Raw genomic sequence first — 52,807 nt, forward strand, 5'->3', positions numbered from 1 at the left:
GTGACGCGGTCGAAAACATGGCGTTGTTCCGGCGCTTCGTGATGAACATCCTCAGGCAGAGCGAATGTGGCTCACCGAGCCAGCGCAACAAGCTGAAGCGAGCCAGTTGGAACGACGATTATCGGGCTCAATTATTCTTTGGTTAAATTGACAGCAAAGTGTGCTCCCGCCCTGTTCATCTACGTTGACTGGTCGACTTTTAAACGGTTCGGTTGCTCTATCACAATCGAGTAGGAGGAGGCCTCACGGCCTCCGTCCTCTCACACCACCGGGCATACGGTTCCGTACCACGGCGGTTCACAGGTTGCTCCATCCCGATACCTCACGGCATCAGTAGCCTTAGGCAGAGCGACAGATCTCCCAGGATAATGCGCGTGACCTTCCCACTTATACCCGCCGCATTTACGTCCATAGCTTCAGTGTAAGTATCGGGCTTTGGCAGTATGGGCTACCTCACCTGCTATGGCCGCCTCCTATGCGATTCCTGTTCGTCAGGCCAGTGGTTTACCTTCGGCTTCCTTCAGATTTCGCCTCGCGGTGAACACCCTTGCCGTTCGGCTAGTGGTTCCCCTTACCGGGCCCACAGGGGACTTGCACCCCAAGTCATCCGGCCAGCACCACCTGTACCGGAACAGCGCCCGTCAAGGCGCTACGCGCCATGCCTGGCACACCCAACAAAAAGGGAGCCGAAGCTTAATGCCGTTCACTTAAGGTGAGCGGCATTTTTCTTTCTGACCGGATAGGTGTTTTTAGACGCTTTCAGCACTCTTGGATAACTTCGTTCTCGTTTCCCCTCCAGCTTGAACTGTTTGGCCTGTTTCTCTGGCGTAAACACCTCTCTTGGCAAGTTGCCCGGTGCCACACTGGGCAGTTGGCTCAGCTTGAAGATGATGTAAGACGAGGCTTCCCTGAAGCTCAGTTGATTCGGATAGGTCGCGGGTAATGCTCGTGCCATCAATATCATTTTGTAGCGGATAAGGTTGTAGGCCAGCAGCACGCCCCATAGTTCCTGGTGTATCAGTTCCGGCAACTGGCTACGCAAGGTGAAACGACTGTCCAGCAGGTGCTGCTTCATTTCTCGATAGCCCAGCTCGATTTCCCAGCGGTGGGCATATAAATCCACAATCTCCCGACCCGGATAGGCCATGGCATCGGTCAGAGAGGTCAGGATATGAACGGGTTTTCCCTTGACGGTTTTACTCAGCAGCCTCGCCTCCAGCGTCACCGGTAAGTCGGGCCACTTTTTCCGGGCCTGCGGGCTGGGTTTCAGCCGAACCAGTTTGTCACCGCGTCCCAGGCTGCGCACCACCTCATACTGTGTGCCTTTACGCAGCGGCAGCAACCAGTGCCGTTGCTGTCCTTGTTGCCAAGCATGCAGCAAACCCAACGAGTAAAACCCTTTATCAAACAGCGTCAGGCTATGGTCCGGTGTGTTCGGCAGCAAGCGGGCCGCCAGCTGCATTTCACTGACCGCAACACTGTCAAACGTGCTGTCCACCAGTAAATGACTGCTCAGCTCCATCAGGCACACCATGCGCACCTGGGGATAAGCGGCGTCCGTGGATTGGTTGGCAGTGCGGGCAAAGGCGCCGGTATTCTGTGGTGAATCGGGTGTGCGCCAGACCACGCCGTCAACGCCATACAGGTTCAGCCCGCTCCAGTGCGGATGCTGAGCCTGTGCATGCCAGTTGGCACTGGTTTGCCGGAAGATATCGCGCACCACGTCGCTGCCCAGCTTTTTACGGGCTTGCGTGACCGCGCTGCGCACCACCGAGTCGACCTCCTGGGGCAGGACAATATCCAGCTTGTTGATGAGCTGGCGTACGGAGTCACCACGAAACAGCGCCATGCCAATGACCGCCCAGACCATGGCCTCCATCGGCAGTTTGCGCTTGCGCACCGTCGCCACGCCGTTGGAAGCCAGACAAGCCCGGATTATCTCTGGGTCGAGCACTTCAGCCAGGCTGTGAAATTCCGTGGTGCGGTTGAGGGAAGTACGAGCCAGTGCGTCAGAAAGCAGCATAAAAAAATCCGATGACCTGTGATCATCGGATTTTGATCTTCTGAGCGGGATCGTCAAGCGATTTGGCTTAACTGATCGGCATTAAGCCGAAGCTCCCTTTTTTATCGTTGACAGTCTGCAACGAATTACAGCGCTTTCAGGATATTGTCCACGCTGTCCTTGGCATCGCCGAACAGCATGACGCTGTTTTCCCGGAAGAACAGCGGGTTCTGCACCCCGGCGTAACCGGTGTTCATGGAACGCTTGAACACCACCACCTGCTGGGCCTTCCACACTTCCAGCACCGGCATGCCGGCAATGGGGCTGGCCGGGTCTTCGTTGGCCGCCGGGTTGACGGTGTCGTTGGCGCCGATCACCAGCACGGTGTCGGTGTCATCGAAGTCGTCGTTGATCTCATCCATTTCCAGCACGATGTCGTAAGGCACCTTGGCCTCGGCCAGCAGTACGTTCATGTGGCCGGGCAGACGGCCCGCCACCGGGTGGATGCCAAAGCGCACCTTGACACCCGCCGCGCGCAGCTTGGACACCAGATCCGCCACCGGGTACTGGGCCTGGGCCACCGCCATGCCGTATCCGGGGGTGATGATCACCGAGCTGGAATTCTTCAGCATGTCGGCCACGTCCTCGGCGTTCACCTCGGTGTACTCGCCGTCTTCCTCTTCACCGCCGCTGGCGGCACCGTCGGAGCCGAAGCCGCCGGCGATCACCGAAATAAAGGAGCGGTTCATGGCGCGGCACATGATGTAGGACAGGATGGCACCACTTGAGCCCACCAGGGCACCGGTGACGATCAGCAGGTCGTTGGACAGCATAAAGCCCGCCGCTGCCGCCGCCCAGCCCGAGTAGGAGTTGAGCATGGAGATCACCACCGGCATGTCGGCACCGCCGATGCTGGCCACCAGGTGCCAGCCAAAGGCCAGGGCGATCAGGCTCATCACCAGCAGGGCGAAGGTGGAGCCTTCCACCTGCACGAACCAGATCAGCAGCAGGGCGGACACCACCACCGCCAGCAGGTTGAGCTTGTGGCGGTGCGGCAGCATCAGCGGCTTGGAAGAGACCAGGCCGCGCAGCTTGCAGAACGCCACGATGGAGCCGGTGAAGGTGACGGCACCGATGAACACGCCGAGGAAGACTTCGGTGTTGTGAATGTTCAGCATGGCGCCGGACATGTCACCGTGATCCATGTAGGTGTTGTAGCCCACAAACACCGCCGCCAGGCCCACGAAGCTGTGCAGTATGGCGATCAGCTCCGGCATTTCGGTCATTTCCACTTTCAGTGCGAAACGGATACCGATGGCGGCACCGATGGCCATGGCCACAATGATCCAGCCCAGGCCGGTGACCTCGGGGTTGAAAATGGTGGCCAGCAGGGCGATGGTCATGCCCGCCACACCGTACCAGTTACCGGCCTTGGCCGACTCCTGCTTGGACAGGCCCGCCAGGCTCAGAATAAAGAGCACGGCGGCCACGATATAAGATGCAGTTACTAGTCCTTGTGACATTTTAATCAGCCCTTCCTAAACATCTTCAGCATGCGGTGTGTCACGGTAAAACCGCCAAACACGTTGATTGAGGCGATCAGCACTGCCACAAAGGCGAGGAAGCTGACAAAACCGCCCGCGCCTACCTGGGACAGAGCGCCCACCACGATAATGCCGGAGATGGCATTGGTCACCGACATCAGCGGCGTATGCAGGGAGTGGGATACGTTCCAGATCACGTAGTAGCCCACGATGCAGGCCAGCACGAATACCGTGATATGAGACAGGAACTCAGCCGGCGCCACTGCGGCCAGCCAGGCGAACAGCAACACACCGGCGCCGCCCAGGTAGTACTTGAGGTTGCTCGGCTTTTTGGCATGGGGTTCGGCGGCGGGCTGGGCCGCGGCCTTGGCCTTGGGCGCCGCCGACACGCTGATGGCGGGCGGCGGGAAGGTGATTTCGCCATCCTTCACCACCGTCATGTTGCGCAGCACCACGTCGTCAAAGTCGACCTTGATGTTGCCGTCCTTTTCCTTGCACAGCAGCTTGGCCAGGTTGACCAGGTTGGTGGCGTAGAGGGTGGAGGACTGGGTGGGCAGGCGGCCGTTGAGATCGGTGTAGCCGATGATCTTGACGCCGTTGTCGGACACGAACAGCTCGCCGGGCCTGGTCAGCTCGCAGTTGCCGCCGTTTTGCGCCGCCAGATCCACGATCACCGAGCCCGGATTCATGGCCGCCACCATCTCGGCGGTAATCAGCTTGGGCGCGGGTTTGCCGGGGATCAGCGCCGTGGTGATGATGATGTCCACCTCTTTGGCCTGCTGCAGGAACAGCGCCATTTCGGCGTCGATAAAGGCCTGGCTCATCTCCTTGGCGTAACCGTCGGAAGAATCGCTGTCTTCCTCGTAGTCCAGCTCCAGGAACTCGGCCCCCATGGAATTGATCTGCTCTTTTACCTCGGGGCGGGTGTCGAAGGCGCGCACAATGGCACCCAGGGAACCGGCGGCACCGATGGCCGCCAGGCCGGCCACGCCGGCGCCGATCACCAGCACCTTGGCGGGCGGCACCTTGCCGGCGGCGGTGATCTGGCCGGTAAAGAAGCGGCCGAACTCATGGGCGGCTTCCACCACCGCCCGGTAGCCGGCGATGTTGGCCATGGACGACAGGGCATCCAGGGACTGGGCGCGGGAAATGCGCGGCACCATGTCCATGGCCATCACGGTCACGCCCTTGTTCTTGAGCTGCTCTACCAGCTCGGGGTTTTGTGCCGGCCAGATAAAGCTGACCAGGGTGGTACCCGCCTGCAGCCGCTCGATCTCGTCGGCGGTGGGGGCATTGACCTTGTAGAGAATGGCGGATTGCCAGACCTGTGCCGTCTCGACCAGCGAGGCGCCGGCCGCGACATAGGCTGCATCCTCGAAGCTGGCGCTGTGGCCGGCTCCCTGTTCAATGCAGACCTCAAAACCCAGTTTGCGCAGCTGTTCGACCGACTTGGGGGTCGCCGCCACCCGAGTCTCGCCGCTGAGCGTTTCCCTTGGAATTCCGATTAACATAATAATTCCCTGATTAATGTTGATATCGCACCGGATACCGACGAGGCGCGTCCGGTTTCGGGCAAGCTGTTCCTTCAACTGCCAGGCAGCCTTGCCTGTTTTGCTCCAGCCAAAATGACGTTTTTTTACAACATAGCCGAATCATTAACGAATATCTAACGATGCTTTTTGTATTTTTAATCATGATTGCATCGATACCTCATAGGAAGCCTGATTGCCCGGCCCCAAATGAAGAGATAACGAAAGAAAGAAACAGCGCAGTCACTATACTGGCTCGACAGCCAAAAGATAAATCGATCTTTCCTCGAGCCTTAATAGGCTATGGCTTTCAATCAGTAAAGTATCACTTATCGACGCCACCGTAAGCGGTGGTTTAGCGAGCAGGATCACAGAACCCCGAGCCGGGCAACGCCGGCCCCACCGCCAAGGGCTGGCGCGACAGCGGATCCTGGCCAAAGAAGCCGGACAACTGACGGTATACAGCGGGATAGGCTACCGCCAGTTGCCTGGGGCAACAAAAAAACAGCTCGCAGCACACCGCCAGGAACTCGGCCGGATGGGTGGCGGCGTAAGGATCTATAGGGGTTTCCTCGCCACGCTCCAGGCTATGGCAGAGGGAGTCGAAGGCGGCCTGGAAGTCGCGTCGCCAGGCCTCGCCGCTCATGCCCGGGCGCAGCGGCGGCGCGCCGTCGGCCTCGCCGCCCAGCATGTCCAGCTTATGGGCCAGCTCGTGGATCACCAGGTTGTAGCCATCCCAGCCGCCATCCTGGCACAGCTCGCTCCAGGCCAGCACCAGGGGGCCCTGCTGCCAGGATTCGCCGGCGTGCTCTTCGATCACCTCACTGACCAGGCCGTATTCATCCTGCACGCTTTCACGACGGGTGACCGGCTCGGGAATAATGATGATCTCGCGAAAACCCCGGTACCAGGCCAGGTCCAGATGCAATATCGGCAACGCCGCCTGCAGCGCCAGAGCCGTCCGCTCCTCCGGGGCCAGCTCCACCCCAAGCAGGGTCAGGGTCTTGCGCGCCAGCAGTTGGGCCGCCAGTTCGCACAGGCGTTCCTGTTCCTCTGCCGCCAGGCCCTGCAATATGGGCAGTTGGTCCAGCACCTCCCGCCAGGGCAGCGCCTCTGCCGTCCCGCTCCCCTGCCCGAACCAGCCCTTCAGCCGGCTAAAGAACGACATGCCACCTCCTCACCTGCCATGATCCCCCATAGAGGCAACCCACTGCTCCTGATAGTACCACCTCGGCAACAACCTTATTTGACGAACAGGTACCAGTAACCGAACAGCAGGTTGAAAGCGGCGAAGAACAAGATGCCGGCCCGACTCAGGGCCACCATGGCGCCGCCCAGGCGGTAACGCTCGGGCACCTGCGGCAGTGTCATCAGCCGGTAGTTCAGCCAGGCAAACACCAGGGCGCTGATAAAGGCGGAGATCATGGCGAACTCCAGCATGGCCAGCAGGGCGCCCTTGAAGAACATGATGATAAGCGCGCCCACCAGCCCCATCGCCACCATCAGCGGATAGGTATGGCGGGCACCGTGGCCGGTGGGACCGCTGCCCTGGCGCTGTCCCAGTTGCACCAGGCACTCGCTCAGGGCCCGGCTGTAGCCGTCCAGCACGGTGACGGTGGTGGAGAACATACACAGGAAGGCAATCGATGCTATCAACCAGCGGCTCCAGTCACCCATCACGCTGGCGTACACGTTCACCAATTGGTGGGCGAAGGCAATGCCGGAGCTGGCCAGGCTCTCGCCGCTGCCGTGCAGCACCAGGGCACCGAGGGCAACGAAGGCAATGGCCAGCAGGGTGGAGGTGATGTAACCCACGTTGAAGTCGACCAGAGCGTCCCGATAATCGAGCTCCTCGCCCAGGGCTTTTTTCTTCTGCCTGAGCCAGACGCTGTTCCAGGAAGAAAGTTCGATGGGCGCCGGCATCCAGCCCATCAGCGCCACCAGAAAGCCGACCGACGCCAGGTTCCAGGGACTGGGCGCCACGAAGTCGGGGGTCGCCACGCCCCCCTGATTGAGGGCGATAAACACCGCCGTGACGGTGGCGATCGCCAGGCCGACGATAATCCACTTGGTCACCCGGTCCAGGGTCTTGTAGTGGCCGGTGATCAGGAACACCAGGGAGCCGGCCAGCACTATCATGCTGAGCTGGGTTACGCTCAGGTCGTCGCCGATAAAGAGGCCGAGGATACTGCCACAGAGCATGGCCACCCCGGCGGTGCTGACCACGGAGGCAAAGATATTGAGCGCGGTAAACAAATAAAGGTAGCCTCGACCGATACGGTCGTAGCCCTGGATCAGGGTCTCGTCCGCCGCCATGGTGTAGCGGGCGCCGATCTGGAAGAAGGGATATTTCAGCAGGTTGACCACGATAATCAGCCCGACCAGCTGCCAGCCGTAAATGGCACCGGCCTGGGTCGAGGCCACCAGGTGGGAGCCGCCGATGGCGGCGGCGGCGCCCAGAATGCCGGGACCCAGCACCCGCAGATAGTGGCTTATGCTGCGCGGTACGCTTTCAACAACGTCGACGGACTCTGACATCTCGTTTTTCCTGCCTTTTACCTTGTTTTTCATCATGAAGGACAAGTAAAAGGCCACAGCAAACCCTATAACGCAACCGCTTTTTTCTCTCCGCCATCGCTACGAAAAATGTAAAAAACCAGGTTTTGGTAAAAATAAAGGAAAAAAAGTTTACAAAGAAACATAAATCGAAATATTAATTTCAATTTCATTTTTAAAACAGCATTTCGAAACAGCCCAAATTTAAAGCTTATACTCTAAACGCGAGCTTCAATCCCTGGCCAGCAACAGTTGGCCGGCGGCGGGAGATCGGCCGTTGAGGGTAAAGGGAATGGACTCGATACGCCCCTTGTTATTGACCTGCAACGCCAGGTGCAGGTGGGGACCCGAGCTATAGCCGGTATTGCCGGATGCCGCCACCCGTTGCCCGGCACGGACCCGGTCGCCCTTCTTCACCAGCAACGAGCCGGTGTGCAAATGGGCATAGAGAGTCATGGTGCCGTCGTCATGGCGCAACCTCAGGTAATTGGTCCGGCCACGGAACTCCGGCCGCAACCCGCCGCCCGAATGGACATCCACCGCCGCCACCACCACGCCGTCCCGGGTTGCCAGCAACGGCGTTCCCACGGGCAGGGCAATGTCGAGGGCATAGCGGTTGGCAGGCCTGTTGTGGCTGAATTCGCCGTTGAAGCCCTGGGATACCCGGTAGGCACCCGCCACCGGCGGAGAGAGGTCAATCATGCCCGGAAAGTAGGACAGGGAGGCGGGCCGCTTCCAGGCCTGGACCCTGGGGCTGAGCACGGTGGCGCCGGCGATTTTTTCCACTCGCCGCCCGGTATCCACCTTGCGGGAGCCCTGCTGGCTGCTGTAGGCAAAACCATAGTCGTAGCGCCAGTGGCCGGGCGCCGCGGCAGTAACCTTGCCGACAAACTTTTCCTCCCTCGGCGGCAGGGAAATAACCTGCTGCAGGGCATCGGGGATCTGAGTGTTCTGGATACCGGAAAAACGCAGGGTCAGCTCTGCCCGGCCGGGCAGGCGATTGAGGGCGAAGAAATAGTGGCCATCGGGTTTTTCCACCACCCTCACCAGGATACCGTCCTTGTTTACCTGATCCTGCTGCCAGCGTTCGCTGGCGTGGGCGGCGGCACTAAGGCGATTGTCGGTATAGTGGACCACGCCGGCGGCATCCCGGTAGCGGTAGATGCTGGCGTCCGACAGCAGGGGCCACAGTAGTGCCGCGGCCAGCAGGCAAACCCTTGAGCCTCTCATGGTTCCGTCCTTGGTGAGAGTGTTTGCCCTTGAGTATGGAAGCTTACAGCGGTTTTTGCATTACGATGGCGTCTTCCCGTCCCTCGCCGGCGCGGTAATAGTCCTTGCGCCGGCCGGTCTTGGCAAACCCCGACGTCCGGTACAGGCGCAGCGCGGCCTGGTTGGAAACGCGCACCTCCAGCCAGGCCATGGCCAGCCGCCGTTGCCGGCACTCTTCCAGCCAGTGCTCCAGCAGCCGGCGGCCCAGCCCCTGCCCCTGCCACGCGGGTGCGATGCAGATATTCATCAGGGTGCTCTCATCGATGACCGCATCGGCGATAAAAAAACCGAGCAACTGCTGCTGCTGCCACAGGGCGCCGGAAAAGTACCGCCCGTGCAGGCTCTCGGCGAGCTGCTCGCGGCTCCAGGGCTCAATGTGGGCATCCCGTTCGACCCGGACCATGGCATCCAGATCGCTGGCACTCAGGGGGCGAAACACAGCTTGCATAGGCAGCTCCAAAGTTGGCGCTTGTGCACCGGGGTCAGCGGCAGGCTGGCCTGCCAGGACATCTCCGGCGCCGCCTCCGTGAGGTTGAGACCCAGCAGTACGGCGGCACCAGGTCGACCGGCGGCCAGCCAGGCGGTTTCCGCCATAACCGCCAGCTCCCGATCGTCCAGGGCCAGGCGCAAATCCGCCACCAGCCGCTCGGACGGCAGGACACCCTGCCCAGCTACCAGCAGGACTGTCGCCGGCCGGAGATCTGGCACGGGCGCCAAAGGCAGGCGTTCGGGATGGCGACAGTACCAGACCGGCAGCCCGAGGAATTGCCATAGTGACGATGGTAACGGCGTCATGATGACTCCCTAACGCAAAAAGCCAGCGTGAAGCTGGCTTTTTATGTGAAGTTGGCAGGGGCAGAGGGATTCGAACCCCCAACCGTCGGTTTTGGAGACCGCTGTTCTACCAATTGGAACTATGCCCCTACAACACGACGCGCATTATAACCGGCGACCTTTAAAGGTAAAGGGCTTTTTAGAGACTTCTGGCGCGTTCGCTCACCTTTTCGCCGACTGCCCGTCCGGCGGTGGTCCATTTTGCTTTGGTCTTGCATTTCTCTATAATCCGTACGATTTGCAATCGCCCGGAGTGTCTGGATGTTCCGTTTTCGCCGTTATTGCCAGGCCGGCTTCCTGACCGCTTGCCGTCAAAACGGCGGCGTTTGCAGTCTTATTGCTCCATGGGCCCCATATCGGGGCTTTTTTATGGTCTCCACTTCACCGGAAGAGCGTTGCTGATGGCAAACCCCCTATATCAAAAGCATGTAATCTCCATTTCCGACTTCACCCGCGCCGAGCTTGAGCTGGTCATCGACACCGCCGTGATGCTCAAGACCCACCCCCGGCCCGAGCTGCTCAGGCACAAGGTGGTGGCCAGTTGCTTCTTCGAAGCCTCCACCCGTACCCGGCTGTCGTTCGAAACGGCGGTGCACCGGCTGGGCGGCGCGGTGATCGGCTTTTCCGACAGCGGCAGCACCTCCCTGGCCAAGAAGGGCGAGACCCTGGCCGACTCGGTGAAGATCATCAGCTCCTACAGCGACGCCTTCGTGATGCGCCACCCCCAGGAAGGCGCCGCCCGGCTGGCGGCGGAATTTTCCTCGGTGCCGGTGATCAACGCCGGTGACGGCTCCAACCAGCACCCAACCCAGACCCTACTGGATCTGTTCACCATCTACGAAACCCAGGGCACCCTGCAGGGCCTGACCGTGGCCTTCGTGGGCGACCTCAAGTACGGCCGCACCGTGCACTCCCTGACCCAGGCGCTCAGCCTGTTCGGCTGCAAGTTCTACTTTATCGCGCCCCAGGCCCTGGCCATGCCCGACTACCTGTGTGACGAGCTGGTGGAAAAGGGCATTAACTTCGAATTCCGCGACAGCATGGAAGAGGTGATGGACGAGCTGGATATCCTCTACATGACCCGGGTGCAGAAGGAGCGCTTCGACGAAACCGAGTACATGCACGTGGCCTCCAAGTACGTGCTCACCCCGGAGGTGCTGGAAAATGCCAAGGACAGCCTCAAGGTGCTGCATCCCCTGCCGCGCATCGACGAGATCACCATAGAGGTGGACGACACCCCCTACGCCTATTACTTCGAGCAGGCCGAAAACGGCGTTTACGCCCGCCAGGCCCTGCTCGCCCTGGTGCTGAACGAAAGCCTGTGAGAGCCATGATGAACAAGAACCAACTGCAAGTCGAAGCCATCCACAACGGCACCGTCATCGACCATATCCCCGCCGGCCAGGGTATCAAGATCCTGCAGCTGTTCGGCCTGGTGCAGACCCACGAGAAGATCACCGTGGGCCTCAACCTGCCCTCCAAGGCGCTGGGCGCCAAGGACATCATCAAGGTGGAAAACACCCGGCTGTCCGCCGCCCAGGCCAACCAGCTGGCGCTGTTCGCCCCCCAGGCCACGGTCAACCTGATCGAGGACTTCGAGGTGGTGGAAAAGCTGCAGCTGCACCTGCCGGAGCGGGTGGAGGGGGTGTTCTCCTGCCCCAACTCCAACTGCATCAGCCACAACGAGCCGGTCACCAGCAAGTTCAGGGTAAGGGCGGTGGACGGCCAGGTGCGCTTTCGCTGCCGCTACTGCGAGAAATCCTTCCACCGGGACATGATGGCCCTTTGAGCGATCGCGGCCGGGCAGCTTGTCCGGCCGCGGACTGGAGCCGAGACCCCCCTGCTGCTAGAATCGCCCCCTCGGAGCTGGCACTCCTTCCTTAACCGCCTCCCGGGCTGATGATGCCTGAACACCCAGGCCTGTGCGGCAATGTCATCCTGGTCCCGCCCTCGTCCAGGTGCCTGCGTTATTCCACAAGCCAAACTGGACTCGCATGAAAAATTTCAAGCTACCGGAGCAACTGGTGTTGCTGCCCTACATGGCCAAATGGCTGGTGCTGGCCAGTGTCGTCGCCGTGCTCGCCGGCACGGCGTCCGCCTTTTTCCTGTTCGCCCTCGACTGGGCCACCGATACCCGCACCGGCCATCCCTGGCTTATCTGGCTGTTGCCCCTGGCCGGTTTTGGAGTCGGCTGGCTGTATTTGCGCTTCGGGCAGCAGGTAGAAGCCGGCAACAACCTGCTGATCGATGAAATTCACGATCCGAAAAGCATAGTGCCCCTGCGCATGGCGCCCCTGGTGCTGGGCGGCACCCTGATCTCCCACCTGTTCGGCGCCTCGGTCGGACGTGAAGGTACTGCGGTACAGATGGGCGGCGCCCTGGCCGATCAGTGCACCCGCCTGTTCCGGCTAAAGCCGCAAGACCGCCGCATCATCCTGATGGCCGGGATCAGCGCCGGTTTTGCCTCTGTGTTCGGCACCCCACTGGCCGGCGCCCTGTTCGGGCTGGAAGTGCTCGCCATCGGTCGCCTGCGCTACGATGCCCTGCTGCCCTGCGTGGTGGCGGCCATTGTCGCCGATCAGGTCGGCCTCTGGTGGGGAGTGCACCATACCCATTATCTGATCCCCGCCATCCCCGAAGTCTCCGCCTGGGGTCTGACGGCCATGATCATCGCCGGGGCTCTGTTCGGGCTGACCGGCAAGGTGTTCGCCGAGGCCACCCATGCCCTGGGCCACGGGATGAAAAGGCTGATCGGTTATGCCCCGCTGCGCCCCTTTGCAGGCGGTATCCTCATCGCCCTCGCCGTCTGGCTGCTGGGAACGGACAGGTACATCGGCCTAGGGCTCCCGACCATAGTCGAAGCTTTTGAGCAGCCGCTGCCCGCCTATGACTTTGTCGGCAAACTGCTGTTCACCGTGGCCTCCCTGGGCAGCAGTTTCAAGGGCGGCGAAGTCACCCCGCTGTTCTACATCGGCGCCACCCTGGGCAATGCCCTCGCCCCCCTGCTGAACATGCCCTTTTCCCTGCTGGCCGGCATCGGCTTCGTCGCCGTGTTCGCCGGCGCAGCCAACACCCCCATCGCCTCCACCCTGATGGCCATGGAGCTGTTCGGTGCCGAGATCGGCCTCTACGCCGGGGTGGCCTGTGTGGTCAGCTACCTGTTTTCCGGCCATACCGGTGTTTATGCGGCACAACGCATCGGTCAGCACAAACACCGGGAAGCGCCGGAAGGAATACGGCTGGGTGAACTCAGGGACTACCGCCGGCAACGGCGGGAACAGGCCCGGGCGACCCGGGAGGGGAAGCGTTCCTGAGCCGATTCAGGGCAGGTCAAACACCAGTGCCCGCACCGGCCTGTCGGCACTGAAGTACAATTGCGTTTCGCCGCTGAGGGCGGCACCATCGCCCAGACTCAGGGATTCACCATTGACCGCCAGCTCCCCGTCCACCAGTTGAACCCACGCCTGGCGCCCGGACGCCAGTTCGAGCCTCGCCTGCTCGCCCTGCCCCAGCCACAGCTGGTACAGGCGGGCGTCCTGCTTGATAACCAGCGAGCCGTCGGCACCATCCGGGCCGGCTACCAGGGTCAGCCCAGGGTTGCGGCCGAAGTCCTTCTGTTGGTAGCCTGGCTTGCCACCGAGGACGTTGGGCTCTATCCAGATCTGCAGGAACTTCAGCGGCCTGCTGCTGGAGGGATTGAATTCGCTGTGCAGAATTCCGGTGCCGGCGGACATCAGCTGGAACTCCCCCGCGCTCAGTATTTCCTCATTGCCGGAGCTGTCCTTGTGGGCGATGCTGCCCTCCAGCACATAGCTGATGATCTCCATATCCCGGTGGCCATGGGTGTCAAAGCCCGCCCCCGGCGCGACCGCATCATCGTTGATCACCCTCAGCCGGGAAAATCCCATCTGCGCCGGATCGTAGTAGCTGCCAAAAGAAAAAGTGTGCCGGCTGTGGAGCCAGCCAAAATTCGCCCTGCCGCGCTCGTCCGCTTTTCTGACCTTAATCAAGTGACCTCCCCACGCCGTTATGCAAATAATGGTTCATTGAATTTGAATGCTCGATAACCGCCATTAGCGCGGTTTTTACCCTGAAAGTAGTGTATTGAGTCTCAAGATACGATCACAGCAGAATGATTTGGTTTGCTTATTGAAATTTTTTGAATCAGTACAACAGGGCACCTGACACCGATGACGCTCAAAAGCCTGATACACTGAACCGCTCTACCGTCATATGAGGATGTGATTATGAGCAAGACTTCCTACACTCCGCCCAAGGTATGGAAATGGGAGGCTCCCAGCGGTGGTGCCTTTGCCCACATCAACAGGCCCGTGGCCGGCGCCACCCACAAGCAGGCACTACCGGTAGGCAAGCACCCGCTACAGCTTTATTCCCTGGCGACGCCCAACGGGGTCAAGGTCACCATCATGCTGGAAGAACTGCTGGCACTGGGCTTTGACTGTGCCGAGTACGACGCCCATCTGATCCGTATTACAGAAGGCGATCAGTTCGGCAGCGGTTTTGTGGCCATCAATCCCAATTCCAAGATACCCGCCCTGGTCGACCACAGCGTAAAGCCGCCACAACGGGTATTCGAGTCAGGCGCCATACTGCTCTATCTGGCGGAAAAATTCGGCGTATTCCTGCCTTCTGATCCGGCCGGACGCACCGAGTGCTTGTCCTGGCTGTTCTGGCAAATGGCCAGTGCCCCCATCCTGGGAGGCGGCTTCGGCCATTTTTATGCTTATGCACCGGAAAAGTACGAGTACCCCATCAATCGCTATACCATGGAGGTTAAACGTCAGTTGGACGTGCTGAACCGACGGCTGGCCGAAAGCCCCTACATCGCCGGCGAGGAATACAGCATCGCCGACATGGCGATCTGGCCCTGGTACGGCGCCCTGGTACGCAACCAGGTTTATGATGCCGCCGAATTCCTCTCGGTTCACGACTACCCCCATGTCCAGCGCTGGGCAGAGCGTATCGCCCAACGTCCTGCCGTGCAGCGTGGTCGTATGGTCAATCGGACTTGGGGAGAGCCGGCCGAGCAGTTACACGAACGTCATGATGCCAGCGACTTCGAACTGAAGACTCAGGATAAAATGGCCGGCGACTAAGCCGGGCTGCCCTAACCCGGAGCACGACCAGGCAGACTTCTCCGGGAAAAAGATTGTCGAAAGGCAAAACAGACGCCAAGCTGGGAGATATTTTGTTTTCCGGTAACTGTCATGCCTTTTCAGCACATTCTGCAACAGACCTTTGGTTTTTCCTCGCTGCGCCCGGGCCAGCAGCAGGTGATAGAGCAGTTGCTGGCCGGCCAGTCGGCGGCGGCCATCTTCCCCACCGGCTCGGGCAAATCGCTGTGCTACCAGTTGCCGGCGCTGCTGCTGCCGCACCTGACTCTGGTGATCTCGCCCCTGCTGGCGCTGATGCAGGATCAGCTGGCCTTTCTGCGCCGGCTGAACATTCCCGCCGCCAGCATCGACTCCAGCCAGGGCTGGGAAGAGAGCCGGCGGGTGATGCAGGAGGTGAGCGAGGGCCGCATCAAGATCCTGATGATCTCGGTGGAGCGGCTGAAGAACGAGCGCTTCCGCCAGTTTATCGGCCGGGTGCCGCTGTCCCTGCTGGTGGTGGACGAGGCCCATTGCATCTCCGAATGGGGCCACAACTTCCGCCCCGACTACCTCAAGCTGCCCCAGTACTGCCAGCAGCTCGCCATTCCCCAGGTGCTGTTGCTCACCGCCACCGCCACCCCCAGGGTTATCGAGGATATGCAGCAAAAATTCGCGATCCCTAAGGAAAATGTAGTGATCACCGGCTTCTACCGGCCCAACCTGCAGTTGCAGGTGCTGCCGGTGGACGAGCAGGACAAGGCCGCCGCCCTGCAGCAGTTGCTGGCGGCAGAGCCCAGCTCGCCCACCATCGTCTACGTGACCCTGCAGCACAGCGCCGAGCAGCTGGCCGAGCGCCTGGCGGCGGCCGGCATCCCCGCCCGGGCCTACCACGCCGGCCTGGAGCAGGATCTGCGCAAGCAACTGCAGCAGGATTTCATGCAGGGACGGGTTCCCTGTATCGTCGCCACCATCGCCTTCGGCATGGGAGTGGACAAGGCCGATATCCGCCGGGTGATCCACTACGATCTGCCCAAGTCCATCGAGAACTACAGCCAGGAGATCGGCCGGGCCGGGCGCGACGGCAACCCTTCCACCTGCACCCTGCTGGGCAACCGGGCCGGGCTCAACGTGCTGGAAAACTTCGTCTACGGCGACACCCCCGAGCCCGCCGCCATCCGCGCCCTGCTCGGGGAACTGCAGCAGGCCGGCCCCCAGTGGGAACTGATGCCGCTACGGCTCTCCAACGCCACCAACATCCGCCTGCTGCCGCTCAAGACGCTGCTGGTGTACCTGGAGCTGGACGGCATTATCGAGCCGCAATACAGCTATTTCGCCGATTATCGCTTCAAGTTTATCAAGCCGCGCGAGGAGATCCTCGCCGCCTTCCAGGGCGAGCGCCAGGCCTTTCTGCGGCAGTTGTTCGACGGCTCGCCCCAGGCCCGCAGCTGGTGCCAGGTGAATTTCGAGGCCATCCGGCAGCGCGCCGGCGGCGAGCGGCAGCGGGTGATCCGCGCCCTCGACTACCTGCACCAACAGGGCTGGATCAGCCTGGAAAGCAAACAGATGATCGAGGTGTACCGGGTGCTGCAGTCCGGTTTCGATCCGGAGGCGGAAGCCGCGCGGCTGCATGCCCTCTTCCGGCAGAAGGAGCGCAGCGAGCTCAGCCGGCTGGAGGAGATGATCGACTTCTTCGAGAGCGACGACTGCCTGAGCCGGCGCCTGGCCGGCTACTTCGCCGACCACCAGGCCCCGGCCCGTTGCGGCCACTGCTCGGTGTGCGCCGGCCGGCCCGCCCGGCTGCCGGCCCCGGCGTTGCCGCCCCTGCCCGCACCGGCACAACTGGAGCAGTGGTGCCGGGCGCTGCAGCAGGAGGATGGTACCCCGCTCAGCGCCCACAGCCTGGCCTGCTTCCTGTGCGGCATCAGCACGCCCCTGCTCAACCGGCTCAAGGCCAGGGGCAAGCCCGGCTTCGGCGCCCTGGAGCGGCAGCGGTTCGGGGAGGTCGTCTCGCTCGTGACGCCCTGAGGGCATGTTCCCGGAAGATTTGGTCACGGTGTGGTCACGAGGGGTGATTTGACAGGTTGAGTAGGGGGGATTTTACTAAAGGCAGAAAAGCAAGAAGCCCTTAGCTATCAACTAGCTAAGGGCTTCTTATAAGTGGCGGAGCGGACGGGGCTCGAACCCGCGACCCCCGGCGTGACAGGCCGTGCCAGTCAGATAATCTTAATATACATCATTCTACACTAAACGTAACCCTTTGATATAAAAGGCTTGGTCTTGGCCGGCTAGTTCTGCAGATTTAGCATCAATCCAGATCAACCACGTGGTCACGGTCACAGATTATGAGTTTTTTCAGGATCAACAATTGATCTGCTTTAGTGCGCCGCGCACACTGACATTAGCTCATTTTTCCGTCAGGAGTCACTATGCCGGCAGCTGTTTTCGCTAACCCGAACATCCATGTTGAACTCCACCCTGCAGCTCATTCGGCGTATGAATGGTGCATGCAATATCCGCAGTGGATCAGTTGGTCTGACCTGCCTCAACCGATCATTACCGGACTGAGTAAAGAGCCTCTGCGTGGCGTCATGATCAAAGAAGGTGAATCAGAGGAAGACAAAAAATCGGAGCGGCATTTTAAGCTTTTCTCGCCACTGTGGTCGATACATTTATGGCCATCAGCGCAGCCACCAAATGGCACTCTACTCGTCAGTTTACGCCCACAAGAAATCTCGGATGAGGAGGTCGAAACCGCTGCCTGGCTGTCCGCCCTGAGCTCTCTTTTGCTGTCAGTAAATCATCACCAAATTGCCGAAATCCGTGACGCACTTGCGGCACATATGCCGATCAAAATGCACCGAAAACTGCTCGGCTCGAAGACGCTGAGTGACCCTATGCTGTGTCGATGGTTAGGCATTTCACGTGGTACGTTAGTGCAGCAACGACAGAGGAAAGTCGTTCGTGAAGATGAAGCAATAGCGGAAGTTCCGCAATCAACTGATGAGCTAATCGCCGCGCTGAAAAAACCTCGGAGCTCAAATGACTGAGCACTCATCTCGCTCCCACAGGCGGAGACTCATTACCCAAACCATCGCCCCTAAAAAGCTGACGAAATGGCATCGGCAGATCGTATTTTTGCGTCTCGCTCAGCTCTGTGCTCCCCTGCTGGAGCACTTCGAAAATGACCTGGTTTTGTTCACCGACTCGCTCGAGCAGCGTCTGCACAATGGGGCACAACAACCGCCAAAAGTTGCCAAGGAACTTCTTATCGCGTACCGGCATTTTCGGAAAAATGAGCTACTGACTTTCGCTCCGTATGCTGCTGCACTATGTGCTCCTTGGCCGCGTATCGATGACAATGAAAAATACGCCGAGTGGTTGGGAGTGATAGTACTTTGCTGTTGTCAGTTGCACATTCAAGGGCAGCACGATTCGGCAATCAGTTCAGCACTTCGAGAAGTCCGGCTGATTGCCAACGATGCCAAGCATGCGGGCATCTTTAAGCAGCTTCCCGTGCCCACAAGTTGCTCTTCGCTGGCCGAGCTGGGAGAGCAGCTGGAGGTACTCCGCCAGCACTATACCCAGCCGAATATTGAATCTGCTGGTATCGGCTATCTCTCCGTGGCAGTCAGAAATGCAGCCCATCTCAGACAAGGAATCGTCCGGCACCGAAGAATCAAAGTACCGGAATTTGCAGAGCCTGAACGCATCACGCCGATACCATTGGAGCCGGTCGATGACTCCGGTCTTGAAGTTGAACTACTGCAAGCCATTCCCGAAACACCTGACAGTCAGGCTGCCGACGAGCAGATGAAACTGGAGCCAGGCAAAACAGTGCGCGTTCATGACTCGCGGCAGCGCCAGCAAACACTGGCCATGATGGCGCAGCAAGGTCAGCGCTTCGCCGAGCAGCTCGCCAGTCGTCAGCAATCACTGCCCTGCAGTTTCGAACAGCTCACCGAATGGGATATTCAACACCTCCTCCAATACACCCTGGAAAAGCTGGAGCAAAAAGACGTACTGGCTGGCTGGGTGTTGCTTGCCCTGGTCACAGGGCGAGACCCGACCTGGTTACACGCCCGAGCCAAGCAGTGGAAATCTCTCAGACTGATAAAGGACTGGCCCTGTGTGCAACTACACCACCATGTGCCGGCCAGCCAGCAGCCGGACATGCTGGAGGGGATCTTGCCGGAGGTCTCTGGCCATTTCTATCGGTCCCTCCCTATTCAGTTATATGACTGGGTAAAGCAATTTTCCCCCTCGATAGGCCCGCCGACTGCAAGCGAGTGTCGAGCCTGGCTCAAGCACATCAATAAACAGCATCTGACTCGCTTGACGCTGGGAAGAATTGTGCGATTTATGGAGCATTGGTGCCTGAATCATGGCATCGATCGGGTCATCATCGCTTTGATGCGGGCAGAACCCCATCAATCCCGCCCTGCCCTGTCCTACAGCCATCTGCATCAGGATGCCCTGGTGGAGTGTCATTATCGGTATGTAAACGCCATTTTCACCATGGCCGGCCAAGAGCCGGGACTGCCCGCTCAGCGACAAACGGAATTGTATCTTGGCAGCCGCCTGCATCTGTCAGAATCAGTGCTCGGCAATCTGTTTGATATATTGGCATCACCACTGAAGCAAAAGCGTGATATCTGGGCTGTTCATAATGACTACACCTGCTATGTCTGGACAGTATTGGCTTTCGCCACGGGCCACCGGGACGTGACCGCCCCGCTGGGGCAAATCACCGATTACAATCCGTATCAACGCACCTGGTGGATCAGTGATAAAGAGCGGCGTCATGGGCTGGCGGCCAGAACCTTGGTTGTTCCACCCACCGCGGCCAAACAAATTGAACACTATTTGGAGCATCTTCGCCAGCTGCAGGTTCACTGTCGCTTTTTGGCACCAGAGCTGGCAGCACGTTGCCAGCAGGCGCTGGATGGCAGTGGTAACCTGCTATTTATCCTCACCGATAAACAGGATGCCAAGTTGCCTGCCGATCTCACCCCATCCCTGCTGGAAGGCCTGCTGCAGGCTCGACTCCCCTGGTCCAGAAACTGGGCCCGCCATCATTTACGCTCAGAGCTGACCAAACGCAGTGTTAATCCCGAACTGATCGACGGCTGGATGGGGCATGAGGAAATTGGCGAAGAAGCATTAGGACGGCATAGTTTTTTGAGCATGGCGGACTGCAGGGAGATTGCAGATGTCATTGAGTCCATTTTTGTTAATAACAAAATAAAGGCGCTTACCGGATGGACAACCCACTGATCTTACCTGCCTCTCGGCAAGCCGTCATGGCCATGCTGGGTCGGGAACATCGCAAGGCCAAGCGCCAGCAGCGAGATGAGCAGGTACTGCGGGCTGCCATCAGTATCGTGCGCCGGTATTTGCCCGGCATATTGCGCACCCCACCCGACGCCCATGGATTTGATGAGACCTGGCCACGAATAGAGCTGTCTCTGCAGGATGAACTGAAAAGCGAGAGCGCCTACCGTCATGCCTACAGCTTTTTATGCCGGCAGCTCGAGGCCGGAAATCGCAAGGGACTCTGGTCGGTACAGGTACCACCACCGTACATTACGTTACGCAGAAGACGCCCCGCCCGAACCCTGACTTGGCAGCATAGCTCTCGGCAGATAGCCGAGGCGGAGCACCGTTGGTTCACCGGTCTGCAGGCAGGGCGGCTTGAGCCTGATGGGCTGTTTGCCCGGCTACTACTTTCCATGGTGCTCTACGGAGGACTCAACCGCCCGGCACTGTGGCCAGCATTAGCTCAGGCACTGACCAAGCCCAAGCCTCTCAAGGGGAATAACGAATGTTGCTGGCTGGTTCTGGAACGCGTTCCAGGTCGTCATCAGGCCAGCAACTTGTATCTTGAAGAGCCAGAGACCGGCGAGCTGATTGCGCACTGCGAGATCCTATATGTGCCCGATACTCTCAGTCTTGGGCTGTTACGGCAGTTTTTACTGCAAAAGCCGTCAGACTGGCAGCCTCCCGGCACGTCTGCTGAGTGCCTGACGCTGCTGAACCGAGAGCTGGGGATACAGGTTTCCAAAATGCAGCTGGCCTATGGTGGTATCACCGTCGCAGAACACCAAAAAGGGATTGAACTGCCCCAGGTGCTGGTAGAGTACGCTACCGGCCGCCAACCCAGCGCCAGCCTGCCTTATTGTTACTGGAAACGACTGCTTCAACCGGGCCTGCTTCCCTGTAGTGTGACCACCTTTGACCAATTCACGACCTTTCCTTCCCGGTTAACCCAACAACCCCAGAAGCAAGCCAATCACCGCCCCAAACCGTACTTAATCAGTCAACTACGGGAGCTGTTAACTCCCGATCCTGCCCGTAATAAAAGCAAGCGTGCCATCATCAACGCGTTGCATGAACTCAGCTGCGAGCCGCTGGTGCTCCCAGAGGCCACCCTGGTCAGCTGGTTGCTGAATCACCTCGAAGACAGGGGCAACGCCCTCTCCACAGCCAAACGCTATCTCGATGCGGTTGCAGCCGAGTGGCTAAACACTACCGCTAACCAGGACTTGCTCAGCTACTGCAGTGAAGACTTTCATGACCTGTATCTATCAATACTCAACCGGCCTCGTAGCCAGCAAGACAGGGAATATCGGGCGGGCCGGCTGGAAGACCTGCATTTATTTGGGGTTAAAGTGCTGGGTTTTTCTCCCTTGCCGGAGCCATTGCAGGAGGGGAGCGATGTTATTGTCCGGATCAGCTCAGCGGTGGTGGATGAGCCCCTGTTTTCTGCTCTGTTAAGGCAGTTCCAGAGCATGGAAGATCTTGGTGAGCATTTGCGCCGCACCTACCTTTGCTTTCTGATCATCGCGTACCGCACCGGCCTAAGGCCCGGTGAAATTGCCAAACTGCGCCTCTGCGATATCGAGCCCTCTGCCACGGCATGGCTGTTTGTGCGTAACAACCGATACGGCAGTAATAAAACCGAGGCGGCATTGCGCAAGGTACCGCTATATCCCCTGCTCACCGAAAAGGAGTACGAACTGGTCAGCGAGTTCATTGGGGAACGTCGCCTGAATAGCGAAAAAACCACCCAATTGCTATTCCATCAACCAGAAAACCCCTATGAGCCCCTGGATACCATGGCGCTGTCGCTTGCGGTGCGTACCATACTGGGAGAACTCAGCGGAGGCTTGTATTACCGACTCTATCATCTGCGCCATAGTGCCCTGTCCCGGTTACAGTTGCTTCTGCATGAGGATTACCTGAGTCTGCCAGAGGCCATGGATGCGTTACTGCCTTACAGCGTTACTAAACGGAGAGAACTTCGTACCCTCATTACAGGGCAGAGCCGGCTGCGAGACAGATATTCGGCCCTGGCAGTGTTTGCCGGACACAGCAGCCCGGATACAACACTCAGCACCTACCTGCATTTTACTGACGTGCTGCTGGGACTGCACTTGAGGCATAACCAGCGCGCGCTCAATGCCGATCAGGCTCAGGCGCTGCTGGGGTTCAGGCCATTCCGTATCAGCCAGCTGCAGCAGGAGGGCCTGCCCATCACGCCGGCACACACTGCCGACTATATGCGCAAACGCCTCTCAGGCTACATCGAACCCGTACGGTTGCCCAAGGCGGCACAAATCACGCATCCTGACGTCCCGCTCCCCTCCGGGAACAGCAGTAAATATGAGCCCATGCTGGCGGTGCTGACCAAAATTCAGGCCGGCTATGATCACCGGGAAATCGCCTGGTTTTATCAGTTGAGTACCGAGCAGATAGAGGCGTGGCATCAAAGCGCCCTGGCACTGCGGGCCCTGACTACGGAAAAGCAACTTTCCAGGCTGTTTCCCCGCAGCCGCCGGCACCAGCTACTGCCTCCCGAACCGGTGGGCGTGGCAGAAAAGCGCGATGTGGCCAAGGCACTGGCTGGCTGCAGGAAGCTCTATCAGTCTCCTCAGGAGCGGGACGAATTACGCTGGCTGATCCGCTATACCCTGACTCACTGCAACAGCTCACGCTCCGGCATCCGTTTCGACGATGCGGACACCTTTCACCGCTACATGACCGTCGCTACTCAGCTGTTTGACTGGCCGCGCTGGCGGCTGCAGCTGAGGTACACTGACAAAAACATCATTGAACGCTGGCAGTGCGGTCCACTATCAGTTCAGCCTTATCCCATGAAGCAGAAAGCGCGTTTTGAGCAAGGCTCCGGCTGGCTGACGCTGCGTCATCAGGAGGAAGCCGGCCGCAAAGAGCCGGACAAAAGCGGCTATGCTTCTCACAGCCTGCGCATCGTGCTGCACCGGCTCGCTATTATTTTGTTCAGGGCTGATAACATTGCGTCTTGGCAGGCAGAACCCGAACAGTCCGTTGGCATTAGCCTTGAAAGACAAAATGCAACCTAAGAAGTAGTTGGCCTATACGCGCTGAAAATGCGTCGTGTAAACGAATATATTAGCTACCCTAATTGGTTTGTAGGAACAGGCTCTGAACGACAGTCCATAACAAAATTTTTATCAATTCATGGGCTGGGCCGCGTAGGCCACGATCTCACAGAGCATTTCTTCTCGGGCCAGGCCGGCCACGATCATGGCGGCGCGGTTGGGGTAAGGAGCCTCGAAATACTCCGCATAGATCTTGTTGAACACCGGCAGTTGGTCTCGCGCGGTAACGTAGATCAGTACCTGGGTCACGTCCGCCATGGTCAGGCCGGCGGCTTCTACTGTGTGTTTGAAGTTATCCATGGTCTGGCGGACCTGGGCCTCGATGCCACCGTCCACTACTTGGCCGTCGGCATCGATAGGGATCTGGGCAGTATAGAACTGACCATTGGCCATCACGGCCCATTCCAGCGGTGCTTTGGAAGTAAAAAGATCGGTTTTTACGGCGGTTTTCATAGATGCTCCTTAATTGCAAAAATGAAAAAAGAGAGCGGCGCTTGCCGCTCAAAAGTAGTGCCCCGGTAATACAGCCGAGAGCGTGCTATGACGTCTTAAAGCCCCTGTTCAACGGCCATTTTTTTAATGATTTGCGGCGCCGTCCAAAGGGTCGGTAGTAGTACCAGCGATACCGGTACGGCGGTGACTACAATAAAGGACTGCAGGGCACTGATGCCGCCGGAGCCGATGGAGATCAGAATGGCAGCAACAACACCCATCATGACACCCCAAAATACTCGTACGGAGGCGTGAGGGTGGTCAGTACCGGTCATCACCATGGATACCGCGTAAGTCATTGAGTCACCGGTGGTGGCCACGAAAATAGTGGTCAACACCAGAAACAGCACTGAAATCATAAAGCCCATCGGTAACTGCTCGGTTATGGCCAACAGAGCGGCGGGCAGGTTAAAGCCGGTAAAGGGTCCAGACACGCTGCCAGGGTTAGCCAGTTCAAAAGCCAAACCACTGCCGCCCATGATGGTGAACCAGAAGCATGTAATCATGGGAGCAACAATGGAGATCAGCATGATCACCTGACGTACAGTGCGGCCTCGGGAGATTCGCGCCACAAACATGGCCATCAGTGGCCCGTAGCCCAAAAACCATCCCCAGAAAAATACTGTCCACCAGTCCAACCAGGCCGGGTCGGCGCGGAAGGTCGCCATGGGAATAAAGTTGTTCAGATACAGGCCAAAGGCGTTCAGGTAAGTATTGACGATAAAGGCGGTGGGACCGAAGAAGAAGATAAACAGCATCAGGGAGGCGGCAAGCACCACGTTGATATTACTCAGGATTTGAATACCACGAGTTACGCCACTGACCGCCGACAGGGTATAGATGGCAATCAGGCCAATCAGAATGCTGATCTGAGTGCTGTAGACATCGGGAATACCGAACAGTTTTTCCAAGCCAAAGCTGACCTGCAGACCGAGAAAGCCAATGGGGCCCACGGTACCGGCGACCACTGCCAGTACACAACTGGCGTCCACCAAGGCTCCCAGCCAGCCTTTCATGACCTTATCGCCAAATACCGGATACAGAAGTGTGCGAGGCTTCAGAGGCAAGCCTTTGTCGTAGTGCAAGTGCATAAACACCACGCCGGTCAGACTGCCCAATATGGCCCAGGCGAGAAAGCCCCAGTGCATAAAACTCTGGGCCATGGCGTTGATGGCCATGTTTATCTTGTTGGTCTCCCCGGCATAGAGGGGCGGCGGCGAGATAAAGTGGGCCATTGGCTCGGCGGCGGCCCAGAATACGCCACCGCCGGCCAGCAGGGTGCACATGATGATAGACATCCACTGAAAGGTGGACATTTCGGGGACGCTCAGGTTACCAAGGCGCACCTGTCCGCCACGGCCAATTGCCATGACGAGACCAATGAGAAAGGTCAGCAGTAGCAATACCTGCCAGTAGGCACCAAACAGCTTGGTGGAAGTGGCAAAGGCGCTGTTGACCAGCTGGGAAACCATCTCGATATCATACAGGGCTGCGGCCACAAACAGCAGCAGGGCACCGCCACTGATCAGGAATACCGGTAAATCGAGACTGGCAAGTAGGGTGGTTTTTTGGTTGATATCCTTATTCATGGCCAGGGTTGCCTCGGTTGAATTGCTCATGTTCGCCTCCATTATTTGAACATTTGCGGAGAAAGCGGGCGCTTTCTCCGTCATCCCTAGTGAGCAGCGGGTTTCAGGCCTGACTCGAGAAAGTTGAGCCAGTTCAGTCCCATGATGTTGGCCACGTCTTCCTTGCCAAAGCCTCTGGCCAGTAGCCCTTGAGTCAGGTTGGGGAAGTCGCGGCTGTCACGAAACCAGGACAGTGGGCGGGGCCAGTCAGCATTGGAGCTGGAGCCTTCGCCATAGTCCATGGTTTTTGACCAGCGACCGTTGCGCATCCATTCCAGTACCGACAACGGCTGGTTCTGGCACAGATCGGTACCGATACCCAGTCGCTCTACCCCCATCAAATCCGCGGTGCGGGCGATCATGTCGCAGTAGTCTTCCAGGGTGCAGTCCGGTCCGTTTTTCAGGTGGAACGGATAGGCACTGAAGCCCAGCAGTCCACCGGACTCGGCCAGTGCCTTGAGTACGGTATCCGACTTATTACGTTTGGCATCATGAAAGCTCAGCGGGTTGGCGTGAGAGATCACGATGGGACGCTCCGAGATCTCGATGGCCTCCAGCGTGCTGCGCTCGGCACTGTGGCTCATGTCCACTATCATGCCGACCCGGTTCATTTCCCGAATCACCTGGCGACCAAAACGGGTCACGCCGCTGTCTTCCGTTTCGTAGCAACCACAAGCCAGCAGGCTCTGGTTGTTGTAGGTCAACTGCATGATCATCAGGTTCAGATCCCGCATCACCTCCACCATGCCGATGTCATCTTCAATGGGTGAGCAGTTCTGTGCACCGAACATGATGCCGACCTTGCCTTCGGCCTTGGCTCGGCGAATGTCATCGGCGCTGCGCACCGGCATGATCAGGTCGCCGTGCAGTTCGAACTGTCGATTCCATTCGGCAATGCGCATCAGGGTTTCACGGATCTGCTCGTGATAGACAATGGTGGCATGCACCATGGTCACGCCGCCTTCGCGCAGCTGTTCGAAGATCTCCCGGCTCCAGTTGGAGTACTGCAGCCCGTCGATCACGATCATTTCGTTATGCAACTCTCTGCTCATGATCCCGCCTCCGTTATGCGCGGATGTAGGTGGTTTTCACGACGGTGTAGAATTCCTTGGCGTAGGCCCCCTGCTCGCGGGGGCCGAAGCTGGAATCCTTGCGACCGCCGAACGGTACATGGTAATCGGTCCCCGCGGTGGGCAAGTTCACCATGACGCAGCCGGTCTTGGCGTTGCGCTTGAAGTCGGTGGCGTATTTCAGCGACTGGGTGCAGATACCACCGGTCAGGCCAAAGTTGGTGTCGTTCAGGGTGGCCAGCGCCTCGGCGTAGTCCTTGACCTTGATCACACAGGCGATGGGGGCAAAAGCTTCTTCCCGGTTGATGGTCATATCGTTGGTGGTGTCCACAAGCAGCGCCGGCTGCATGTAGTAGCCCTCGATTTCTTCGTTGATCACTTCACCGCCGTATACCAGCTTGCCACCTTCACTTTTGGCCAGCTCCAGATACTTGAGGTTGGATTCCATCTGACGGCCGTCGGCCACAGCACCGATATGCACGCCTTCCTTCAGTGGGTGGCCAATCACCAGCTTTTTCATGCGTTCGATCACGGCTTCAACGAAGCGATCGTGAATGCCTTCGGTTACGATCAGGCGGGAGGAGGCGGTGCACTTCTGGCCGGTACCGCCAAAGGCACCGTTAACGGCGCATTCCACGGCGTTGTCGAGATCGGCATCGTCGAGCACGATGAGGGCGTTTTTGCTGCCCATTTCCAGCTGGCACTTGACCAGATTGCCGGCGGTGGCGGCGGCAACCTTGCGGCCGGTTTCCAGCGAGCCAGTGAAGGTCAGAGCATTGACCTGACGGGAGTTGATCAGCACGTCGCCCACTTCGGCACCCGGTCCCATTACCAGGTTGAAGGTGCCGGCGGGCAGGTTCTGGCGGGAGATGATTTCGGTCAGTGCCCAGGCGGAGGCGGGCACCTGGTTGGCCGGTTTCCACACCACGGCGTTACCAAAGGCCAGGGCCGGGGCGATCTTCCAGGCACCGGTGGCGGTAGGGAAGTTCCAGGGGGTGATGATGCCCACTACGCCGACCGGCTCGCGACGGGTTTCAATCTCGATGCCGGGACGCACTGAGTCTGCGGTTTCGCCCATCTGACGCAGCACTTCGGCGGCGTAATAGTGAAAGAACTGGCCTGAGCGGTAGACTTCACCGGCGCCTTCTGCCAGGGTCTTGCCTTCTTCCCGGGCCAGCAGCCGGCCCAGCTCGTCCTTACGGGCGATCAGCTCGTCACCAATGGCCATCAGCACACCGTAGCGCTGCTCCAGACCGCTTTTGGCCCATTCCTGCTGGCCCTGAACGGCGGCGGAGATAGCGGCTTGAGTCTGGGCGGCATCGGCCTGGGCATAGTGACCGATCACATCACTCAGATCGGCGGGGCTTATGTTGGCTATGGCGTTTGGGCCTTCAACCCACTCACCGGCGATGTAGTTACGAAATACGGAATCAGACATGACAGACCTCCTTTATCCTGTTGGAGCCATGATAGGAGTTGTGTTTTAATAATAAAAATTAATTAATGATATTAACTGATAGGGAATTCTTATTATGTTGCCAGAGTTCAAGGTGGCGCAGTTGCGCCATTTCGTCTGGGTGGCCGAGCTGAAAGGCTTTCATCTGGCAGCGGAAAAGGCCCACCGCACTCAGCCTACCATTTCTCTGTCGGTGCGGGAGCTGGAAAGCAAGCTGGGAGAGGCTCTGTTTGAAAGGCGTAACAGCCGCACCGCCAAAACCGAGCTGACCCCCTTTGGCCAGGCGTTTCTGCCCCGGGCCAAGGAGCTACTGGCACACCACGATCGCATTGCCGAAGACATGGCGCTGCTGGCCGAGCACAAAACCGGCCATCTGCGGTTGGCATCGGTGCCCTCCATTGCCAGCCGATTTCTGCCCGGTCTGCTGCTCGATTTTATCGGTGACAGCGAGCTGCATGTGAGTATGTTTGACGACAACTCCCGTGCCGTGCTGAAAATGGTGGAAGATCAGCAGGTGGACTTTGGCATTGCCAGCCTATTTGACGAGCAGGAGCGAAGCGAAAAGCATTACACCCCGGTATGGCAGGATCATCTGGGGGTGGTGTGCCTGAAGGATCATCCGTTGACAGCTAGTCGGGAGTTGCACTGGCGCGAGCTCAAGCCCTACCGGCTGATCCGCAACGGCACCTCCAGCCTGCTGCAAGGCAGCGAGGCGGAATCCTTGCTAGCCCATTCCCAGTATTATATTTCCAATATGATTTCCCTTATCGCCATGCTTGAAGCGGGACTGGGTATTACCACACTGCCTTGGTACGCCTTTCCCCAAGGTAATACCCAACTGACCTTTATTCCCTTGCATACCCCGGTGGTCGCCCGTGGCATCGGCATTGTCCGGCTAAACAACAAGTCACTGACCCCGCCGGCCCAGGCCCTGGTGGACTTTATTCTGGCCCGGCATTCGGACTGAGTGCTTATCATGAAAAAAACCGGCCAGGACCGGTTTTTTCGCCTCTAGCTCCCTGATCTGGCTGCGCTAGCTCACATTTCTGTTAAGTAGATATCACAAAGGTAGCGGGTTTGTTTTCCATTATCTCCTGTGGTGTTAGCTGCTGCAGCCTTATAGATAAGCTTTGTTTATCAACTGATATAACCTTCTAACTTGTCTGGATTTCTCATCCTGATGATGATGGATGTATAAGCAAGTCCGGTAGTGAAGAGCGCTTCCACTTCGCTTTTACGGGTTGCCGGTGTTGGTGATGCCGGTCTGAAAAGGATTTGTCGCCATTATTCGAGAGGAACATCGAGATGAGGTTAGCTTCGATCAAGGCCTCGCTGCGGGGGCCTAGTGCATTACCGCTGCGGCCTGCCAGTCAAGTTATGGATCTGGAACGGCTGGGCGCCATGCACCAGAGCCGACTCAGTTTTATGCGTACCCTTCTGCGCCGCATCATGCTGGAGCGGTGGCAGATAGATACGCCACGTTTTGAGCTCTGTGATCAGGGTTATGGCACCGTGATTTACGAAATAAACACCCATCAGGGGTTGTTCAGTTTCGTTATATTTTCCGATTACCTGAGTGCGGAAGAGCGTAACGACAGGGTGATCGCCAGCAAGTGGGATCTGACCATGGCACTGGTGGAAGGCCGGGTGGAAGAGCCTTATCTCGAATTTTTGCGGCAGAACGTGCCCCTGCAGGAAGCCGGCCGGGTCGATTCCCGGGTGTTTGTGCTATCCCGAGCCAACCGCAGTGCCCGTAACTTCGATTATGTTGTTGATCAACTGGCTCAGGGTAAGCAGCCCGATGTGAACAGGATTGTCAAGGTCGGCTACCTCTACCGCACTACCGCTGTCTATGGTAGCGGCAAGCTGGGTATGGCTGACTGGGACAAGGTTAGTAGCCGTTATCCGGATTTTGCCCGTCCTTTTGCCGCCGAGATGTTTGCCTGTCTGATGCTGAGAAGTTTCAGCCTACTGCAGGTCGAGCACATTGCCCGGCAGCGAAACCCCGAGCAGTTCACTGCCATGCATCCGGATATCAAACGCTACTTTGGCATTGGTAACTCCACCGGCCTGGGCATGGCCCCTTACCTAATTAATCACCCGATGCTGATTAACCGTTGGGTGGAAATGCGTGAGTTGGCACTGGGTCTGGTGCGTAGCCTTGGTCACATTAACGATGAGGTACGCCGCCGGTTCGAGCAACTGCTAGCCCGCTGTGCCCGCCATATGGAAGAAACCCACACCGAGGATGAATGGCAGACTGAAAATAACCAACGTGTTATTAAAGACATAGCAGTTCTGCGGGAGCAAGCAGGAGAATTGTTGACCGACTGGAACCACCTGCTGGCCTGGAGCGAGCAGCATTGCTCACTGCAGGGACAAGAGTTGCTGGTATCGGTGATGCTGGAGTTATATCCCCAGCTGGTGGATGGCCTGGAAGAGTATTACTGCGCTGAGGAGTTTCTCGATCTGGATCCGTTGATGCCGTTGCAGCAGCTCAAGGAAGTGATCGAGCAGCGTTACGACTGGGCGCTGAATATTGACTTCAGCAAGCAGGGCGCTCGAGACATTTTCTGGTATCGATCTGAGGAAAAAATGGAGCCCCGTCTGGGCCAGTGCGAGCTGGATAGTGGCCGGGAAAAACAAATGGCCTTGGGTGTGGGCTATGCCGTATACAAGTGTTATGGACAGTTGTGTCAGTACATTAAGGAGCATCCGGAGCACACCACGGCCCGTTTTATGGTTGCTCGGCCCAAGCTGCGGGGCATAGTACGCCGCATTCAGAGCATGAACCGGTGCGTATACGGCGATATTCAGGCCAACCTGCTGGCCCGGGACATACTGCCCATGCACCTGCTGCGCTGTAAGCTGTCGTTCTTTGGTGTGAGCAAGTTCGATCCCCGTTCCCGGCTGTGGGTGCGCAACACCATGTTTCAGGGCGCGCCGCTGCTAGAGGATATCGGCAAAAGTTATAACGATGACTGGTTTATGCCGCTGGCACCGACGCAGGGAGGAAATGATTGATGCGTGTTTCCATGAACGAATTAAAAGCGGCGCTGCGTCGTTGCTTTGAAGCCTCAGGCTACTTTGTGGGCAACTATGAAGACGCTGCCAACATGGTGCTGTGGCTGGAAAAACACGGCCTTAACGGTCTGACCGAACTGGAGCGGGCCTTACCCTATCTCACTCAGGATGCGAACAAGCCTCTGAGTACCGTGGTATATGAGGACAGCACCTCGGCCATTATCGACAGCAATGGCCGTAGCGCGCTGAACTGCATTGCTTCTTCCATCGATCTGGCTCATGCCAAAGCGTTGGAAAGTGGTATTGCCACCATTACCGTACACAATTGCCACAATCGCATGTTTGTGCTGAAGGCCCTGACCGACTGTGGTCGGCGTGGCATCAGCGTGACCGCCTACTGGCAGAACGGCAGTAAGACCGTCAGGGAATACGCGGCGGCGATAAAGGCGGGCGAGCGTTACCCTAGCTTTAGCGAAGCTGCCACCAGCCTGGTTACTACTCCTGATGAGCAACAGGCGCTGACCATTGTCTGTAGCTCCCGGGTTGACCTTACCGGCTCTCTGCAGCATTCCAGAGGAAACCGTCAGGCCCGTTATATGAGCCCAGAGGATCTGGCCGACAACAAGGAATACATCATCGATAACGGTATCGAGATCGAAGAGGCCCTGTGGGCCGAAATCAACCGAATCGGTGCCGGTATTCTGGTGGAAAACAGTGAACGCTCCCGCCAGGGGGCTGGTGGCCAGTAAGCCTGGCTTGTTGGCCGAGCACCCTTTTCGCCCGGTCGTTTGAGCGGAGGCCTGCCTCTCCACAGCCTTCGCTCCTTTTCGGTCATTACTACCGATGTGGTACTCCCCTGATGATCTGCTGGCCCTATTGATAGTAGCTACTGGTACGTTGGTTCAGGCTTGGGTCGGTATTGGCTTTGGCCTGCTGGCAGCTCCCTTGCTGTATCTAATCAATCCCGCTTATGTTCCTGGACCTGTGCTGTTGCTGGGTTGGGTGTTGTCGTTGCTGGTGGTGATAAGGCAAAGGTGCCAACTGAACTGGCGACGAGTATTGCCAGCCATGCTGGCGCGTGTACCAGGTTCCTGGTGTGGTGCCTTGTTATTGTTATATATCTCTTCTTGGCAGTTGAGCCTAGTGTTTGGCACCAGTCTGCTGTTGGCAATATGGCTAAGCAGCCGTCGTTATACCCTGAAATTGAACTCCTTCAATCTGAGCATATCCGGTTTTCTTTCTGGGCTAATGGGTACTGCAACATCGGTGGGCGGACCACCCATTGCCTTGTTATATCAGTATGAATCAAGGAAAGTGGCTCGTAACGAGATCGCCGCTTTCTTTCTAGTGGGTACACCCGTTTCCCTGCTGATGCTGGCATGGGGAGGAGGAGTTGCATGGATTGGCTGGCCCCTAGTCATAAAAGCAATGCCGGGCCTATTCTTGGGTTACTGGCTTTCCCGGCAGCTCGAAAGTGTGGTTGATAAAGATAATATTCGGGTGCTAATCCTATTTATCTCGGTGCTCTCAGCCGCAGTGGTATTGTGGCAAGGGGTTATGGAAGGGCTGGACCTGAACAGGCTGGCTTCCCTTTGGCGAAGTTAAATGATTACAGATGAAAAGGCAGCAGATATCAGACAGCTTCAGATAAGATCATATCTTATACAAAAACACGGGCAGATTTATCTCTGCCCGTACGATGCCACCTGAACTAGGTTCTATCCCAGCCGTTTGTATAACTGCTGGTCCCGGGAAGATCGGGCGTACCAGAAGTACGCCGGCACCCGAGCGAAAGCATTTTTCCAGTTGGACACATCGGCTGAAAGCCGGTCGCACATGCGCACGATACTGGCTACCTGATAAGGGTCCGTGTACTTCCCTACCTTTGTTTCCAGGCAGGCACTCAGCGCTTCAAACACCTTGGGCGACGAAAGCCGTAACCGCTCCAGCTGTTGTCCCAGCACCATAAAATTAAACGATTCATGCTGACCACAGATACCGGCGTTTTCGTTGTAATACATGCGAATTTTGCCGATGTCGTGCAGCAGCCCACCCACAAAGGCGACCCAGATGCTGCGCTGCCCCAAGCCATACTGGCTGCATAACATGGCTGCGGTCATGGCCACTTCGTGACTGTGTGCTAAGAGGCCGCCGGGCTGATCATGATGATGCCGGTGGCTGGCCCGGCTGTTGCAAAACGGTGCCATGATGGCGTCGTTGGACAGAATATCCAGTAAGAAATCCCGCAACACCTCATCGTCAATCACGGCCAACATGCTCCACACATCCATCAGCAGTGCTTGCTGCTGCCCAGACAGCCAGGCCAGCTGATGCTCTACCTGTTGCCGGCCGACCACTGCCGGCAGCGTCTGCACTGAACCAAGCTGACCTTGTTCATCCTGACCGTTCAGCTCGGCCAGCACCCACTGGCCTTCGGGGCATACGCCCTGCATCTGCCAGGGGAACAGCAGCAGAGTGCAGTGCCACGCCGGTGCGCTGAACTGCCACGACGCCAGCGCACCATCATCAAACACCAGGCTGGCCCACAGCAGCCGGGGCCGTTGATACGTCATCACCATGGGATTCATGCTTCGTCCTCCAGTTCGAACTCTTCATCCAGCAGCGACTCAAAGGCCGCTCCGTCCCGGCCAATCAGGTTGGGGATATAGCGGGAGTACACCCGGAACAGCATACTGGTGTTGGCATGGCCCAGCTGGCGGGCAATCCACTCAGGGCTTTCTCCTGCCGCCAGCCACAGAGTGGCCGCCGTATGCCGGGTCTGGTACGGGTTACGTTTGGGCAGCTCCAGCCATTCCAGCAAGGGATACCATACCCGGCGGGTAACATTGCGATGATTCAGCGGCTGGCCGTTGCGAGTGCAGAACACATAAGTGCTTTTCTCGCCGGTCTGCTCCCACTGTTCAAACAGGGCGTCATACACCCGCTGGGACATGGCGATGCTACGGTAGGAGCTGCTGGTTTTGGTTTTCTCCAGCTTGCCCCGCACCAGCGCCTGATGGATGTGGATTTTACGAGCCGCAAAGTCCACGTTGTTCCAGGTCAGGCCGTCGATTTCGCCGGTGCGCATGCCGGTAAAAAAGCGCACCGTGTAATAAGGCCGAAAATCCACCCGCACCCGGGACAAAATGAGCTGCACCTCCTCCAGGCTAAAGGGCTGTACCTCGGCCCGGGGCATGGGCAACGCCTTGATATTGCGCCATGGGCTCTCATACTCAAACCGCTCCGCCGCCTCGTTTACGATCATGCGCAGAGCGGTCATGATGTGGTTGATGCGCGATGGCGAGAGCCGCTTGCCGGTAACGGCATCCGCCTGACACAACCCCATACGCAGCGCCAGAATGTCACTTTTGGTTATAGCGCCAATGGCCATCTCGCCAAACGCCGGCACCAGATGGCAGCGCAAAATGCCTTCCACGGTTTCATACTGGCTGTCGCGCCACTCCACCCGCTTTTCCTCCAGCCACTGGCCGGCAAAGCTGGCGAATAACATCTCACCGCCCACCGCCCGCTGGCGGATCAGTACTTCCAGTTGCCGAAACTGCTCCACCCTGGGGCTGTTAGGAAAGTGGTGACCATAGTCAAAGGTCCCCGCCCGGATCTGCTGCTCAATCAGCGCCAGCACTTTGTCGAGCTTCTTGCGGTTGGCCGGCGTATCCGACAGCTTGGTCTGCTCACGGCAGCGCTTACCACGGAAGCGAAAATCGAGATAAAGGCGGCCGTCCCGGCCGTTCACTGCACCCATCACGGCCTCCTTACTGAATGCTCTGGATCAGATCCTGGGCGGATGCCCCCTGCAGCATGGACTCCTCCACCCGCTCCCAGATGTACAGGATCTTGCGGCCACCAAAGGGGCGGATGTAATGCACACCCTCGAACAGCACCGAATCCTTGAGACACTGGCGGATAGTACGTGCGTCGTACTTGATACGGGCAGACAGCTCTTCAGTTGTGAGATAGGTATTCATAACACCCTCCATTTGAATCACACATGAGTCATTTAAGTCACATGAGATTAAAATAGCTCACCCAAGAGCATTGTCAATGAGTTTTTTGCATCATATATGATGCATTTGATAGACTTGTGAGAAATATGACTTATGGATGCCCTATGATCAGAGTGCTGTTGGTCCAACGCCTGGATGAAAAATCGTTCCGAGAAAAGAGGCGGATCACCCTGTCGGAAGTCAGTGAAAAAACCGGTATCAGCCGCGCCACACTGACCCGGATCGCCAACGTACCGGGCAACGTCACCAACACCGACACCCTCAATGCGCTGTGCAAGTACTTTGAGTGCCAGCCCGGGGAGCTGTTGGCCTATATTGAGGATGAAGAAGCATCTTCTTAAGGGTGCGCCAATAAAAATTTCAGCCCGGAATACCACCTGCTAGGTAGGGCTACCAGGAGACCTTCAATGAACGTTACGAGCAAGCAGCTGGTTGATGTGGTTACCGATGTTCTCTGCGATGTTTGTGGAGAAAGTACCTCGTTGAATGGCCAACACAGCGCTCAGTTCGGCATGCTGCAGGCTGACTGGGGGTTCGGCTCCCCCCATGATGGCGAGTCCTATCAAGTCCACCTATGCGAAGGCTGCTTTTTTGCAACCTTGGCTTATCTGAAGGAGCAGAGGCGAGGAAACAAAATGTTCTCGGAAAAATGCGTTGAACAGGAACGAAAATTTGGCCTGATTGAAAGAAGTCAAGAAATCTTATAGCCAAGCCATAACGAGATGAAACGCCGACTGCTGTAGAAAGGATTGTTACTGATATTGGTGCAATTGTAATGTGCTTCCCTAGCTGGCAGGATACAGTTGGATGAGAGCGTGAGATTCAGAAATCGCTGCGAAAAGTGTTTCTGAAGTATAAATTGCACAAAGACAAGGCTCTGTTTGATGGGGCATATAGACTTAACTTAACTGACCGACACGCTAGAGAATGGGCATACCTAGCTCTATGACTTTTTTCACATTATGTGTATGGCCATAGAGTCATGGCCATTCTACTGTGTTATGAAAGGATGCACGCTCAAGAAAATTCACACAAGCTGACCCGGCGCCCCCGCCTGGGACGCTGTCCGCAGGAATGGTTACGTTCCGTCATCCGGGCCTGCATCGAAAAAACGGATTACCTCATTCCTGAGGAGCTGTGTGCATCAAGCCACTAGCCACTCCCGGTGAGCACTTACGTTGCTGCCAGTACAGCTGGTGTTGCTGTGTGGCCATGACGGGTCCCTCGTTGCTGTTGCGATGGGATCAGTGTGGCGCGGTCAGGATGCGGAAAACAGGTGCTGATTCTTTGGCGCTTACAGTTACTCGACAAGGCACGCCACTGACAGCCGTCCGTAACAAGTACAGCACGGCGCAGAATATGTCATACGGGCCAACTTTCCGCGGGGCGGTCTTTTTCCACGCACTCTCCAGCAGGGGGTGGTTCTGCTCAAACTGGTCACGACTGATGTTGCTGGGGTAACAATGTCTCATGTCCGTATTATCGGCTACCCCACAGAGACTTTGAACAGGCTATTAAACGCCGTTATATATTCTACTCAATAAAAAAGCCCGACGGAAATCACCGGCGGGCAATATCACAAATGTCAGTAGGCGTTGACGTGATTTAGAACTGATACTGAGCGCTCAATTGCAGACGACTGGCGTCTCGTTTGTCACCACCTATGGTATCCAAATCGGCATACTGATACTCGGCGCCGACCATCAGCCGCTCGGTCACATCCCAGATGACATTGGCGAAGGCATAGTCCACTTTATCGAAGTGGGTATCATACCCTTGGTTTTTTGGCAGATCCTGCTCCAGCCTTGAATAGCCGATGGAGCTGAACCACTGCGGATTCCAGTTGTGGTTAAGGGATACTCCGCCGCCATGAATATCTACCGTTTCCAGGCTGCCATTCTTCACATAAACATCGGGTGCGTATTTATGGTTGATATTGCCCGGATTGCCCATGTAGTTGCCGATACCCGAACCGATGGCGTAGCTGCCGTTCAGCCTGGTGCTGGCAAGTAGCGGCAGACTGAACTGCACTTGTGCACCATAACCCGTAGCTTTATCGTCCACGGAACCAATATTGTCGTTGGTCGACAATTCACGTACCACACCGGACAGCGCCAGCATGCGCTGGTATTCGTAACGCAGGGTCAGGTCCGGCAGGCGGCTTTCTTCGCTGGCGATGCTGACGTCAGGCCGGGCAATCACGGTATCGGGATCTTCCAAAGCGACCGACAGGGCACCATCACCCAGCCGATGGGTATAGCGGATCTGGCCCTGCCGTTCGTTGGCATAGCCAATAGGATCACCCAACGCCAGGGTTCGGGTGGTCCCCACAAAGCTCATAAAGTTGGTCCAAGTATGGCCAGCCAGGAAACCCGCGTACTCACCATAAGCATGGCGCAGATTGAGCTTACCGTCGGGCAGGAAATGCACTTCAAAGAAGGTATTCAGGTTACCGTAGTCGGTCTGGGTATGGCTGCGGAAATTGAGCCTGCTTTCATAGGCGGTAAAATCGGTACGGCCATCAGTGGCATTGGCCGCCGGATTCAGCAGGTTGAAGGGACTGGTGGCATCGCCCAAATCGTAATCGGCATCGTACAGCATATCCAACTTGATGTAGCCACCGAAGGCGATATCGGTCTTGGTACCGGGAATATTGATGGTGGAGCGGTGATTCCAGGGGGGGCCTACCCGGCTCGGCTCGCCGGTCACAATGGGTTGACCTGCTTCCACCACCGGCATGGCGGCTACCACACCTGCATTCAGCATTCCTGTTGCCAATATCACGGACAGCGCCACTTTGCTTTTTTTCATGTTCAACTCACTCCATGGTTGTTATTGATGAAATCAAGTTCCCTTGCTTTCTGAACACAGTGTCGATATCAGGCATTCCCATGCCCTGGGCCGTCGCAGCGATTCGCTGCCGGCCCACCAACCCAACACAATTCATTCACTTTTCAGAAACATTCTTCCTCAAGCCGATACATGCAGAACAATGATATTTTGAGATACCGCCATATCATTTTTAATATACCGACGATGGGACGGATCAGGGAGGAGTCGAAGCAGAGGCTCTTCGCCTACTCGGCAAAGAGGTTGAAAATCTGGCTTCGCAGCCAAATACTGCCGGTATCCTGATGATATCGGCGGTGCCAAAACAGGTTGATTTGCACCGAGGGCAATGCTACCGGATGGCGGTGCACCACCAGGCCCAAGGTATCCATGGTCTGCAGCGCCAGCTTTTCGGTAACGGTGGCGATGAGATCCGTCTCCCGTACTATGTAAGGTGCCGACATAAAGTGGGGCAGTCGAAGCTTGACGATACGGCGGACCCCGCTTTGCGCCAGCAGCTTTTCCACCCGGCCATGGCCAGTGCCCTGGGCTTCGATGACGATATGACGGGCTTGGGAAAAAGCTTCCAGATCCAAAGGGCCGCCAGCCAAGGGATGATCCTTGCGCATCAGGCACACGTACTGCTGTTCGAACAGCCGTCGCTGGTAAAAACCCGCCTCAAGCTGGGGCAGCAACCCAATGGCCAGATCCACGCTCCCGGCCTCCATCTCCTCTTTCAACGAATCGTCACTATTGCGCACAGTAGTGATACTGATCCCCGGTGACACCCTGGCCAGATGCGCCATCAATCTGGGCAGCAGATACATTTCCCCCAGATCGGTCATGGCGATACGAAAAGCGCGCTCACTGCTGAGCGGCTCGAAACGCTCGTGGTAGTTGATGGTGTCCTGCAAGGTCGCCAAGGCATAGGCAATAGGTTCGGCAATCAGGTCTGCATAGGGGGTGGGCTTCATACCCCTGGAGGTGCGCTCGAACAGTTCGTCGTTCAGCGCCTTGCGCAACCGGGCCAATGCATTGCTCACCGCCGGCTGGGACAAGCCAAGTTGCTCGGCGACGACTCCTGTCTTGCGCTCCCGGTACATTAGCTGGAACACCAGCAGCAAATTCAGATCGATATCCTGTAACTGTGTCATCACACCTCCTTATAAATATTATGAATAAACTATATTCATGAGATTGACTGGATCAATACCTCCAACACCTTTAGGGGGCGTTCTCAATCATGCCAACCATATCACTGTTGATACGAGGTGGAGCATGGCAGTGTAGTGTTTCGCGACACGTTCATATCGTGTCGCGATACGACGGTAATGCTTGAACTTCTGGAAAGCGCGTTCAACCAAATTACGCTCTTTATACAGTGCCTTATCGTAATCCCGAGGGCTGATCCGGTTCTTCCTTGGTGGGATCACCGGATTGGCTCCACTGGCACTGATTGCGGCCACGAAGTTATCCGAGTCATACCCTTTGTCGGCTATCACAACGTCCGCTTCCAAGCCTTCAATCAACTGATTGGCCTGGCCATATTCCGACGCTTGTCCGGGCGTTAATAGCACGCGAACCGGGTTACCCAACGCGTCGACAGCGAGGTGAATTTTGGTGCTCAGTCCTCCTCGCGACTTACCTTGTGCTTGTTCGTCGCGTTCTGTTTTTTTGAAGCCCCATGCTGATGGACCCGGACGATACTGCCATCGACCATCAGGTGTTCAAGGTCGGGATCGTCCGAGACGGCTTCCCAAATACGTGCCCATACGCCTTTGTGTGACCAGCGGTTATAGCGAACATAGACCCGGTGCCAATGGCCAAAGGAGGCCGGCAGGTCCCGCCAGGGCGCTCCTGTTCGAGCAATCCACAACACGGCTTCAACAAAAAGACGGTTATCCTTTGCGGTGACCCCACAGTCACTGGCCTTACCCGGAAGCAAGTCCTTGATCCGTTCCCACTGGTCATCTCTCAGTACTGTACGCTCACTCATTTACACTCCGAAGGCCCTGATGCAAGTGGCTATCGGTAGGAGTTTACACTAATTGAGAACGCCACCTAGGTAGTATCCGCCGTGTTGGGCAATCTGATGGTAATAATCCTGATCCAAATACCCCGCGTCAGCGAGCAGCAGCTGCCTCCGCAGTGTGTTGGCTGCTGGCCGGAAGCCATGCTCCGACAGGGTGTCAGCGGCAATCGTCATGTTCACCGGTGTCTGCTCAAGCAATGACATGGTGACATGACACTCCACGGCGGCGGGCGATACCGTAATGAAACGGCCTGGAAACTCGTCTTTCAGGTTGTTATGAATGGCGAATGATGAGCCATCATGCAGCAAAATGCGATCAAACTGTCGAAACTTGCTGGGTATCTTGCCTTGTTGTTGTTTCATCAACTGCGTGATGAGCATCCGCGTTAACCGCTCCATAAAGATCGGAAATGCGCTTTTCCTCAACTGGTTGTGAAACGGCTTGTAAGCGACGAAGTCAGCCTCGCTGAGCTGCATCCCATTGAACTGGCGCTGTAACTCAGCGATAGAGGTTGTGTTGCCCTGACTGAAGGCCGCAATCAGGCTGGTAACCAATTGGAGTGGTTGGATATCACGGATGCGTTGCATGAATTTACAGCGCTTGGCCTGCTGGTTCAGGGTAACGGGATCCAGGAATTGCGTTAGTCGCTGATTTAGATGGATAATAGTCATCGGCTTCATTGTGGTTTCTTGTTTTGTTTGGCGACTAACATCAGATCACAATTGAAGCCTTTTTTCTATCTAATTCATGCTCTTACCGCTTAAGATCCTGTCTATGAGGCGGCCTTTCATCAGAAAGATATAATTTTCATGAATACACAAAATTCACACCATCATCTTTATAAATATCTCCATTAAAGTTACCTTCCCATCAACAACGAATTAACAAGTTGGCATCACGAGGAGCGATGATGGAAATCCTGGTCAACCCCCTTAACAAAATCATTACCGCACCGGCCGGCAGCAACCTGCTCGATGTGCTGCGCGAGCATCAGATCCCGGTGTCTTACAGCTGCCTGTCGGGCCGCTGCGGTACCTGCCGCTGCAAGGTCATCGATGGCAAGGTACCAGGTCCGGTAGCAGCGGAAGGGCGATTAGCACAAAACGATACCTATGTGCTGGCTTGCCAGAGTACGGTCGAGAGCGACTGCGTGATAGAGGTGCCGGAACCGGACGAAGTCGTCACTCACCCGGCCAAGACCCTCAAAGGCACTATCACTGCCTTCGACATCCTGTGTCACGACGTCCGTCGGCTGCGGATCAAGACCAACAAGCCGCTGGAGTTCTCGCCCGGGCAATACGTCCAGCTACAGCTGTGGCCAGAGGCGGTACGCTCCTACTCCATGGCCGGAGTACCGGTGGACGACGAGCTGGAATTCCACATCCGTATCGTGCCCGACGGTCGAGTCACTCCGCTGCTGGACGAAAAACTGCAGGTGGGCAGCAGCGTCAAGCTCAACGGCCCCCTGGGCGCCTCCTATCTGCGCCGCAAGCATGAAGGTCCCATGCTGTGCATCGCCGGCGGTACCGGCCTGGCCCCAATGCTGTCGGTGGTGCGCGGTGCCCTGGAAGGTGGCATGGCCAACGATATCCACCTGTTTTTCGGTGCCCGGGCCGAGCGGGATGTGTATGGCCTGCACTACCTGGAAGCCCTGGCCAAGGATTTCCCCCAGTTTCATTACCACATTGTGCTGAGCAGTGCGGAAGAAAACAGCCCTTATCAACGAGGTTTGGTCACCGATGCGGTGTTTGAGCGCTTCGAGCGGCTGGAGGGATGGCGGGTGTACCTGGCTGGTCCGCCTCCCATGGTCGAGGCCGCCACCCTGATGGCAACCCGGCGCGGCGTGCCCTTCGAGCATGTCTATGCGGACGCCTTTTACCCGAGCGGGGTCTGAGTCGCCCCTCATCATGAACATTCATTCAATCCGGAGTCACAACATGAGCAAGGAAGAAACCAATCTGTTGAAGCACGTCTGGCAGGAAGACGGCACTCATCGCATCCCCTTCTGGGCCTATACCAGCGACGAGGTGCACCAGAGGGAACTGGAACGGCTGTTCTACCGCAACCACTGGTGCTATGTGGGGCTGGAAGCAGAAATTCCCGAGCCGGGCGATTTCAAACGCACCGTGATCGGCGAACGTTCGGTGATCATGGTGCGGGATCAGGAGGGCGGCATCAACGTGGTGGAAAACGTCTGTGCCCACCGGGGCATGAAGTTCTGCCGCGAGAAGCACGGCAACCGCAAGGATTTTGTCTGTCCCTACCACCAATGGAGCTATGACCTCAAGGGCAACCTGCAGGGCGTCCCCTTCCGCCGCGGCGTCAAGCAGGACGGCCAGGTCAAGGGCGGCATGCCCAAGGACTTCAAGCCCGCCGACCACGGCCTGACCCAGCTTAAGGTGGCCCGGCGCGGCGGCGTGGTGTTCGCCAGCTTCGACCACGACATCGAGCCGTTCGAAGATTATGTCGGGCCGGAGATGCTGCACTACTTCGATCGTCTGTTTAACGGCCGCAAGCTGAAGGTGCTGGGCTACAACAAGCAGCGCATTCCCGGCAACTGGAAGCTGATGATGGAAAACATCAAGGACCCCTACCACCCGGGACTGCTGCATACCTGGTTCGTCACCTTCGGCCTGTGGCGTGCCGACAACCGCTCCGAGCTGAAAATGGACAAGCATTACCGTCACGCGGCAATGATCTCCACCCGCGGCCAGGGCGGCAAGAACGAAGAAACCACCAGTGTGTCCAGCTTCAAGGAATCGATGCAGCTCAACGATGCCCGCTTCCTCGATGTGGAGGTGGAGCCCTGGTGGCAGGGACCGACCGCGGTGATGATGACCCTGTTCCCCAGCGTCATTATCCAGCAGCAGGTCAACAGCGTCTCCACCCGCCATATCCAGCCCAACGGCCATGGCTCCTTTGACTTCGTCTGGACCCATTTCGGCTTCGAGGACGACAGCGCGGAGATGACCCAGCGCCGGCTGCGCCAGGCCAACCTGTTCGGGCCGGCCGGCTTTGTGTCGGCGGACGACGGCGAGGTGATTGAATTCTCCCAGGAAGGCTTCGAGCAAAAGCCCTTCCACCGCACCCTGGCCGAACTGGGCGGGCACGAGATCGGCGACACCGATCACATGGTCTCGGAAACCCTGATCCGGGGCATGTACGACTACTGGCGCAAAGTGATGGAGGTGTAAGCGAGATGGACATGCAACTTTACCTGCAAGTGAATCAGTTCTACCAGGACTATGCGGCCGTGGTGGATGCCGAGCAATGGGATGCCTGGTGTGAGATGTTTACCGACGACTGCCTATATCGGGTGCAGTCGCGCGAAAACTACGATCAGGGCCTGCCGCTGGCGGCGCTGTCCCTCGACAGCAAGGGCATGCTCAAGGATCGCATCTACGGCATTACCGAAACCATCTTCCACGACCCCTACTACCAGCGCCATCTGGTCTCGGCGCCACGCATTCTGACCGTGGACAACGACCTTATCCAATCCGAAGCCAGTTATGCGGTATTCCGCACCAAGAGCGACGGCGTGTCCCAGGTGTTCAACGTGGGCCGCTATATCGACCGGCTGCGCCAAACCCGGGACGGATTGAAGCTGGAGTCACGCATCTGCGTGTTCGACAGCGAAATGATCCTGAACTCCCTGATTTATCCGATTTGAGGTGATGCCATGAGCAATGAATGGATCAAGGTAGCCAGCCTGGCCGAGGTGCCGGAAGACGACGTCATCGGGGTGATGGCTCGGGATCGCGAGCTGGCACTGTACAACCTGGATGGGGAGATCTTCGCCACCGACAACATCTGTACCCACGGCCACGCCCGGTTGAGCGACGGCTTCGTGGAAGACGGTGAGATCGAATGTCCCCTGCACCAGGGCAAGTTCTGCATCAAGAGCGGCAAGGCCATGTGCGAGCCGCTCACCGAAGACATCAGAACCTACCCCACCAGGGTAGAAGGCAACGAGATACTGATATTGATCAGCTAAAGCGAGCCATGGCCAGGGCATGCCAGACAACCGCCCTGGCCATACTACATTTCGGCTGTCGATGCCAAGAAGACACCAATCATTCTGGAGACAATGATGAAAAAGACACTGACCACACTGGCTGCTGCCCTGACCCTGATCAGCACCACCGCCTCGGCACAGATGCTGTCCTTCGCGACCCCGCCCCAGGGCTCGGTTTGGAACACCATGAGCACGGCGGTGGCCAACGTGATCCGCTCCAAGGAAAACGTCAACGCCCTGGTGCAACCCTACAGCGGCAACAGAGCCATGATGGACGCGGTCGACCAGGGACTTGCCGAGTTCGCCATCAACGACGTCAACGACGTGATCATCGCCGCTCAAGGCCGCTTTGACTATGAAGACAGGGCACGCAGCAACCTGCGGGTGGCCATGGTGATCAATCCCCAGCCCATCGGCATTTTCGTGCGCAAGGACTCGGGTATCAACACCATTGCCGATCTCGCCGGCAAGCGGGTCGCCAGCGGCTGGAACGCCTTTCCCCTGGGCCGTTCGCACATGGAAGCCATGATGGCCACCGGCGGCGTCAGTTGGGACGACGTGCAGCAGGTACCGGTCCCGGACCTGATCCGCGCCGCCGATACACTCGCTTCAGGCCGGCTGGATGCCACCTTCTTTGCAGTGGGCGGCCCCAAGGTGTCGGAAGTGGACGCATCCGTCGGCGGCGTCAAGTTTCTTCCGGTGCCCACCGATGAAGCAGCTCAGGACGCCATGCTCAAGGTACGTCCCGCCTTCTATATCACCGAGGTCTACCCCGCTCCCCATATCGCCGGCATCGACGAACCCATCTCCATGGTGACCTGGGACAACGTCCTGGTCGTCGGCAAGCACGTGTCCGACGAGCAGGTTTACAAGACCGTTTCCGCCATCCTGGAAAACAAGGACGAGCTGAGCGCCATCTTCCCCGGCTTTCGCACCATGTCGCTGGACGAGCCGAGCAAGGCCTATCCGGGGCTGGAATACCATCCCGGTGCGGTGCGCTATTTCAAGGAAAAAGGTCTTTGGCATGAATAAGCCCGACTGAATCGGCTTGGGGAGGGAATGATGAGTACCATGGAACAACAAGGTCATGAAGCCGGCGTGCTGCCGGTGCTGCGCGCCCTGCTGGGCTTTCTGATCGCGGCGGCGGCCATCGTCTACGCCACCGATCTGTTCAGCCGGCTCGGCATCGCAATCTATACCGAACAGTATCTGGCGGTGGTGCTGGGCGCCAGTCTGGCGTTGGTCTTCCTCAAACGGGAGGAGCACACGCTGGAACGGCGGCTCAATCTGCTGGTGGCGGCACTCGGCCTGGGGGGCGGCCTTTACCTGGCGGTGCAGTACCCCTATCTGGTGGAACACCAGCTCGACATGCCGGCCCAGGCGCTGGTGCTGTCGGCAATGTTCTTCGTGGTGGTGCTGGAAGGGCTGCGCCGGGTGGTGGGCCTGACCCTGGTGCTGGTGGTGCTGGCCTTCCTCGGCTATGCGCTAGTCGGCCATCACCTGTCCGGCCCGTTGCAGACCCGCGCAGTGGGGCTGGACCGGCTGGTGGTCTACCTGGGCATCGACACCAACGGCATGCTGGGCCTGACCCTGGGAGTGGCTGCTACCATCGTTATCGGATTTGTGCTGTTCGGCCAGCTGCTGCTGAAGTCCGGTGGTGCCGACTTCTTCAACGATCTGGCGATGTCGATGATGGGCCGTTCTCGTGGCGGCTCGGGCAAGATCGCCACCGTTGGCTCCGCGTTGTTCGGCTCCATCTCCGGCGTGGTGGTATCCAACATCGTCGCCACCGGCGTGATCACCATCCGTATGATGAAACAGGGCGGCTTCCGCCCCCATACCGCCGCAGCCATCGAAACCGTGGCCTCCACCGGCGGCCAGATCATGCCCCCAGTGATGGGAGCCGTGGCCTTCCTGATGGCGGAATTCCTGCAAATCAGTTACGCCGAGGTGGTGCTGGCGGCGCTGATCCCGGCCGTCCTCTACTATGTGGCGCTGTTCATCCAGGTGGATCTGGAAGCGGCCAAGGAGCAGATCGCCAAGGTCAGCCCGGAGTTGATCCCGCCCGGCAGGGAAGTCTTCGGCAACGGCTGGATCTTCATCGTCCCCTTCGCCGCCATCATCGCCGCCCTGTTCTTTTATAACATGCGGCCCGAAGCCGCTGCCCTGCTCGGTGCCTTGGGGGCACTTATCGTCGGGGTAGTACGCGGCTACAAGGGCAAGAAGATGTCGCTGCGTGATGTTTGGGATTCTCTCTGCGAGACCGGCCAGTCGATCGTGGACATCGTGATGATCTCCGCCGCCGCCGGCTTTATCATCGGCATTCTCAACATCACCGGTCTGGGCTTCGGCCTCACCTACTTCCTGGTGCAACTGGGCGAGGGTAACCTGTTCCTGCTGCTGGCCATCTCCGCTGTGGTCTGCATCGTGCTGGGCATGGGCATGCCAACGGTGGGAGTCTACCTGCTGCTGGCGGTGCTGGTGGCTCCCTCGCTGATCCAGGTGGGTATAGAGCCGATTGCCGCGCATCTGTTCATCTTCTACATGGGCATGATGTCGATGATCACCCCGCCCATCGCCATCGGCGCCTTTTTCGCCGCCAGTATCGCCCAGGCAGATCCGATGAAGACCGCCTTTACCGCCATGCGCCTGGGCTGGACCGCGTATATAGTGCCCTTCCTGTTCGTGCTGACCCCACCGCTGCTGATGATCGGCGGACCCGGGGAAATCGCTCTGGCGGTGGTCAGCGCCCTGCTCGGGGTCTGGTGCATCTCGGTGGGCTTCGTCGGCTACCTGAACCACAGGCAGGGCATCGCCATGCGCGCACTGTTCATCTTTTCAGGTGTACTGCTGATACTGCCGGACATGGGTGGCCTGTCTCTGGCCCTACCCGCCAAGGCAGCCGGCCTGTTGATCATGTTGGTAGTACTGGGACTCGGTTACTACAGGTCTAAATGCGTCCTGGTAATTAAGTAAACGACAGGAACGATGTCCATTTTATAATGAAAGATTATATCTAAATAAAACATGCCGGAGGTACAGCGAACCTGTACCTCCGGCTGTCTTAGATAGCAGGAAATTATTTCATGTGTGGGGACAGTCACCACAGCCCACGAAATCAAACCAAATCACCTAACGCCGCCATATCCAAAAAACGCCCCTACAACACCTCAAAAAATCGACATAAGCGCACCAGGGCGGGAGCCCGATTTGCTGTAAATTTAACCAAACAATAATTGGACCAGATATCCGTCGTTCCAAGTAGCTCACTTCAGCTTGTTGCGCTGACTCGGTGAACCACATTCGCTCTGCTTGAGGATGTTCATCACAAACCGTCGGAACAACGCCATGTTTTCAATCGCATCTCCGATGGCAATCCGTGAGGCATCTTCGTTGAACACCACATCCAGAATGTAATGTTGACACTTTCTATCCGCCAATGCTGACGGATATAGTGCCCGAGCAGTTCGCCACCCTCGACACCCTGCATCCAGGGCGGATTGACCTGGGAGTTGGGCGCGCGGCGGGCGCGGCAGGGCCAAGCATTCGAGCCTTGCGCGGAGACGCTTCCGAACGGGATTTCGAGCAGGATATTGGCATGCTGACGGACTATCTGCAGGACAACGGCCAGCAGCCGGTGCGAGGCATTCCCGATGCCCATGAGGTTCCCCTCTGGATCCTTGGCTCGAGCATGCAAAGTGCCGATCTGGCGGCCAGGTTGGGCCTGCCTTATGCGTTCGCGTCACACTTCGCGCCCCGCTTTCTGACCAGTGCGATCGCTCATTACCGTCACCATTTCCAGCCATCCGCCAGGCTGAAGAGACCTTATGTTATCGCCGGCGTCAATGTCATCGCGGCCGACAGCCCGGCAGAAGCGGATTTCCATGCCAGCTCCCATTTCCATTGGGTCAATTCGCTCTATCAGGGCAGGCCTGGCCCACTGCCCAGGCCGCAGGAGGGCTGCCTCCAGGGGTTGTCCGCCGCCGAGCAGCAAGTCCTGGATCAGGCCATGGCCTGCTCCGTCGTGGGTGACCCGCTCTTGGTCGCCACGGCCGATAAATCGAGCCGTGCCAAAATTAAAAAAAGCCACTTCACGGAGGAAGTGGCAAATGAGGCTATAGAACCAACGATTTGTTAATTACATCAGGCTGGGTAGCCACAGGGAAAAACGGTGATAGGGCAATGAACATCAAAGCCCAATGTATCAGTGCTTTTGCAAAAATCAGAATCCGGCCGGGTCCATGACCCGGCCCCGTCGTTATTTGGCGATACGCAGTTCCACCTCGCCCACTCCGGCCACCGTGCCGGTGATCTTATCGCCGGCCACCACCGGGCCCACCCCGTCGGGGGTGCCGGTGTAGATCAGATCCCCCGGCTGCAGGTGGTAGAAGCGGGACAGGTGGGCGATGATCTCCGGCACGTTCCAGATAAGTTTGGTCAGATCCGAGTTCTGCTTGACCTCGCCGTTCACGCTCAGGGTGATCACCCCGCTGTCGACGATGCCGGTTTCTTCCTTGCGCACTATGGGGCCCAGCACCGCCGACTCCTCGAAGTCCTTGCCCAGATCCCAGGGCCGGCCGGTTTCCCGCGCCTTCAGCTGCAGATCCCGGCGGGTCATGTCCAGGCCGGCGGCGTAGCCGAACACCAGCTCGTTGGCCTCGGCCTCGCTCACCTCGAAGCCTTCCTTGCCGATGGCCACCACGAACTCCATTTCATAATGGTAATTGGCAGTTTGCGGCGGATAGGCGATTTCGCTGCCCGAGGGGATCAGCGTGCTCGGATGCTTGGTGAAATAAAAGGGCTCCTGGGTGGACTTGTCGACGCTTACCCCCATTTCGGCGGCGTGGGCGTGGTAGTTGCGGCCCACGCAGAAGATGCGGTGCACCGGGAACAGTTCGTCGGTGCCGGCCACGGCGGCCAGGGTCGGTGCTTTCGGGGGGAATAACAGTTTTGCAGTCATCTTGTTCAACCTTATCAGTAAATGCCGAGGTAACGATGCAGCGGGGCTTCGTCGGCGGTGATCATAAAGGCCGGCTGGTCGGCCGAGCCGTTGCTCAGGGTAATGTCGCTGTAGCCGGGGGCGGACAGGGTGTCCTTGTCGTTCCAGGCCAGGGGCTCGCCGCCGTCCACGCTCAGCTGGCCGCATCCTTCCACCGCGTGGAACACGCAGGCGGTGGTGCGCTTGGGCAGGGTGACGGTCTCGCCCGGGCGCAGCATCAGGGCGCCGAAGCCGATGCTGGGGAACAGGCTGGCGCCGGTTTCCGGGTTGACGTAGCTCACCTGCAGCAGGCCGTTTTGATAATGCTCGGCCATCTCCACCAGGCAGGAACGGGTCTTGCTCCAGGGGTAGCGCAGCATGGGCGCGTCGGCGGTGCCGCGCTGGAAGTTGAGGTTGGGCACCACGCCGGCGGCGCTGTAGTCGGCGAACGACTTGTCCCGGCTCAGGGTCTTCTGCTGGGGCTGGCCTTCCATCGCCCAGGAGCCTTCGAGCTGGTAGATCAGCGGCAGGTCGAGGATGTCCAGCCAGACGATGGGGCCGTCCCCTTCGTGCTGGTGCTCGTGCCACTTGCCGGAGGGGGTGAGGATCAGATCACCCCGCTCCATGCGGCAGGGCTCGCCGTCGACGGTGGTGTAGGCGCCCTCGCCCTCGACGATGATGCGCACCGCGTTGGGGGTGTGGCGGTGGTTGGGCGCGGTTTCACCGGGCAGGATCAGCTGCAGCCCCATGTAGATGCTGGGGGTGGCCTGCATGTTGTTGAGGCCGTGGCCCGGGTTGGCCAGCACCAGCACCCGGCGCTCGGCCTTCTCCATCGGGGTCAGCTCGCCGGCCTGCAGCAGCAGCGGGCGCACTACGTCGTAGCCCCAGCGCAGGGTGCGGGTCTTGCGGCTGGGCACCTTGGGCGGCAGCACGGCGCGCATGTTGGGCCACAGCGGCACCAGGTTCTGTTCGGTCAGCTCGTGGCGGTAGCTTTCGGGCAGGTCTTCCAGGGTTCCGAGTTGATGCATCTTCTCTGTCTCCTTGCGATGCCGGCCGGGCCGGCGCGCGATACGATTAGCGGTTGTCGTCTTTCAGGCAGTTGGTCACAGAACTGCAGCCAATCTACCGAGTCAGGCGATAAAGTCCGGCTGGCGAGAAGGGGCCGCCTGCTGGAAGGCCGGCTGCCGCTGGCAATGTTGGTATACCGCCATCATCCGGGGATAGGCGCTCAGATCGCAGCCCATGCGCTCGGCGTTGGCCACCTGGGGCACCAGGCAGCAGTCGGCCAGGGTAGGCGCCTCGCCGAAGCAGTAGGCACCATGGCCATGGCGTTCGAGCAGGGCTTCCACCGCAGTGAAGCCTTCGGCTATCCAGTGGCGATACCAGTCGTTCTTCTGCTCCTCGCTCACCTTCAGTTCGTTTTTCAGGTAGCCGAGGATGCGCAGGTTGTTCACCGGGTGCATATCGCAGGCGATGGCATTGGCCAGCTCCAGCACCCGGGCCCGGGCCAGGGGCTCGGCGGGCAACAGTCTAGGCTCAGGACGAGTCTCATCCAGATAGTCGATGATCGCCATCGACTGGCTGAGAGCAGTGCCGTCATCCTCCACCAGCAGCGGCACCCCCTTGGAGGGGTTCAGCGCCCGGTAGCCGTCGGCTTTCTGCTCGTCCACCCGGATGTTCACGCCCCGATAGTCGTAGTCCAGGCCCTTCAGGGCCAAGGCGATACGTACTCGGTAAGAGGTGGAGCTATTGAAAAAACTGTAAAGCTGCATGCTTCGTTCTCCTTTACACAACACGTACGTGCAGTTCGCCCAGAACACCGACGCCACACACCAGCAGCTCGTCCGGCTTCATCGCGCCCACGCCTTAGGACGTGACGGTCATATCACGTCACACTATCCTGACTGTGTGAGCGGCCCTCCGTTGGCGCCCTGGGTACAGTCCGGCAATATCACTCTTATAAATGTCTCGCACACGGACCTCGTAACTTCTGAGCAACAGTATTGTCCGTGAACCCCATACCGAATAATGATATTTTGAGATACCATCATACATTTTATGGCATAGCTCAATGGACTGGACCCGCCGCCTGCGCCTCAGGCACCTGCACCTGCTGATCAACCTGGCCGACACCGGCAGCCTGAGCGATACCGCTCGCATCATGCACACCACCCAGCCGGGGCTGTCGAAGTGGCTGAAGGAGCTGGAAGAAGATATCGGCTCGCCGCTGTTCGAGCGCCACTCCCGCGGTCTCAGACCCACCGCCATGGGCCAGTTGCTGGTGGGCCATGCCCACCGCATGGTGACCGAGATGGGCCGGGCCCAGCACAACCTGGAAGCCCTGCAGGAAGGCAGTTCCCGCACCGTGGCGGTGGGCACCTCGCCGGCCTCGGCGCCCAGCTTCGTGCCGGCGGCCATCATGGCCTTCATCGCCCAGCACCCCAGGGCACGGGTGGAAATACAGGAAAGCACCATGAACTCGCTGCTGGACAAGCTGGAGCTGGGCAAGCTGGACGTGGTGGTAGGCCGGCTCGACAACTACCAGCCCCGCGCCAGCCTGAAGAGCGAAATGCTATACGAGGAGCCGCTGCGCATCGTGGCCCGACCCGACCATCCCCTGGCCGGGCGGACAGGGCTGGGCTGGGACCATCTCTATGAGTACGACTGGATAGTCTGGCCCCAGGGCACCCCCATCCGCAGCAAGCTGGACATGGCCCTGGCCCTGGCCGGCCGCAAACCGCCGCCCTACCGGGTGGAATCCTCCTCCCAGGTGGGCAACCTCTGGCTGCTGCAACACAGCGACATGCTGTCGGTCAGCTCGGAGCGGGTGGCCCGCCACTTTACCGGCCGCGGCCTGGTGGTACCGCTCGACATCCGCCTCGACAGCGGCGAAGGCTATGTGGGCATGTGCTGGCGAGATGAAACATATCCTGATCCCCTCACCCTGGATCTGCTGCAATGCCTGAGAGACAGCAATACAGCGATGGGGCAGTGACATAACATCTGTCATCTTGATGACGCTGTCATTGGCTGAGAAAACCACCGGTATCAAAATGTGTCTTCAGATATAAGACTCTTCACAGGTTTAACGATAAAAATTGACATATTGTTTTTATTGGAAACAAAAAAGCATAGATTGGGTAAAACATTTTCCATATCAGATTTTGAACTGATCCCAGTACGGAGGATCCCCAAAATACCCTTCTATGAAATCAACAAAATACCGTACCTTGCTCGCCATCAACTGGCGGTGGGCAAACACCGCATAAAGAGCCATCGGCTCGGGTTCATACTCCGGCAGGATGATTTGCAGTTTTCTGCGTGCGGGACCCGGTCGATGTTGCACTATTAGGATCAGTTATTTAGCAAGAAAGAGGTTAACGCGGTAACGGACATCCTGAAATATGCTTCTTTAGCACCTTAGCTGCTCTGCAAAAACAACGCATTGGTAACCATATTCTCTCCGAAGTTGCCAATGAACAAGATCCAGCCTTCGGGTTAGTGAAACCAAACCTGGAGCTGATACAGTGCAATCATGCACGTTTTGCCGGCCATGTTCTTTTACAAGGCCTGCTGTTGTGCAACTGCAAAAAGGCATTTACCGCCATTTTGAACCCCGGTCAAAACTGGGGTTTGGTCACCAAATGGTCACGATTTGGTCACGATGACGGATTTGACAGAATGAGAAAGGTTGATTTTACTGAAGGCAGAAAATAAAAAACCCTTAGCTATCAACTAGCTAAGGGTTTTTTAAAGATGGCGGAGCGGACGGGGCTCGAACCCGCGACCCCCGGCGTGACAGGCCGGTATTCTAACCAACTGAACTACCGCTCCGCAAAAGCTGTATAGTCAGGAGTACTATATTGGGTGCCTGGCAGTGACCTACTTTCACATGGCAGCTGCCACACTATCATCGGCGCGGTTGCGTTTCACTGCTGAGTTCGGCATGGAGTCAGGTGGTTCCACAACGCTATTGCCGCCAGGCATTA

Annotated in this window: 44 protein-coding genes, 2 tRNA genes, 1 rRNA gene and 4 pseudogenes; 23 read left to right on the forward strand and 28 right to left on the reverse strand. The window is 57.9% G+C overall.

Features of this window, described 5'->3' with window-relative positions:
* Nucleotides 1–146 (forward strand): annotated as a pseudogene (locus C7I36_RS15035) (ISAs1 family transposase); the annotation flags it as partial.
* A 557-nt stretch (nt 147–703) separates the two neighbouring features.
* Here the strand turns inward: C7I36_RS15035 and C7I36_RS15040 are convergent.
* The 9 genes from C7I36_RS15040 to C7I36_RS15080 all read right to left on the reverse strand — a co-directional run bounded on the left by C7I36_RS15040 (nt 704) and on the right by C7I36_RS15080 (nt 9,824).
* The gene (locus tag C7I36_RS15040; protein ID WP_106454512.1) at nt 704–2,023 is read right to left on the reverse strand and encodes an IS4 family transposase; all 1,320 of its coding nucleotides are present in this window, start codon (nt 2,021–2,023) and stop codon (nt 704–706) included.
* 125 nt (nt 2,024–2,148) lie between these two features.
* On the reverse strand, nt 2,149–3,525 hold the full coding sequence (pntB, locus tag C7I36_RS15045) for a Re/Si-specific NAD(P)(+) transhydrogenase subunit beta (protein ID WP_106454513.1): 1,377 nt from the start codon (nt 3,523–3,525) through the stop codon (nt 2,149–2,151).
* A 5-nt stretch (nt 3,526–3,530) separates the two neighbouring features.
* Nucleotides 3,531–5,057 (reverse strand): Re/Si-specific NAD(P)(+) transhydrogenase subunit alpha, encoded by a 1,527-nt coding sequence (locus C7I36_RS15050; protein ID WP_106454514.1) that lies wholly within the window; start codon nt 5,055–5,057, stop codon nt 3,531–3,533.
* Between the two features lie 373 nt (nt 5,058–5,430).
* A complete protein-coding gene (locus tag C7I36_RS15055) occupies nt 5,431–6,243 on the reverse strand; it encodes a M90 family metallopeptidase (protein ID WP_106454515.1) in 813 nt (270 codons plus the stop codon).
* A 74-nt stretch (nt 6,244–6,317) separates the two neighbouring features.
* Nucleotides 6,318–7,613 (reverse strand): Nramp family divalent metal transporter, encoded by a 1,296-nt coding sequence (locus C7I36_RS15060; RefSeq protein WP_106454551.1) that lies wholly within the window; start codon nt 7,611–7,613, stop codon nt 6,318–6,320.
* A gap of 249 nt (nt 7,614–7,862) precedes the next feature.
* Nucleotides 7,863–8,861 (reverse strand): peptidoglycan DD-metalloendopeptidase family protein, encoded by a 999-nt coding sequence (locus tag C7I36_RS15065; RefSeq protein ID WP_106454516.1) that lies wholly within the window; start codon nt 8,859–8,861, stop codon nt 7,863–7,865.
* Nucleotides 8,862–8,904: 43 nt separating this feature from the next.
* Nucleotides 8,905–9,348, reverse strand: coding sequence for a ribosomal protein S18-alanine N-acetyltransferase (gene rimI / locus C7I36_RS15070; protein WP_106454517.1), 444 nt, complete (start codon nt 9,346–9,348; stop codon nt 8,905–8,907).
* Nucleotides 9,324–9,695: a hypothetical protein gene (locus C7I36_RS15075; protein WP_181256402.1), complete on the reverse strand. Its 372-nt coding sequence runs from the start codon at nt 9,693–9,695 to the stop codon at nt 9,324–9,326. Before C7I36_RS15075 ends, rimI begins: the two co-directional genes overlap by 25 nt.
* Before the next feature lie 52 nt (nt 9,696–9,747).
* A tRNA-Trp gene (locus C7I36_RS15080) sits at nt 9,748–9,824 on the reverse strand.
* Nucleotides 9,825–10,135: 311 nt separating this feature from the next.
* Between C7I36_RS15080 and pyrB the strand changes: the two genes are divergently transcribed.
* The 3 genes from pyrB to C7I36_RS15095 all read left to right on the forward strand — a co-directional run bounded on the left by pyrB (nt 10,136) and on the right by C7I36_RS15095 (nt 13,048).
* Nucleotides 10,136–11,059 (forward strand): aspartate carbamoyltransferase, encoded by a 924-nt coding sequence (gene pyrB / locus C7I36_RS15085; protein WP_094039281.1) that lies wholly within the window; start codon nt 10,136–10,138, stop codon nt 11,057–11,059.
* 5 nt (nt 11,060–11,064) lie between these two features.
* Nucleotides 11,065–11,523, forward strand: coding sequence for an aspartate carbamoyltransferase regulatory subunit (gene pyrI / locus C7I36_RS15090; RefSeq protein ID WP_106454518.1), 459 nt, complete (start codon nt 11,065–11,067; stop codon nt 11,521–11,523).
* A 205-nt stretch (nt 11,524–11,728) separates the two neighbouring features.
* Complete coding sequence (locus C7I36_RS15095) at nt 11,729–13,048, forward strand: voltage-gated chloride channel family protein (RefSeq protein ID WP_106454519.1); 1,320 nt, start codon at nt 11,729–11,731, stop codon at nt 13,046–13,048.
* A gap of 6 nt (nt 13,049–13,054) precedes the next feature.
* Here the strand turns inward: C7I36_RS15095 and C7I36_RS15100 are convergent, their stop codons facing one another.
* Nucleotides 13,055–13,744, reverse strand: a complete 690-nt coding sequence (locus tag C7I36_RS15100; protein ID WP_106454520.1) for a pirin family protein — start codon at nt 13,742–13,744, stop codon at nt 13,055–13,057.
* Nucleotides 13,745–13,981: 237 nt separating this feature from the next.
* Between C7I36_RS15100 and yghU the strand changes: the two genes are divergently transcribed.
* The 5 genes from yghU to C7I36_RS15120 all read left to right on the forward strand — a co-directional run bounded on the left by yghU (nt 13,982) and on the right by C7I36_RS15120 (nt 23,229).
* On the forward strand, nt 13,982–14,851 hold the full coding sequence (yghU, locus tag C7I36_RS15105; RefSeq protein WP_106454521.1) for a glutathione-dependent disulfide-bond oxidoreductase: 870 nt from the start codon (nt 13,982–13,984) through the stop codon (nt 14,849–14,851).
* A gap of 111 nt (nt 14,852–14,962) precedes the next feature.
* Complete coding sequence (locus C7I36_RS15110; protein ID WP_106454522.1) at nt 14,963–16,873, forward strand: RecQ family ATP-dependent DNA helicase; 1,911 nt, start codon at nt 14,963–14,965, stop codon at nt 16,871–16,873.
* Between the two features lie 401 nt (nt 16,874–17,274).
* Entirely contained in the window at nt 17,275–17,895 is a 621-nt protein-coding gene (locus C7I36_RS17345) for a hypothetical protein (RefSeq protein ID WP_146137346.1), read from the forward strand.
* Entirely contained in the window at nt 17,888–20,122 is a 2,235-nt protein-coding gene (locus C7I36_RS15115) for a hypothetical protein (protein WP_106454523.1), read from the forward strand. The genes C7I36_RS17345 and C7I36_RS15115 overlap by 8 nt, the downstream gene beginning before the upstream one ends.
* Nucleotides 20,107–23,229 carry a tyrosine-type recombinase/integrase gene (locus tag C7I36_RS15120; protein WP_106454524.1) on the forward strand — a complete coding sequence of 1,041 codons (3,123 nt, stop codon included), beginning with the start codon at nt 20,107–20,109 and terminating at the stop codon, nt 23,227–23,229. The genes C7I36_RS15115 and C7I36_RS15120 overlap by 16 nt, the downstream gene beginning before the upstream one ends.
* Nucleotides 23,230–23,340: 111 nt before the next feature.
* Here the strand turns inward: C7I36_RS15120 and C7I36_RS15125 are convergent, their stop codons facing one another.
* The 4 genes from C7I36_RS15125 to C7I36_RS15140 form a co-directional block, all read right to left on the reverse strand.
* Nucleotides 23,341–23,721 carry a RidA family protein gene (locus C7I36_RS15125; protein WP_106454525.1) on the reverse strand — a complete coding sequence of 127 codons (381 nt, stop codon included), beginning with the start codon at nt 23,719–23,721 and terminating at the stop codon, nt 23,341–23,343.
* 95 nt (nt 23,722–23,816) lie between these two features.
* Nucleotides 23,817–25,379 carry a BCCT family transporter gene (locus C7I36_RS15130; RefSeq protein WP_106454526.1) on the reverse strand — a complete coding sequence of 521 codons (1,563 nt, stop codon included), beginning with the start codon at nt 25,377–25,379 and terminating at the stop codon, nt 23,817–23,819.
* A 56-nt stretch (nt 25,380–25,435) separates the two neighbouring features.
* The gene (locus C7I36_RS15135) at nt 25,436–26,440 is read right to left on the reverse strand and encodes a dipeptidase (protein WP_219899669.1); all 1,005 of its coding nucleotides are present in this window, start codon (nt 26,438–26,440) and stop codon (nt 25,436–25,438) included.
* A gap of 13 nt (nt 26,441–26,453) precedes the next feature.
* A complete protein-coding gene (locus tag C7I36_RS15140; RefSeq protein ID WP_106454527.1) occupies nt 26,454–27,896 on the reverse strand; it encodes an aldehyde dehydrogenase family protein in 1,443 nt (480 codons plus the stop codon).
* Nucleotides 27,897–27,990: 94 nt separating this feature from the next.
* Between C7I36_RS15140 and C7I36_RS15145 the strand changes: the two genes are divergently transcribed.
* The 4 genes from C7I36_RS15145 (at nt 27,991) to C7I36_RS15160 (ending at nt 32,543) form a co-directional block, all read left to right on the forward strand.
* The gene (locus tag C7I36_RS15145; protein ID WP_106454528.1) at nt 27,991–28,881 is read left to right on the forward strand and encodes a LysR family transcriptional regulator; all 891 of its coding nucleotides are present in this window, start codon (nt 27,991–27,993) and stop codon (nt 28,879–28,881) included.
* A 410-nt stretch (nt 28,882–29,291) separates the two neighbouring features.
* On the forward strand, nt 29,292–30,938 hold the full coding sequence (locus C7I36_RS15150; RefSeq protein ID WP_219899670.1) for a hypothetical protein: 1,647 nt from the start codon (nt 29,292–29,294) through the stop codon (nt 30,936–30,938).
* A gap of 11 nt (nt 30,939–30,949) precedes the next feature.
* Nucleotides 30,950–31,687, forward strand: a complete 738-nt coding sequence (locus tag C7I36_RS15155) for a DUF3726 domain-containing protein (RefSeq protein ID WP_219899671.1) — start codon at nt 30,950–30,952, stop codon at nt 31,685–31,687.
* Between the two features lie 94 nt (nt 31,688–31,781).
* On the forward strand, nt 31,782–32,543 hold the full coding sequence (locus C7I36_RS15160) for a sulfite exporter TauE/SafE family protein (protein WP_106454531.1): 762 nt from the start codon (nt 31,782–31,784) through the stop codon (nt 32,541–32,543).
* 113 nt (nt 32,544–32,656) lie between these two features.
* Here C7I36_RS15160 and C7I36_RS15165 read toward each other — a convergent pair whose 3' ends face one another.
* The 3 genes from C7I36_RS15165 to C7I36_RS15175 are packed head-to-tail and all read right to left on the reverse strand — an operon-like array spanning nt 32,657 to nt 34,924.
* The gene (locus C7I36_RS15165) at nt 32,657–33,526 is read right to left on the reverse strand and encodes an HD domain-containing protein (protein WP_106454532.1); all 870 of its coding nucleotides are present in this window, start codon (nt 33,524–33,526) and stop codon (nt 32,657–32,659) included.
* The gene (locus tag C7I36_RS15170; RefSeq protein ID WP_106454533.1) at nt 33,523–34,701 is read right to left on the reverse strand and encodes a tyrosine-type recombinase/integrase; all 1,179 of its coding nucleotides are present in this window, start codon (nt 34,699–34,701) and stop codon (nt 33,523–33,525) included. Before C7I36_RS15170 ends, C7I36_RS15165 begins: the two co-directional genes overlap by 4 nt.
* Before the next feature lie 10 nt (nt 34,702–34,711).
* Nucleotides 34,712–34,924: a hypothetical protein gene (locus C7I36_RS15175; protein WP_181256403.1), complete on the reverse strand. Its 213-nt coding sequence runs from the start codon at nt 34,922–34,924 to the stop codon at nt 34,712–34,714.
* 143 nt (nt 34,925–35,067) lie between these two features.
* Between C7I36_RS15175 and C7I36_RS15180 the strand changes: the two genes are divergently transcribed.
* Complete coding sequence (locus tag C7I36_RS15180; protein ID WP_106454535.1) at nt 35,068–35,304, forward strand: helix-turn-helix domain-containing protein; 237 nt, start codon at nt 35,068–35,070, stop codon at nt 35,302–35,304.
* 66 nt (nt 35,305–35,370) lie between these two features.
* Nucleotides 35,371–35,670 (forward strand): hypothetical protein, encoded by a 300-nt coding sequence (locus tag C7I36_RS15185; protein WP_106454536.1) that lies wholly within the window; start codon nt 35,371–35,373, stop codon nt 35,668–35,670.
* Between the two features lie 577 nt (nt 35,671–36,247).
* Here C7I36_RS15185 and C7I36_RS15195 read toward each other — a convergent pair.
* The 5 genes and pseudogenes from C7I36_RS15195 to C7I36_RS15215 form a co-directional block, all read right to left on the reverse strand.
* Nucleotides 36,248–36,435, reverse strand: a pseudogene (locus C7I36_RS15195) (IS5/IS1182 family transposase); the annotation flags it as partial.
* 133 nt (nt 36,436–36,568) lie between these two features.
* A complete protein-coding gene (locus C7I36_RS15200) occupies nt 36,569–37,774 on the reverse strand; it encodes a DcaP family trimeric outer membrane transporter (protein ID WP_106454537.1) in 1,206 nt (401 codons plus the stop codon).
* Nucleotides 37,775–38,040: 266 nt separating this feature from the next.
* Nucleotides 38,041–38,946, reverse strand: a complete 906-nt coding sequence (locus tag C7I36_RS15205; protein WP_106454538.1) for a LysR family transcriptional regulator — start codon at nt 38,944–38,946, stop codon at nt 38,041–38,043.
* A 153-nt stretch (nt 38,947–39,099) separates the two neighbouring features.
* Nucleotides 39,100–39,788, reverse strand: a pseudogene (locus C7I36_RS15210) (IS5 family transposase); the annotation flags it as partial.
* Between the two features lie 48 nt (nt 39,789–39,836).
* Entirely contained in the window at nt 39,837–40,505 is a 669-nt protein-coding gene (locus C7I36_RS15215; RefSeq protein ID WP_106454540.1) for an IS4 family transposase, read from the reverse strand.
* Nucleotides 40,506–40,732: 227 nt separating this feature from the next.
* Here C7I36_RS15215 and C7I36_RS15220 point away from each other — a divergent pair, with 227 nt between their 5' ends.
* From C7I36_RS15220 to C7I36_RS15245, 6 genes are all read left to right on the forward strand, one after another.
* Entirely contained in the window at nt 40,733–41,719 is a 987-nt protein-coding gene (locus C7I36_RS15220; protein WP_245880137.1) for a 2Fe-2S iron-sulfur cluster-binding protein, read from the forward strand.
* Nucleotides 41,720–41,762: 43 nt separating this feature from the next.
* The gene (locus tag C7I36_RS15225; protein ID WP_106454542.1) at nt 41,763–43,019 is read left to right on the forward strand and encodes an aromatic ring-hydroxylating dioxygenase subunit alpha; all 1,257 of its coding nucleotides are present in this window, start codon (nt 41,763–41,765) and stop codon (nt 43,017–43,019) included.
* A gap of 5 nt (nt 43,020–43,024) precedes the next feature.
* Nucleotides 43,025–43,495 carry an aromatic-ring-hydroxylating dioxygenase subunit beta gene (locus C7I36_RS15230; RefSeq protein WP_106454543.1) on the forward strand — a complete coding sequence of 157 codons (471 nt, stop codon included), beginning with the start codon at nt 43,025–43,027 and terminating at the stop codon, nt 43,493–43,495.
* A gap of 9 nt (nt 43,496–43,504) precedes the next feature.
* On the forward strand, nt 43,505–43,819 hold the full coding sequence (locus tag C7I36_RS15235; RefSeq protein WP_106454544.1) for a non-heme iron oxygenase ferredoxin subunit: 315 nt from the start codon (nt 43,505–43,507) through the stop codon (nt 43,817–43,819).
* 96 nt (nt 43,820–43,915) lie between these two features.
* Nucleotides 43,916–44,872, forward strand: a complete 957-nt coding sequence (locus C7I36_RS15240; protein ID WP_106454545.1) for a TAXI family TRAP transporter solute-binding subunit — start codon at nt 43,916–43,918, stop codon at nt 44,870–44,872.
* A gap of 30 nt (nt 44,873–44,902) precedes the next feature.
* Nucleotides 44,903–46,816 (forward strand): TRAP transporter permease, encoded by a 1,914-nt coding sequence (locus tag C7I36_RS15245; RefSeq protein WP_219899673.1) that lies wholly within the window; start codon nt 44,903–44,905, stop codon nt 46,814–46,816.
* 290 nt (nt 46,817–47,106) lie between these two features.
* Here C7I36_RS15245 and C7I36_RS15250 read toward each other — a convergent pair.
* A pseudogene (locus C7I36_RS15250) lies at nt 47,107–47,309 on the reverse strand (ISAs1 family transposase); the annotation flags it as partial.
* Here C7I36_RS15250 and C7I36_RS15255 point away from each other — a divergent pair.
* A complete protein-coding gene (locus C7I36_RS15255; RefSeq protein ID WP_106454546.1) occupies nt 47,280–47,978 on the forward strand; it encodes an MsnO8 family LLM class oxidoreductase in 699 nt (232 codons plus the stop codon). The pseudogene C7I36_RS15250 and the gene C7I36_RS15255 sit on opposite strands and share 30 nt — an antisense overlap.
* Before the next feature lie 120 nt (nt 47,979–48,098).
* On the opposite strand, the gene C7I36_RS15260 is transcribed toward C7I36_RS15255, so the two are convergent.
* The 3 genes from C7I36_RS15260 to maiA form a co-directional block, all read right to left on the reverse strand.
* Nucleotides 48,099–48,800 (reverse strand): fumarylacetoacetate hydrolase family protein, encoded by a 702-nt coding sequence (locus C7I36_RS15260; RefSeq protein WP_106454547.1) that lies wholly within the window; start codon nt 48,798–48,800, stop codon nt 48,099–48,101.
* Nucleotides 48,801–48,814: 14 nt separating this feature from the next.
* Nucleotides 48,815–49,846 carry a cupin domain-containing protein gene (locus C7I36_RS15265; RefSeq protein WP_106454548.1) on the reverse strand — a complete coding sequence of 344 codons (1,032 nt, stop codon included), beginning with the start codon at nt 49,844–49,846 and terminating at the stop codon, nt 48,815–48,817.
* Between the two features lie 102 nt (nt 49,847–49,948).
* Complete coding sequence (gene maiA, locus C7I36_RS15270; RefSeq protein ID WP_106454549.1) at nt 49,949–50,590, reverse strand: maleylacetoacetate isomerase; 642 nt, start codon at nt 50,588–50,590, stop codon at nt 49,949–49,951.
* Between the two features lie 299 nt (nt 50,591–50,889).
* Between maiA and C7I36_RS15275 the strand changes: the two genes are divergently transcribed.
* Complete coding sequence (locus C7I36_RS15275) at nt 50,890–51,813, forward strand: LysR substrate-binding domain-containing protein (RefSeq protein WP_106454550.1); 924 nt, start codon at nt 50,890–50,892, stop codon at nt 51,811–51,813.
* 762 nt (nt 51,814–52,575) lie between these two features.
* On the opposite strand, the gene C7I36_RS15285 is transcribed toward C7I36_RS15275, so the two are convergent.
* Nucleotides 52,576–52,652: transfer RNA gene (locus C7I36_RS15285), tRNA-Asp, on the reverse strand.
* 35 nt (nt 52,653–52,687) lie between these two features.
* Nucleotides 52,688–52,802 (reverse strand): 5S ribosomal RNA (rrf, locus tag C7I36_RS15290).
* Between the last annotated feature and the right edge of the window lie 5 nt (nt 52,803–52,807).

The sequence above is a fragment of the Zobellella taiwanensis genome, assembly GCF_003012795.1.
In the GTDB taxonomy this organism is placed as follows: domain Bacteria; phylum Pseudomonadota; class Gammaproteobacteria; order Enterobacterales; family Aeromonadaceae; genus Oceanimonas; species Oceanimonas taiwanensis.

What these genes read in the sequence shown, in the direction of transcription:
- C7I36_RS15055 (WP_106454515.1), bottom strand. Translation starts at nt 6,243, where the DNA reads ATGTCGTTCTTTAGCCGGCTGAAGGGCTGGTTCGGGCAGGGGAGCGGG.
- C7I36_RS15185 (WP_106454536.1), top strand. Translation starts at nt 35,371, where the DNA reads ATGAACGTTACGAGCAAGCAGCTGGTTGATGTGGTTACCGATGTTCTC.
- C7I36_RS15165 (WP_106454532.1), bottom strand. Translation starts at nt 33,526, where the DNA reads ATGAATCCCATGGTGATGACGTATCAACGGCCCCGGCTGCTGTGGGCC.
- C7I36_RS15275 (WP_106454550.1), top strand. Translation starts at nt 50,890, where the DNA reads ATGGACTGGACCCGCCGCCTGCGCCTCAGGCACCTGCACCTGCTGATC.
- C7I36_RS15145 (WP_106454528.1), top strand. Translation starts at nt 27,991, where the DNA reads ATGTTGCCAGAGTTCAAGGTGGCGCAGTTGCGCCATTTCGTCTGGGTG.
- C7I36_RS15060 (WP_106454551.1), bottom strand. Translation starts at nt 7,613, where the DNA reads ATGTCAGAGTCCGTCGACGTTGTTGAAAGCGTACCGCGCAGCATAAGC.
- C7I36_RS15180 (WP_106454535.1), top strand. Translation starts at nt 35,068, where the DNA reads ATGATCAGAGTGCTGTTGGTCCAACGCCTGGATGAAAAATCGTTCCGA.
- pyrI (WP_106454518.1), top strand. Translation starts at nt 11,065, where the DNA reads ATGATGAACAAGAACCAACTGCAAGTCGAAGCCATCCACAACGGCACC.
- C7I36_RS15155 (WP_219899671.1), top strand. Translation starts at nt 30,950, where the DNA reads ATGAACGAATTAAAAGCGGCGCTGCGTCGTTGCTTTGAAGCCTCAGGC.
- C7I36_RS15175 (WP_181256403.1), bottom strand. Translation starts at nt 34,924, where the DNA reads ATGAATACCTATCTCACAACTGAAGAGCTGTCTGCCCGTATCAAGTAC.
- C7I36_RS15135 (WP_219899669.1), bottom strand. Translation starts at nt 26,440, where the DNA reads ATGAGCAGAGAGTTGCATAACGAAATGATCGTGATCGACGGGCTGCAG.
- C7I36_RS15205 (WP_106454538.1), bottom strand. Translation starts at nt 38,946, where the DNA reads ATGACACAGTTACAGGATATCGATCTGAATTTGCTGCTGGTGTTCCAG.
- C7I36_RS15095 (WP_106454519.1), top strand. Translation starts at nt 11,729, where the DNA reads ATGAAAAATTTCAAGCTACCGGAGCAACTGGTGTTGCTGCCCTACATG.
- C7I36_RS15130 (WP_106454526.1), bottom strand. Translation starts at nt 25,379, where the DNA reads ATGAGCAATTCAACCGAGGCAACCCTGGCCATGAATAAGGATATCAAC.
- yghU (WP_106454521.1), top strand. Translation starts at nt 13,982, where the DNA reads ATGAGCAAGACTTCCTACACTCCGCCCAAGGTATGGAAATGGGAGGCT.
- C7I36_RS15255 (WP_106454546.1), top strand. Translation starts at nt 47,280, where the DNA reads ATGCTGACGGATATAGTGCCCGAGCAGTTCGCCACCCTCGACACCCTG.
- C7I36_RS15215 (WP_106454540.1), bottom strand. Translation starts at nt 40,505, where the DNA reads ATGAAGCCGATGACTATTATCCATCTAAATCAGCGACTAACGCAATTC.
- C7I36_RS15125 (WP_106454525.1), bottom strand. Translation starts at nt 23,721, where the DNA reads ATGAAAACCGCCGTAAAAACCGATCTTTTTACTTCCAAAGCACCGCTG.
- C7I36_RS15200 (WP_106454537.1), bottom strand. Translation starts at nt 37,774, where the DNA reads ATGAAAAAAAGCAAAGTGGCGCTGTCCGTGATATTGGCAACAGGAATG.
- C7I36_RS15050 (WP_106454514.1), bottom strand. Translation starts at nt 5,057, where the DNA reads ATGTTAATCGGAATTCCAAGGGAAACGCTCAGCGGCGAGACTCGGGTG.
- C7I36_RS15150 (WP_219899670.1), top strand. Translation starts at nt 29,292, where the DNA reads ATGGATCTGGAACGGCTGGGCGCCATGCACCAGAGCCGACTCAGTTTT.
- pyrB (WP_094039281.1), top strand. Translation starts at nt 10,136, where the DNA reads ATGGCAAACCCCCTATATCAAAAGCATGTAATCTCCATTTCCGACTTC.
- C7I36_RS15240 (WP_106454545.1), top strand. Translation starts at nt 43,916, where the DNA reads ATGAAAAAGACACTGACCACACTGGCTGCTGCCCTGACCCTGATCAGC.
- C7I36_RS15260 (WP_106454547.1), bottom strand. Translation starts at nt 48,800, where the DNA reads ATGACTGCAAAACTGTTATTCCCCCCGAAAGCACCGACCCTGGCCGCC.
- C7I36_RS15065 (WP_106454516.1), bottom strand. Translation starts at nt 8,861, where the DNA reads ATGAGAGGCTCAAGGGTTTGCCTGCTGGCCGCGGCACTACTGTGGCCC.
- rimI (WP_106454517.1), bottom strand. Translation starts at nt 9,348, where the DNA reads ATGCAAGCTGTGTTTCGCCCCCTGAGTGCCAGCGATCTGGATGCCATG.
- C7I36_RS15040 (WP_106454512.1), bottom strand. Translation starts at nt 2,023, where the DNA reads ATGCTGCTTTCTGACGCACTGGCTCGTACTTCCCTCAACCGCACCACG.
- C7I36_RS15140 (WP_106454527.1), bottom strand. Translation starts at nt 27,896, where the DNA reads ATGTCTGATTCCGTATTTCGTAACTACATCGCCGGTGAGTGGGTTGAA.
- C7I36_RS15160 (WP_106454531.1), top strand. Translation starts at nt 31,782, where the DNA reads ATGTGGTACTCCCCTGATGATCTGCTGGCCCTATTGATAGTAGCTACT.
- C7I36_RS15225 (WP_106454542.1), top strand. Translation starts at nt 41,763, where the DNA reads ATGAGCAAGGAAGAAACCAATCTGTTGAAGCACGTCTGGCAGGAAGAC.
- pntB (WP_106454513.1), bottom strand. Translation starts at nt 3,525, where the DNA reads ATGTCACAAGGACTAGTAACTGCATCTTATATCGTGGCCGCCGTGCTC.
- C7I36_RS15110 (WP_106454522.1), top strand. Translation starts at nt 14,963, where the DNA reads ATGCCTTTTCAGCACATTCTGCAACAGACCTTTGGTTTTTCCTCGCTG.
- C7I36_RS15220 (WP_245880137.1), top strand. Translation starts at nt 40,733, where the DNA reads ATGATGGAAATCCTGGTCAACCCCCTTAACAAAATCATTACCGCACCG.
- C7I36_RS15170 (WP_106454533.1), bottom strand. Translation starts at nt 34,701, where the DNA reads ATGGGTGCAGTGAACGGCCGGGACGGCCGCCTTTATCTCGATTTTCGC.
- C7I36_RS15120 (WP_106454524.1), top strand. Translation starts at nt 20,107, where the DNA reads ATGGACAACCCACTGATCTTACCTGCCTCTCGGCAAGCCGTCATGGCC.
- C7I36_RS15235 (WP_106454544.1), top strand. Translation starts at nt 43,505, where the DNA reads ATGAGCAATGAATGGATCAAGGTAGCCAGCCTGGCCGAGGTGCCGGAA.
- maiA (WP_106454549.1), bottom strand. Translation starts at nt 50,590, where the DNA reads ATGCAGCTTTACAGTTTTTTCAATAGCTCCACCTCTTACCGAGTACGT.
- C7I36_RS15230 (WP_106454543.1), top strand. Translation starts at nt 43,025, where the DNA reads ATGGACATGCAACTTTACCTGCAAGTGAATCAGTTCTACCAGGACTAT.
- C7I36_RS17345 (WP_146137346.1), top strand. Translation starts at nt 17,275, where the DNA reads ATGCCGGCAGCTGTTTTCGCTAACCCGAACATCCATGTTGAACTCCAC.
- C7I36_RS15245 (WP_219899673.1), top strand. Translation starts at nt 44,903, where the DNA reads ATGAGTACCATGGAACAACAAGGTCATGAAGCCGGCGTGCTGCCGGTG.
- C7I36_RS15115 (WP_106454523.1), top strand. Translation starts at nt 17,888, where the DNA reads ATGACTGAGCACTCATCTCGCTCCCACAGGCGGAGACTCATTACCCAA.
- C7I36_RS15075 (WP_181256402.1), bottom strand. Translation starts at nt 9,695, where the DNA reads ATGACGCCGTTACCATCGTCACTATGGCAATTCCTCGGGCTGCCGGTC.
- C7I36_RS15265 (WP_106454548.1), bottom strand. Translation starts at nt 49,846, where the DNA reads ATGCATCAACTCGGAACCCTGGAAGACCTGCCCGAAAGCTACCGCCAC.